The organism is Pseudomonas sp. 1121_17 (genome assembly GCF_052850745.1).
In genome coordinates, this window is sequence record NZ_VXCX01000003.1 from 55,618 (window position 1) to 110,562 (window position 54,945).

Annotated in this window: 58 protein-coding genes and 2 tRNA genes (2 of these 60 cut by a window edge); 24 read left to right on the plus strand and 36 right to left on the minus strand. The window is 61.7% G+C overall.

Annotated features, from left to right (window positions below; translation table 11 throughout):
- Positions 1-765: the 3' portion of an AAA family ATPase gene (locus tag FW789_RS07685; protein WP_101317515.1), read on the plus strand. The gene continues 81 nt to the left of window position 1, outside the view; only the last 765 of its 846 coding nucleotides appear in the window; the start codon falls outside the window, past its left edge; the stop codon is at positions 763-765.
- Positions 766-777: 12 nt separating this feature from the next.
- Entirely contained in the window at positions 778-1,956 is a 1,179-nt protein-coding gene (locus FW789_RS07690; RefSeq protein ID WP_411563617.1) for a vWA domain-containing protein, read from the plus strand.
- Positions 1,957-1,971: 15 nt separating this feature from the next.
- Here the strand turns inward: FW789_RS07690 and FW789_RS07695 are convergent, their stop codons facing one another.
- The 6 genes from FW789_RS07695 to FW789_RS07720 are packed head-to-tail and all read right to left on the minus strand — an operon-like array spanning position 1,972 to position 6,204.
- Positions 1,972-2,886, minus strand: coding sequence for a 5-oxoprolinase subunit C family protein (locus tag FW789_RS07695; protein ID WP_446431260.1), 915 nt, complete (start codon positions 2,884-2,886; stop codon positions 1,972-1,974).
- The gene (gene pxpB, locus FW789_RS07700; RefSeq protein WP_103436484.1) at positions 2,883-3,578 is read right to left on the minus strand and encodes a 5-oxoprolinase subunit PxpB; all 696 of its coding nucleotides are present in this window, start codon (positions 3,576-3,578) and stop codon (positions 2,883-2,885) included. The genes FW789_RS07695 and pxpB overlap by 4 nt, the downstream gene beginning before the upstream one ends.
- A complete protein-coding gene (locus FW789_RS07705) occupies positions 3,575-4,327 on the minus strand; it encodes a 5-oxoprolinase subunit PxpA (protein WP_446431261.1) in 753 nt (250 codons plus the stop codon). The genes pxpB and FW789_RS07705 overlap by 4 nt, the downstream gene beginning before the upstream one ends.
- Positions 4,328-4,386: 59 nt before the next feature.
- On the minus strand, positions 4,387-4,908 hold the full coding sequence (locus tag FW789_RS07710; protein WP_101317506.1) for a DUF2937 family protein: 522 nt from the start codon (positions 4,906-4,908) through the stop codon (positions 4,387-4,389).
- A 9-nt stretch (positions 4,909-4,917) separates the two neighbouring features.
- Positions 4,918-5,691, minus strand: coding sequence for a class II glutamine amidotransferase (locus tag FW789_RS07715; protein WP_101317504.1), 774 nt, complete (start codon positions 5,689-5,691; stop codon positions 4,918-4,920).
- A gap of 15 nt (positions 5,692-5,706) precedes the next feature.
- Entirely contained in the window at positions 5,707-6,204 is a 498-nt protein-coding gene (locus tag FW789_RS07720) for an MFS transporter (RefSeq protein ID WP_427117769.1), read from the minus strand.
- Between the two features lie 124 nt (positions 6,205-6,328).
- Here FW789_RS07720 and FW789_RS07725 point away from each other — a divergent pair, with 124 nt between their 5' ends.
- Together FW789_RS07725 and FW789_RS07730 are read left to right on the plus strand one after the other, a co-directional pair.
- Positions 6,329-8,368 (plus strand): S9 family peptidase, encoded by a 2,040-nt coding sequence (locus tag FW789_RS07725; protein WP_446431262.1) that lies wholly within the window; start codon positions 6,329-6,331, stop codon positions 8,366-8,368.
- A 91-nt stretch (positions 8,369-8,459) separates the two neighbouring features.
- Positions 8,460-8,927 (plus strand): cyclic nucleotide-binding domain-containing protein, encoded by a 468-nt coding sequence (locus FW789_RS07730; RefSeq protein ID WP_446431263.1) that lies wholly within the window; start codon positions 8,460-8,462, stop codon positions 8,925-8,927.
- On the opposite strand, the gene FW789_RS07735 is transcribed toward FW789_RS07730, so the two are convergent.
- Positions 8,924-9,202 (minus strand): hypothetical protein, encoded by a 279-nt coding sequence (locus FW789_RS07735; RefSeq protein ID WP_446431264.1) that lies wholly within the window; start codon positions 9,200-9,202, stop codon positions 8,924-8,926. The genes FW789_RS07730 and FW789_RS07735 overlap by 4 nt on opposite strands.
- Positions 9,203-9,334: 132 nt before the next feature.
- Between FW789_RS07735 and FW789_RS07740 the strand changes: the two genes are divergently transcribed.
- The 3 genes from FW789_RS07740 to FW789_RS07750 all read left to right on the plus strand — a co-directional run bounded on the left by FW789_RS07740 (position 9,335) and on the right by FW789_RS07750 (position 10,661).
- The gene (locus FW789_RS07740; protein ID WP_101317496.1) at positions 9,335-9,700 is read left to right on the plus strand and encodes a YajD family HNH nuclease; all 366 of its coding nucleotides are present in this window, start codon (positions 9,335-9,337) and stop codon (positions 9,698-9,700) included.
- Positions 9,701-9,758: 58 nt separating this feature from the next.
- Positions 9,759-10,229: an RNA methyltransferase gene (locus tag FW789_RS07745; RefSeq protein ID WP_103436478.1), complete on the plus strand. Its 471-nt coding sequence runs from the start codon at positions 9,759-9,761 to the stop codon at positions 10,227-10,229.
- Between the two features lie 84 nt (positions 10,230-10,313).
- Entirely contained in the window at positions 10,314-10,661 is a 348-nt protein-coding gene (locus FW789_RS07750; RefSeq protein WP_103436477.1) for a DUF2892 domain-containing protein, read from the plus strand.
- Between the two features lie 145 nt (positions 10,662-10,806).
- Here the strand turns inward: FW789_RS07750 and FW789_RS07755 are convergent, their stop codons facing one another.
- Together FW789_RS07755 and FW789_RS07760 are read right to left on the minus strand one after the other, a co-directional pair.
- Positions 10,807-12,015 carry a hypothetical protein gene (locus FW789_RS07755; protein ID WP_446431265.1) on the minus strand — a complete coding sequence of 403 codons (1,209 nt, stop codon included), beginning with the start codon at positions 12,013-12,015 and terminating at the stop codon, positions 10,807-10,809.
- A gap of 41 nt (positions 12,016-12,056) precedes the next feature.
- Positions 12,057-12,506 carry a YcgN family cysteine cluster protein gene (locus FW789_RS07760; RefSeq protein WP_446431266.1) on the minus strand — a complete coding sequence of 150 codons (450 nt, stop codon included), beginning with the start codon at positions 12,504-12,506 and terminating at the stop codon, positions 12,057-12,059.
- Between the two features lie 145 nt (positions 12,507-12,651).
- On the opposite strand from FW789_RS07760, the gene FW789_RS07765 reads away from it, so the two are divergent.
- The gene (locus tag FW789_RS07765) at positions 12,652-13,245 is read left to right on the plus strand and encodes a nitroreductase family protein (RefSeq protein WP_150571483.1); all 594 of its coding nucleotides are present in this window, start codon (positions 12,652-12,654) and stop codon (positions 13,243-13,245) included.
- A gap of 49 nt (positions 13,246-13,294) precedes the next feature.
- Here FW789_RS07765 and FW789_RS07770 read toward each other — a convergent pair whose 3' ends face one another.
- The 4 genes from FW789_RS07770 to FW789_RS07785 all read right to left on the minus strand — a co-directional run bounded on the left by FW789_RS07770 (position 13,295) and on the right by FW789_RS07785 (position 17,458).
- Positions 13,295-14,227: a D-2-hydroxyacid dehydrogenase gene (locus FW789_RS07770; RefSeq protein ID WP_411563657.1), complete on the minus strand. Its 933-nt coding sequence runs from the start codon at positions 14,225-14,227 to the stop codon at positions 13,295-13,297.
- 81 nt (positions 14,228-14,308) lie between these two features.
- Positions 14,309-14,602 carry a YcgL domain-containing protein gene (locus FW789_RS07775; RefSeq protein ID WP_103436472.1) on the minus strand — a complete coding sequence of 98 codons (294 nt, stop codon included), beginning with the start codon at positions 14,600-14,602 and terminating at the stop codon, positions 14,309-14,311.
- On the minus strand, positions 14,599-15,732 hold the full coding sequence (rnd, locus tag FW789_RS07780; protein ID WP_207072569.1) for a ribonuclease D: 1,134 nt from the start codon (positions 15,730-15,732) through the stop codon (positions 14,599-14,601). Before rnd ends, FW789_RS07775 begins: the two co-directional genes overlap by 4 nt.
- Before the next feature lie 85 nt (positions 15,733-15,817).
- A complete protein-coding gene (locus FW789_RS07785) occupies positions 15,818-17,458 on the minus strand; it encodes a phosphoethanolamine transferase (RefSeq protein ID WP_446431267.1) in 1,641 nt (546 codons plus the stop codon).
- A 262-nt stretch (positions 17,459-17,720) separates the two neighbouring features.
- On the opposite strand from FW789_RS07785, the gene FW789_RS07790 reads away from it, so the two are divergent.
- Entirely contained in the window at positions 17,721-17,957 is a 237-nt protein-coding gene (locus FW789_RS07790; RefSeq protein ID WP_101317476.1) for a YdcH family protein, read from the plus strand.
- 64 nt (positions 17,958-18,021) lie between these two features.
- Here FW789_RS07790 and FW789_RS07795 read toward each other — a convergent pair whose 3' ends face one another.
- Positions 18,022-19,203: a trans-sulfuration enzyme family protein gene (locus tag FW789_RS07795; RefSeq protein ID WP_446431402.1), complete on the minus strand. Its 1,182-nt coding sequence runs from the start codon at positions 19,201-19,203 to the stop codon at positions 18,022-18,024.
- Positions 19,204-19,363: 160 nt separating this feature from the next.
- On the opposite strand from FW789_RS07795, the gene FW789_RS07800 reads away from it, so the two are divergent.
- The 4 genes from FW789_RS07800 (at position 19,364) to FW789_RS07815 (ending at position 22,860) form a co-directional block, all read left to right on the plus strand.
- The gene (locus FW789_RS07800; protein WP_101317474.1) at positions 19,364-19,822 is read left to right on the plus strand and encodes an Lrp/AsnC family transcriptional regulator; all 459 of its coding nucleotides are present in this window, start codon (positions 19,364-19,366) and stop codon (positions 19,820-19,822) included.
- A 146-nt stretch (positions 19,823-19,968) separates the two neighbouring features.
- The gene (gene moaA, locus FW789_RS07805) at positions 19,969-20,973 is read left to right on the plus strand and encodes a GTP 3',8-cyclase MoaA (protein WP_446431268.1); all 1,005 of its coding nucleotides are present in this window, start codon (positions 19,969-19,971) and stop codon (positions 20,971-20,973) included.
- 21 nt (positions 20,974-20,994) lie between these two features.
- Entirely contained in the window at positions 20,995-21,894 is a 900-nt protein-coding gene (locus tag FW789_RS07810; protein WP_446431269.1) for a bestrophin family protein, read from the plus strand.
- Positions 21,895-21,975: 81 nt separating this feature from the next.
- A complete protein-coding gene (locus FW789_RS07815; protein WP_103436465.1) occupies positions 21,976-22,860 on the plus strand; it encodes a LysR family transcriptional regulator in 885 nt (294 codons plus the stop codon).
- A 97-nt stretch (positions 22,861-22,957) separates the two neighbouring features.
- Here FW789_RS07815 and xenA read toward each other — a convergent pair whose 3' ends face one another.
- Positions 22,958-24,049, minus strand: a complete 1,092-nt coding sequence (xenA, locus tag FW789_RS07820; RefSeq protein WP_446431270.1) for a xenobiotic reductase XenA — start codon at positions 24,047-24,049, stop codon at positions 22,958-22,960.
- A gap of 50 nt (positions 24,050-24,099) precedes the next feature.
- Here xenA and FW789_RS07825 point away from each other — a divergent pair, with 50 nt between their 5' ends.
- From FW789_RS07825 to FW789_RS07840, 4 genes are all read left to right on the plus strand, one after another.
- A complete protein-coding gene (locus FW789_RS07825; protein ID WP_207072565.1) occupies positions 24,100-24,435 on the plus strand; it encodes an ArsR/SmtB family transcription factor in 336 nt (111 codons plus the stop codon).
- A 201-nt stretch (positions 24,436-24,636) separates the two neighbouring features.
- On the plus strand, positions 24,637-25,815 hold the full coding sequence (locus FW789_RS07830; RefSeq protein ID WP_411562049.1) for a glycosyltransferase family 1 protein: 1,179 nt from the start codon (positions 24,637-24,639) through the stop codon (positions 25,813-25,815).
- Positions 25,803-26,975, plus strand: coding sequence for a UDP-galactopyranose mutase (gene glf / locus FW789_RS07835; RefSeq protein ID WP_446431271.1), 1,173 nt, complete (start codon positions 25,803-25,805; stop codon positions 26,973-26,975). The genes FW789_RS07830 and glf overlap by 13 nt, the downstream gene beginning before the upstream one ends.
- Complete coding sequence (locus FW789_RS07840; protein ID WP_207072562.1) at positions 26,972-28,093, plus strand: beta-glucosidase; 1,122 nt, start codon at positions 26,972-26,974, stop codon at positions 28,091-28,093. Before glf ends, FW789_RS07840 begins: the two co-directional genes overlap by 4 nt.
- A 105-nt stretch (positions 28,094-28,198) precedes the next feature.
- On the opposite strand, the gene mqo is transcribed toward FW789_RS07840, so the two are convergent.
- A complete protein-coding gene (gene mqo / locus FW789_RS07845) occupies positions 28,199-29,836 on the minus strand; it encodes a malate dehydrogenase (quinone) (RefSeq protein ID WP_446431272.1) in 1,638 nt (545 codons plus the stop codon).
- A 348-nt stretch (positions 29,837-30,184) separates the two neighbouring features.
- Positions 30,185-30,376 (minus strand): DUF4223 family protein, encoded by a 192-nt coding sequence (locus FW789_RS07850; RefSeq protein WP_101317458.1) that lies wholly within the window; start codon positions 30,374-30,376, stop codon positions 30,185-30,187.
- Positions 30,377-30,390: 14 nt separating this feature from the next.
- Between FW789_RS07850 and FW789_RS07855 the strand changes: the two genes are divergently transcribed.
- A complete protein-coding gene (locus FW789_RS07855; RefSeq protein WP_207072560.1) occupies positions 30,391-30,795 on the plus strand; it encodes a hypothetical protein in 405 nt (134 codons plus the stop codon).
- Between the two features lie 150 nt (positions 30,796-30,945).
- On the opposite strand, the gene FW789_RS07860 is transcribed toward FW789_RS07855, so the two are convergent.
- From FW789_RS07860 to dapA, 5 genes are all read right to left on the minus strand, one after another.
- Positions 30,946-31,035, minus strand: a tRNA-Ser gene (locus FW789_RS07860).
- Between the two features lie 92 nt (positions 31,036-31,127).
- A complete protein-coding gene (gene purC, locus FW789_RS07865; RefSeq protein ID WP_103436385.1) occupies positions 31,128-31,838 on the minus strand; it encodes a phosphoribosylaminoimidazolesuccinocarboxamide synthase in 711 nt (236 codons plus the stop codon).
- A gap of 29 nt (positions 31,839-31,867) precedes the next feature.
- Entirely contained in the window at positions 31,868-32,626 is a 759-nt protein-coding gene (locus FW789_RS07870; protein WP_101317454.1) for an MBL fold metallo-hydrolase, read from the minus strand.
- Positions 32,627-33,742: an outer membrane protein assembly factor BamC gene (gene bamC / locus FW789_RS07875; RefSeq protein WP_186697767.1), complete on the minus strand. Its 1,116-nt coding sequence runs from the start codon at positions 33,740-33,742 to the stop codon at positions 32,627-32,629.
- A gap of 17 nt (positions 33,743-33,759) precedes the next feature.
- Entirely contained in the window at positions 33,760-34,638 is an 879-nt protein-coding gene (dapA, locus tag FW789_RS07880; RefSeq protein WP_446431273.1) for a 4-hydroxy-tetrahydrodipicolinate synthase, read from the minus strand.
- Positions 34,639-34,897: 259 nt separating this feature from the next.
- Here dapA and FW789_RS07885 point away from each other — a divergent pair, with 259 nt between their 5' ends.
- Together FW789_RS07885 and FW789_RS07890 are read left to right on the plus strand one after the other, a co-directional pair.
- Complete coding sequence (locus FW789_RS07885; RefSeq protein WP_101317448.1) at positions 34,898-35,458, plus strand: glycine cleavage system protein R; 561 nt, start codon at positions 34,898-34,900, stop codon at positions 35,456-35,458.
- 10 nt (positions 35,459-35,468) lie between these two features.
- On the plus strand, positions 35,469-35,942 hold the full coding sequence (locus tag FW789_RS07890; RefSeq protein WP_103436382.1) for a peroxiredoxin: 474 nt from the start codon (positions 35,469-35,471) through the stop codon (positions 35,940-35,942).
- A gap of 35 nt (positions 35,943-35,977) precedes the next feature.
- On the opposite strand, the gene FW789_RS07895 is transcribed toward FW789_RS07890, so the two are convergent.
- Positions 35,978-37,048 carry an AI-2E family transporter gene (locus FW789_RS07895; RefSeq protein ID WP_103436381.1) on the minus strand — a complete coding sequence of 357 codons (1,071 nt, stop codon included), beginning with the start codon at positions 37,046-37,048 and terminating at the stop codon, positions 35,978-35,980.
- A 22-nt stretch (positions 37,049-37,070) separates the two neighbouring features.
- On the minus strand, positions 37,071-37,310 hold the full coding sequence (locus FW789_RS07900; RefSeq protein ID WP_103436380.1) for a sulfurtransferase TusA family protein: 240 nt from the start codon (positions 37,308-37,310) through the stop codon (positions 37,071-37,073).
- Positions 37,311-37,431: 121 nt separating this feature from the next.
- Between FW789_RS07900 and FW789_RS07905 the strand changes: the two genes are divergently transcribed.
- The gene (locus tag FW789_RS07905) at positions 37,432-38,865 is read left to right on the plus strand and encodes a M48 family metalloprotease (protein WP_101317440.1); all 1,434 of its coding nucleotides are present in this window, start codon (positions 37,432-37,434) and stop codon (positions 38,863-38,865) included.
- A gap of 48 nt (positions 38,866-38,913) precedes the next feature.
- Here the strand turns inward: FW789_RS07905 and nadA are convergent, their stop codons facing one another.
- Together nadA and FW789_RS07915 are read right to left on the minus strand one after the other, a co-directional pair.
- Entirely contained in the window at positions 38,914-39,972 is a 1,059-nt protein-coding gene (gene nadA / locus FW789_RS07910; protein ID WP_103436379.1) for a quinolinate synthase NadA, read from the minus strand.
- A gap of 284 nt (positions 39,973-40,256) precedes the next feature.
- Complete coding sequence (locus tag FW789_RS07915) at positions 40,257-41,774, minus strand: YdgA family protein (RefSeq protein ID WP_103436378.1); 1,518 nt, start codon at positions 41,772-41,774, stop codon at positions 40,257-40,259.
- Positions 41,775-42,301: 527 nt separating this feature from the next.
- On the opposite strand from FW789_RS07915, the gene FW789_RS07920 reads away from it, so the two are divergent.
- The 3 genes from FW789_RS07920 to FW789_RS07930 all read left to right on the plus strand — a co-directional run bounded on the left by FW789_RS07920 (position 42,302) and on the right by FW789_RS07930 (position 46,862).
- Positions 42,302-43,648, plus strand: coding sequence for an APC family permease (locus tag FW789_RS07920; protein ID WP_446431274.1), 1,347 nt, complete (start codon positions 42,302-42,304; stop codon positions 43,646-43,648).
- A 58-nt stretch (positions 43,649-43,706) separates the two neighbouring features.
- A complete protein-coding gene (locus tag FW789_RS07925) occupies positions 43,707-45,833 on the plus strand; it encodes a methyl-accepting chemotaxis protein (RefSeq protein WP_446431275.1) in 2,127 nt (708 codons plus the stop codon).
- A gap of 69 nt (positions 45,834-45,902) precedes the next feature.
- Positions 45,903-46,862, plus strand: coding sequence for a cation diffusion facilitator family transporter (locus tag FW789_RS07930; protein ID WP_103436375.1), 960 nt, complete (start codon positions 45,903-45,905; stop codon positions 46,860-46,862).
- 74 nt (positions 46,863-46,936) lie between these two features.
- Here FW789_RS07930 and katB read toward each other — a convergent pair whose 3' ends face one another.
- From katB to tolQ, 10 genes are all read right to left on the minus strand, one after another.
- Entirely contained in the window at positions 46,937-48,478 is a 1,542-nt protein-coding gene (katB, locus tag FW789_RS07935; protein ID WP_207072554.1) for a catalase KatB, read from the minus strand.
- Between the two features lie 348 nt (positions 48,479-48,826).
- Positions 48,827-48,902 (minus strand) — tRNA-Lys (locus tag FW789_RS07940).
- Between the two features lie 62 nt (positions 48,903-48,964).
- Positions 48,965-49,639: a 7-cyano-7-deazaguanine synthase QueC gene (gene queC / locus FW789_RS07945; protein ID WP_207072553.1), complete on the minus strand. Its 675-nt coding sequence runs from the start codon at positions 49,637-49,639 to the stop codon at positions 48,965-48,967.
- 23 nt (positions 49,640-49,662) lie between these two features.
- Positions 49,663-50,310, minus strand: a complete 648-nt coding sequence (gene queE / locus FW789_RS07950) for a 7-carboxy-7-deazaguanine synthase QueE (protein ID WP_103438711.1) — start codon at positions 50,308-50,310, stop codon at positions 49,663-49,665.
- Positions 50,311-50,469: 159 nt separating this feature from the next.
- Positions 50,470-51,285: a tol-pal system protein YbgF gene (gene ybgF, locus FW789_RS07955; RefSeq protein ID WP_101317426.1), complete on the minus strand. Its 816-nt coding sequence runs from the start codon at positions 51,283-51,285 to the stop codon at positions 50,470-50,472.
- 5 nt (positions 51,286-51,290) lie between these two features.
- Positions 51,291-51,791: a peptidoglycan-associated lipoprotein Pal gene (gene pal, locus FW789_RS07960; protein ID WP_043201913.1), complete on the minus strand. Its 501-nt coding sequence runs from the start codon at positions 51,789-51,791 to the stop codon at positions 51,291-51,293.
- 54 nt (positions 51,792-51,845) lie between these two features.
- On the minus strand, positions 51,846-53,117 hold the full coding sequence (gene tolB, locus FW789_RS07965) for a Tol-Pal system beta propeller repeat protein TolB (protein WP_189691595.1): 1,272 nt from the start codon (positions 53,115-53,117) through the stop codon (positions 51,846-51,848).
- Positions 53,118-53,143: 26 nt separating this feature from the next.
- Entirely contained in the window at positions 53,144-54,220 is a 1,077-nt protein-coding gene (gene tolA / locus FW789_RS07970; RefSeq protein WP_103436372.1) for a cell envelope integrity protein TolA, read from the minus strand.
- Positions 54,220-54,672 (minus strand): protein TolR, encoded by a 453-nt coding sequence (gene tolR, locus FW789_RS07975; protein ID WP_186697744.1) that lies wholly within the window; start codon positions 54,670-54,672, stop codon positions 54,220-54,222. The genes tolA and tolR overlap by 1 nt, the downstream gene beginning before the upstream one ends.
- Positions 54,673-54,686: 14 nt before the next feature.
- On the minus strand, positions 54,687-54,945 hold the end of the coding sequence (gene tolQ / locus FW789_RS07980) for a protein TolQ (RefSeq protein WP_103436371.1). The gene runs 437 nt beyond the window's last position; 259 of the gene's 696 nt are visible here — the last part of the coding sequence; its start codon lies beyond the right edge, outside the window — the gene reads right to left on this strand; it ends in the stop codon at positions 54,687-54,689.

Genomic DNA, 54,945 nt, shown 5'->3' on the forward strand with positions numbered 1-54,945 from the left:
CCGCTACTGATCAAAGGCGAGCCCGGCACCGGCAAGACCATGCTCGCCGAACAACTGGCGGCATCGTTTGGCGCGAAGCTGATCACCTGGCACATCAAATCCACCACCAAAGCCCATCAAGGCCTCTACGAGTACGATGCGGTCAGCCGCCTGCGCGACTCGCAGCTGGGTGTGGACAAGGTCCACGATGTGCGCAACTACCTTAAAAAGGGCAAGTTGTGGGAAGCCTTCGAGGCTGAAGAGCGGGTCATTCTGCTGATCGACGAGATCGACAAGGCCGACATCGAGTTTCCCAATGACCTGCTGCAAGAACTCGACAAGATGGAGTTCTACGTCTACGAAATCGACGAGACCATCAAGGCCAAGCAGCGCCCGATCATCATCATTACCTCCAACAACGAAAAAGAGCTGCCGGATGCGTTTCTGCGCCGCTGCTTCTTCCACTACATCGCCTTCCCTGATCGCGACACCCTGCAGAAGATCGTCGATGTGCACTACCCGAACATCAAGCAGTCGCTGGTCAGCGAGGCGCTGGATGTGTTCTTCGATGTGCGCAAGGTGCCAGGCCTGAAGAAAAAACCCTCGACCTCCGAGCTGGTCGATTGGCTCAAGCTGCTGATGGCCGACAACATCGGCGAAGCGGTCCTGCGCGAGCGTGACCCGACCAAGGCCATCCCGCCGCTGGCCGGCGCCTTGGTCAAGAACGAGCAGGACGTGCAGTTGCTTGAGCGCCTGGCGTTCATGAGCCGGCGCGGTAATCGCTGACAGGAGCCAGTCATGCTGCTCAACCTGTTCAACGAAATGCGCGCGGCCAAGGTGCCGGTGTCGGTGCGTGAACTGCTCGACCTGCTCAATGCCCTGCAGCAGCGGGTGGTGTTCGCCGACATGGACGAGTTCTACTTTCTGGCGCGGACCATTCTGGTCAAGGATGAACGCCACTTCGACAAGTTCGACCGGGCTTTTTCAGCGTACTTCCAAGGCCTGGAAAACCTCGACCGGCACCTTGAGGCGCTGATCCCTGAAGACTGGCTGCGCAAGGAGTTCGAGCGTTCGCTGACCGATGAGGAACGCGCGCAGATCCAGTCGCTGGGCGGTTTGGACAAGCTCATCGAAGAGTTCAAGAAACGCCTCGAAGAACAGAAAAAACGCCATGCCGGTGGCAACAAGTGGATCGGCACCGGCGGCACCAGCCCGTTCGGCTCAGGCGGCTACAACCCTGAAGGCATCCGCGTTGGCGACGCCGGCGAGCGCCGCGGCAAGGCGGTCAAGGTCTGGGAGCAGCGCGAGTACAGGAACCTCGATGATCAGGTCGAGTTGGGCACGCGCAACATCAAGCTGGCCCTGCGCCGCCTGCGCAAGTTCGCTCGCCAGGGCGCGGCCGAAGAGTTCGACATCGACGGCACCATCGACCACACCGCCCGCGATGCCGGCCTGCTCAATATCCAGATGCGCCCGGAGCGGCGCAATACGGTGAAGCTGCTATTGCTGTTCGACATAGGCGGCTCGATGGATGCCCACGTGCGCATTTGCGAGGAGTTGTTTTCAGCGTGCAAGACCGAGTTCAAGCACCTGGAGTATTACTACTTCCATAACTGCGTGTATGAGTCGGTGTGGAAGAACAACCTGCGGCGCAACGCCGAGCGCTTCGCCACCTTCGACCTGCTGCACAAGTACGGCGATGACTATAAGGTGGTGTTCGTCGGCGACGCGGCCATGGCGCCGTATGAAATTACCCAGCCCGGCGGCAGTGTCGAGCACTGGAACGAGGAAGCCGGGTATGTCTGGGTGCGGCGGATCAAGGAAAAATTCAAGAAGGTGGTGTGGATCAATCCGTATCCCAAACAGGCCTGGGAGCACACCACGTCAACTCACCTGATCCGCGAGCTGATCGAAGACAAGATGTACCCGCTGACCTTGCAAGGTTTGGAAGACGCCATGAAGTACCTGGCCAAGTAACCCCGGCCGTTCAGATCAGCTCCAGCGTTGCAGGTAAGCCTGCTGCTCCTGCCAGGCGAACTCCTGCAGCACCGCCCTGAAGCGCACCTGCCCCCCCGGCAGGCACTGGGCTAACTGGGCCAGCGCCAAGGGCGTCAATGCACCTAGCCGCGGGTAGCCGCCAATGGTCTGCCGGTCGTTCAACAACACGATTGGCTGGCCATCCGGTGGCACCTGCACGGCGCCCAGTGGGATACCCTCCGAGACCATCGGCTCGCCTTGGTACACCAGTTGCGGCCCGAGCAGGCGCATGCCCATGCGGTCGGCGCGGCTGTCAAGGGTCCAGTCCCGGTTGAACGCCTCGAACAGGCTGGTGCCGCTGAACTGCCCCAGTTGTGCGCCCATGACCAGATCCAGCGCAGGCTTGGCGGCATACACCGGCCTTGATTGTGCTGGCACCTCGCGCTCGGCCGGCAGGCCCTCGGCGCATACCAGCAACTGCCCCTTGATCAGCGCCGAACCTTGGCCATCAAGCCCGCCCAGCTGTTCGCGGACAACCGTGGCGCAACTGCCCAGCACCGCCTCGGCCTGAAAACCACCGAGCGCAGCGAGATAAGTGCGAGTCCCCGTCAGAGGCTGGGTAAAGCTCAGGCGCTGCCCCGCACGCAGATGAAAACTGCGCCAGGGCTTGAGCGGCTGGCCATCGATTCGTGCATCCAGGTCAGCGCCCGCCAAGGCCAGGCAGCAGTCGCGCTGGGCGAGCACGCTGAAACCACCCAAGGGAATTTCCACCACCGGCGCCTGCAAGGCGTTATCCAGCAGCCAGTTGGCCCAGTGCAGCGCTACCCAATCCAGTGCCCCGCCCTGGGTCACGCCGAGATGGCGCACGCCAAAGCGCCCGCCATCCTGCAGCTGACACAGCGGCGTGCTGGCCTCGATCAACAGACTCATGCCTGGCCCTCCAGCGGGCTGTCGTCGCCACCCAGGCTGATGAATTCGGCGTGGTCCACCGCGACGAAACACACACGGTCACCCGGCTGCAACAAGCTGTAGCCCTCGCGCTCGCGGTCAAACAGACGTACTGGCGTGCGCCCGATCAGGTTCCAGCCGCCCGGCGACACTGCTGGGTAGGCCGCCGTTTGGCGCTCGGCAATGCCGACGCTGCCAGCGGCCACGCGCTTGCGCGGGGTGCTCAGCCGTGGCGTGGCCAGGCGTTCATCGACCAGCCCCATAAAGCCGAACCCTGGGGCAAAGCCGAGGGCAAATACCGGGTATTCGCGTTCACCGTGCAGGCGCACCACCTCGGCCTTGGACAGCCCACTGCGCGCTGCCAGCAATGGCAATTCGGGGCCGACACTGGGGTCATACCACACGGCAATTTCGTGCCTGCGCCCCGCCGCGCCTGCATCCGGCTGCAGGTTTTGCAGCGCCTCGATAATCAGCCCTCGCGCCGCAGTCGGTGACTGCCGAAACTGCACCATCACGGTGGTATAGGACGGCACCAGGTCAACCAGATCGGCGCCCATGGCACTGCTCAGGCGCTGGCTGGCAGCGAGGATCCATGGCATGTTGGCTTCATCTATGCGGTCGAACAGGCGCACCATCAGGCTGTCGATGGCTACCGCCTCGATGCGCAGGTTCATGGCTGCACCAGCGCATCGAGGGCCTGGCGAATCTGCCGCACCGCCGCCAGCGAGCTGTCGTTGTCGCCGTGCACGCACAAGGTGCTGGCGTTCAGTCGCAGGGCGCTGCCGTCGTCTGCCAGCAACGTCTCGCCACGGGCCAGGCGCAGCGCCTGCTCGATGATCAACGCCGGCTCGTGGTGCACCGCCCCTGGCAGGCGCCGCGACAGCAGGTGGCCGCTGGCCGTGTAGCCACGGTCGGCAAACGCCTCGAACCACAGCGTCACACCCAGCTCATCACCCATCTGCTGCGCCGCATAATCATCGGCAGTTGCCATCAGCATCAGCGGCAGGCTGCTGTCGTAGGCAGCTACGGCTTCGAGCACGGCGCGCAATTTCACTGGGTCGGCCATCATGTCGTTGTACAACGCGCCGTGCGGTTTGACGTAGGCCACGCGCCCGCCCTGGACCTTGCAGATGCCGTCCAGTGCACCGATCTGGTAGTGCAGCAGATCGCGGATTTCTTCATTGCTGCAGGCTATCGAGCGGCGACCAAAGCCGACCAGATCCGGATAGGCCGGATGCGCGCCAATGGTCACACCATGCTGCAGGGCCAGGCCCACGGTCCGGCGCATGATGCTCGGGTCGCCCGCGTGATACCCACAGGCGATATTGGCGCAGTCGATGTAGGGCATGACCTCGGCATCCAGGCCCATGCGCCAGCTACCGTAACTTTCACCCATGTCGCAGTTGAGAAGCAGGGTTTGCATCTGGCGGGCTCCTGAATCGACTAGAACAGAGTACGGCGGCGCCGAGGCGGTCAGCCGGCTTAGCGCCAGCTCTCCTTGACCACCTTGCGCCGCCCGCCAAGGATGACCCAGCCCAGCAGCACCAGCACGCTTTCGACCACGAACGCCAGCACAAAGCCTGCGCTCAGACCCCAGCCGATGGCTTCGGGCACCAGCAGAATCTGGTAGCTGTAGCTGTTCAAGGTCTCTTCGCGCAATTGCGGGTCAGCCTGCGCCAGCACGTGCCAGCTCTGGCTCAGCCACGAGCCCTGCATGGCCTGCCACTCGTTTTCCAGCAACTGGTTGCGGACCAGCAGGCTCTCGATGCTGTTGGCATCGCTGATGAATACCGGATCCTCGCTGGTGCGGTAATGCTGCAGCAGCGCTTGCAGGTCGCCTTTGAAGAAACGCTGGGCGGTTTCCTGGAAGCCGGACAAGGCCTCGCGCGACTCGAGCACACGGGCCTCGACGCGCTGGCCGTAATCCTTGACCAGACCGGGGACCTGAATGCCCGCCAGCAGGCCGCAGGTGAACAACAGCAACCGCAGATAACTTCTGAACATGCCGCGTCCTTAGCTTTGCCCGTGGGCGATACATTCGCCATGCCGCCACAAGGCCCATTGTCCGGGCTCGTAGCGGTTCCAGGTTTCGTTCTCGGTCAAGGCCTCGGTGGCGATCACCGTGACCACATCATTGGGCGTGGTTTCGGCCTGGAAGTCGACGATCATGTCGACGTCCTTGAGCCGGGCCGGGCCAAACGGCGCGCGGCGGGTAATGTGCACCAGCTTGGTCGAGCAGAAGCAGAACAGCCAGTCGCCGTTGCTCAGCAGGCAGTTGAACACGCCCTTGCTGCGGTGCTCGGCGCAGGCCTCGACCAGCACCGGCAGCAGTTGCTCGACCTCGACCGGCTCGGGGAAGGCATCGCGCACGCGGTTGAGCAGGTCGCAGAAGGCCGCTTCGCTGTCGGTATCACCGACCGGCCGGTAGAAGGTGCGCTGACCGCTGAACTGCGGCAGCTGGCCGTTGTGAGCGAAGCACCAATTATGCCCCCACAACTCACGCACGAACGGGTGGGTGTTGCTCAGGCAGACCTTGCCGACGTTGGCCTGGCGGATGTGGCCAATCACCACTTCGCTCTTGATCGGGTAGCGCTGCACCAGCTTGGCGACTTCCGACTCGCTGCTCGCTGCCGGGTCCTGAAACACGCGCAGGCCGCGCCCTTCGTAAAAGCCGATGCCCCAGCCATCGCGGTGCGGCCCGGTGCGGCCGCCGCGCTGCATCAGCCCGGAAAAACTGAAAACGATATCAGTGGGGACGTTGGCGCTCATGCCGAGCAGTTCGCACATGCCTTGCAGCTCCCCTCAGAGACGTGGCTCGACCCGGCCACGGCCAGGCGCGGCCGGTGCCGGCGGATCATTGCGATAACGGTCGTGGCGATCGGCGGCAACCGGCGCCTCGACCAGCACTTCGCTGTCTTCTGCGGCTTGCCGCTTGGCAGCTGCATCAGTTTGCTCGCGGCGCTCACGGGCGCGTTTTTCCAGCGGCCAGCGCAACAGCACGAACAACAGATACAAAGCAAAGGCGATCATGCCGTACATGGCCAGATCGGACGCCGCGCGCCAGGCGTTGTTGCCAACCTTGAAGGCGATATCCAGCGCGCTGATGGCAATGGCCGGGGCGAAGCTTTCCTTGACCGGGTCGACAATCGTCGGCGTCAGCAGCAGCACCGCAACCAGCACCCGCAGCGGTTCGCGCAGCCAGCGCCACATCCAGCCAGTCAGCTTGAAGGTCACCAGCAGGCAGCCGATGGCGGCCACCGCATACAGGCCCCAGGCAAGGGTATAGTCGTTCTCGGTCATGGTGTTCGTGCAAGCCAGGCGAAGAGATGCCTATGATAAACACTTTTAGGCACAGGTGCCTGTCTGCCCGTGATCACCGGTGCCACTGTCGCCCGGCCCTATTCGCTTTCGCCAGAGACCATACATGCCCGCTATTACTGCCCCGATCGCCCAGCAAGCCCCCGGTAACGACCCTTACGCCTGGCTGCAGCAGCGCGACAGCGCCGAAGTGCTCGCCTACCTGCAGGCCGAAAACGCTTATCAGGAGGCCTGCCTGGCCGATCAGGAGCCGTTGCGCGAGCAGCTGTTCGAGGAAATCAAAGGGCGCATTCTGGAAACCGACCTGTCGCTGCCCTCGCCGTGGGGGCCATGGCTGTACTACACCCGCACCACTGCTGGCGATGAGTACCAGCGCCACTACCGCTGCCCACGCCCGGCAGATGGTTCCAACACCGTCGACGCCAGCGCCGAACAGCTGTTGCTCGACCCGAACGAGCTGGCGGCCGGCGGCTTCCTGTCGCTCGGCGCGTTCAATGTAAGCCCCGACCACCAGCTGCTGGCCTACAGCCTCGACACCAATGGCGAAGAAACCTACACGCTGTATGTCAAGGACCTGGCCACTGGCGCCATCACCACCCTGCCCTTCGAGGACTGCGACGGCAGCATGATCTGGGCCAACGACAGCCGCACGCTGTTCTTCGCCGAACTCGACGACACCCATCGCCCCTGCCGCCTGCGCCGGTTCAGCCTGGGCGAGGCTGATGCGCATACGGTGTTCGAAGAAGACGACGGGCGCTTCTTTCTGCACTGCTACCGAGCCAGCTCCGAGCGCCAGCTGATCCTGCTGCTCAACAGCAAGACCACCAGCGAAGCCTGGGTGCTGGATGCCGAGACGCCGTTGGCCGAGTTCACCTGCCTGGCTGCACGCGAAGAAGGTCATGAATACTTCCCCGATCACGGCCAGCTCGATGGCGACTGGCGCTGGTTTATCCGCAGCAACCAGGACGGCATCAACTTCGCCCTGTATCAGGCGCCCTCTGCGGCAGTGCCCAGCCGTGCACAGTGGCAGGTGCTGGTAGCCCACCGCGACAACATAATGCTCGAAGGCCTCAGCCTGAATGCCAGTGCCTTGGCGCTGAGCCTGCGTGAAGGCGGCCTGCCCATCATTGAAGTACGCCCGCAAGGCCTGGCGCCCTATCGTGTCGAGCTGCCGGATGCGGCCTACAGCCTGTACGTGCAAGACAGCCTGGAATTTGCCAGCACGCGCATCCGCCTGCGCTACGAGGCGCTCAATCGCCCGGCGCAGGTGCGCCAGCTGGAGCTGGCCAGCGGTGCGCAGGCAGTGCTCAAGCAGACCCCGGTGCTCGGTGCCTTTGACGCCGACGCCTACGTCAGCGAACGCCTGTGGGCCACCGCCAACGACGGCACCCAAGTGCCGATCAGCCTGGTACGCCGCCGCGACGACGTCGGCAAGACGGTGCCGCTCTACCTCTATGGCTATGGCGCTTATGGCGAAAGCCTCGACCCGTGGTTCTCCCATGCGCGGCTAAGCCTGCTCGAGCGCGGCGTGGCCTTTGCCATTGCCCATGTGCGCGGCGGTGGCGAGCTGGGTGAGGCCTGGTACCGCGCCGGCAAGCAAGAGCACAAACAGAACACCTTCGACGACTTCATCGCCTGCGCCGAGCACCTGATCGCAACCGGTGTCAGCCGCCCGGAACAACTGGCGATCAGCGGCGGCAGCGCCGGTGGATTGCTGATCGGCGCGGTGCTCAACCTGCGCCCGCAGCTGTTCCGCTGCGCGATTGCCGAGGTGCCGTTCGTCGATGTGCTCAACACCATGCTCGACCCTGAACTGCCGCTGACCGTGACCGAGTACGACGAGTGGGGCAACCCTGAAGAACCCGAGGCGCATGCAAGGATCAAGGCTTACGCGCCCTATGAAAACGTCAAGGCTCAGGCCTACCCGACTATGCTGGTAGTGGCCGGCTACAACGACAGCCGTGTGCAGTATTGGGAAGCAGCCAAGTGGGTAGCACGCCTGCGCACGCTCAAGACCGATAACAACCTGCTGCTGCTCAAGACCGAGATGGGTGCAGGCCATGGTGGCATGAGCGGCCGCTATCAGGGGCTGCGCGATGTGGCGCTGGAATATGCGTTCGTTCTCAATGAGCTGGGCGTGGTGTAAACCGGCTTTTCTGTTGTCCTATGCACAACCGTGAACAATCTTGCGTGGCCGCGTGATCAACGCTGCCACGCCAAGCGCAGAAGACCAGACCATGTCCGACCATTCTCACCTCAATGCCGAAATCCGCGACATGCTCATGGACTGCGGCCTGTTCGACACCTTGCAGGCCAGCGAATTTGCTACCGCTGCCGGATATTTCAGCCTGAGCAACATGAGCGCCGGCGAGACTATCTTTGCCGAGGGCGACGCCGGCACGTTCATGTGCATTCTGCACCGCGGCCAGGTTTCGGTGCGCAAGACCGACAGCAGTGGCCAGGCCGTCGAAATCGCCGTATTGCGCCGTGGCGCCTTTGGCGAAATGGCGGTGCTCGACGGCGAGCGGCGCTCGGCCAGTTGCGTGGCCGCCAGCGAATGCCAGCTGCTGACGCTGGGCAAGGATTCGCTGGAGAAGATGCTCAACGAAGCGCCGCGCATCGCTGCGCGGATCATTCGCGCACTCGCCGTGGCGCTGTCCAAACGCCTGCGCATGCAGGACGGCCAGCGCCTGGCGCAGGTCTAGTCGTCTTTGCCCTGCGGCCTGGGCGCGCCCTGCTGCAAGCCGGGCAGCGGCTCGTCCCGGCGCGGGCTAGGCAACGGCATCGGTGGCAACAGCGGCCCACCGGGTTGATTGTCGTAGGCTTTGGGTGGCGCGCTCGGGGTGATCTGCGGATAGGGCGTGGGCGTGGCGGTACCCGGAGCACCGGGCACCGGCGTAGTAATGCGTGGCTGTTGCCCGGCAGCGTCGGCCAGCGGCGCGGCCAGCAGGATCAGTGCACTGAGGATCGCGTGGAGCATCGGCAACCTCCTGTCGAAAATTCATCTACAGGCTACGCCCATCTGCGGGTTTTTGCCTGTCCGCCTGGCCTGTAACCACGCTAGACTCAACGCCATAACCGTCATCAGCCTGATTACAAGAAAGGTCACACCATGAGTTCCACCCTCTCCGCCACCGCCCGCCTGGACCGCATCATCGCCGACGCCAAACGCGACAAGGAAATGGGCTACCGCGACAAGGCCCTGAAGATGTACCCGCACGTCTGCGGCCGCTGCGCCCGTGAGTTCGCCGGCAAGCGCCTGAGCGAACTGACCGTGCACCACCGCGACCACAACCACGACAACAACCCCCAGGACGGCTCCAACTGGGAGCTGCTGTGCCTGTACTGCCATGACAACGAGCACTCGCGCTACACCGATCAGCAGTACTTCAGCGAAGGCTCGACGGCCACCCCGAGCATCGCCAAGGCTACCCACAACCCGTTCGCCGGGCTGGCCGGCCTGCTCAAGAAAGACTGACCCCACAGCGGCCGGGCAACCCCGTATAATCGCGTTTTTTTGCGAAGGGCCCCGGCACGTGGCGAACAAACGGTACAGTTGCATCGGCCTGTTCAACCCCAAGTCTGCAGAGAACGTCGGTTCGGTGATGCGCGCTGCGGGTTGTTACGGCGTCAGTTCGGTGTTCTATACCGGCAAGCGGTATGAGCGCGCGCGTGATTTCGTCACCGACACCAAGCGGGTACATTACGACATTCCGCTGATCGGCATCGACGACCTGCAACGCATCATCCCGCTGGGCTGCACGCCGGTGGCGGTGGAGCTGGTCGAAGGCGCCCGCCCCCTGCCTGAATACACCCACCCTGATCGCGCAATCTATATCTTCGGCCCGGAAGACGGCAGCCTCGACGAGAACGTGCGCGCCTGGTGCGAAGAAACCATCTATATCCCCACCGAAGGCTGCATGAACCTTGCGGCAACCGTCAACGTGGTGCTTTACGACCGCCTGGCCAAGGGCCTGAACACCCGCTCGGGGCCTAAATTCAAGTAACAGGCAGGCCGCTGGGCATATGAAATGAACGGCGCTACAACCGCCAGGGTCAGTTATTTACCAACCTACCTGGAGGCTTTGCTCATGCTTGATCTAGATTCCAATGCCCATACCGAGGAAAAGAACGTGCATGGCTGGGAACGCGCCAGTTCCTTGGCCGGTGGCGCCCTGATGATCAGCAAAGGTATGCGCCATGGCGGCGTGATCGGCCTGCTGCAGGTTGCCGTTGGCGGCCTGGCGCTGGCACGCGGGGTCAAGGGCCGTTGTGCGACCAAGGCCTGGTGGCTGCGTCATCGCCAGGAATACCAGCGTCTGAAGGGTGACATTGACCGTGGCGCCGCCGAGCTGGAAGTGCTTCGCGCCAGTGCCGACGCTGCTACCCGCGGCGTAACCGTAACCGGTGACGACGGCGTCCATACCCCGAAGCTGTAACACGCCCTGTGTAGGAGCGGCCTTGTGTCGCGAAAGGGTCGCGCAGCGGCCCCAGGATGTATGGCACACCGCAAGATCGCTGGGGTCGCTATGCGACCCTTTCGCGACACAAGGCCGCTCCTACGCAAAGCGCCTGTACGCAGGGTTAGCGCAGCAATTTGCTCTCAAGCACATCGGAGCTGCGCCCAAGCACGCTCTCGCTGATCTGGATGAACTCTGCCGTATTCACACTCGGCATGCGCATCAACGCCTGGGTGACGTCGTCCAGTGAGCGTTTATTCTGGGTGTGCAGGCGGATCTCCCGATCCAATGCCTGCAACACCTGCACGCCGCGCGCGATCTGCCCGGCGTTAGCCTGCCTGGCCACCAGCCGAGTGACCTTGGCGCCCTGCTTGTGCAGGCGTGCCTGCCAGGCATCATAGCGATCATCACTGATGCCGCCGGCCCGGCGCAGCAGTTCGGTGGCGTAGTAGTCAGTCAGGCTTTCACTGATCCAGTCGCTGTCATCGCGCACCTTGATCTGCGCAAACAGCTGGACCAGCTCACGCAGCAGTGGGCTGCTGCCGTTCTCGCTGATCAAGGCGCGGTTGCTGTGGATGAACAATGAGTTGCGCTCGCCACGCACGCCCCGCCACATCTGATCGCGTGCGCCAACCAGCAACAACTTGGGTGGATTGCGCGGGAACACCGCTTGCAACTGAGGCCAGACGAACGTCAGCAACGTCAGCGTATCCATCCGGCGCATGCCCTGCCCTTGCGGCGCCGCCACAGTCACGTCGGTTTCCCCCAGGCGCGCGCGGCGGCTGCCGAGGTTACCGGCGAGTATCCAGCCCGTCGGCCGATCGAACAGGCGCGAAACATCATCGATACGAAACTTGTGCTGGCCGATCCGCGGCCAGGCCGTTTCCACGCTCTTCCAGCCCGGCGGCAGCTCGACTGCCAGGCGCGCTACCAACTCGGTGCCATCCTGTTGATCAAGACGTGCCGGCGGCACCAACTGATCGCCACGGAACACCGCCCAATGCGCGGTCATGCGGCTCTCGAAGGCACCACCCGACGCAGCACTGTCGAGCCGTACGCGGTAACTGAGGCTGGTCTTGCCCGCAGCCGGGCGCCACACGCCACGCTCACCCTGCTGTGACCACTGGCCATCGGCCTGAAAACCGCTGTAGTCATTGGCCTTGCCCAAGGCAAAATCCAGGCTACGCACCGCGCTGCCATCAGCCAGGGTCAGGCGTACTTCGGCCTGGCCACTGTTGGGTAGCAGGCGCACCTGGTAATCCAGATCGACCTTCTTGGCCCAGGCTGGCGAGCAAGCCGCCAGCGCCAGAACAAGCAGCAAAGGGCAACGCATATACAAACTCCTTGTTCGGCACAGGCCAGTCACCGCATGGCTCAGCCGGCGCGGAAAATCAAATGGTCTTCCCAGTCGTCTTCAGCCACATCGATCTCGCTGAGCATGCGCCCGGACTGCGAAATACGTTGCTCATGCACCTGGCTGCGGTCGCCACAGACCAGATGATGCCAGGCGGGCAGGTCCTTGCCTTCGCTGACCAGCCGGTAGCCACAGGTCGGCGGCAACCATTTGAACTGATCGGCCTTGCCCGGGGTGAGCTGGATGCAGTCGGGCACGTGTTTGAAGCGATTAGGGTAGTCGCTGCACTGGCAACTGTTCAGATCGAGCAGTTTGCAGGCAATGCGGGTGTAGTAGACGCTGTTGTCGTCCTCGTCCTCGAGTTTCTGCAGGCAGCACATGCCGCAGCCATCGCAGAGTGATTCCCACTCTTGCGGGTCGAGTTGATCGAGCGTCTTGCGCTGCCAGAAGGGCGCAGTCTGGGCCATCATCACACGGTTTCTCGCAGTTGTTCTTGGGCCGCAGCAGGCGGCGGCGCCAGTCTAGAGCCTGGCCTTGGGCAAAGCCAGACCGCTTGTCAGGGGTGTCCAGACGCAGTAGCGTGCCGGCTTCCCCTTGTGTCTTGCAGGAGCTGTCATGAGCGCCAACCCACGCGTTGCCGATTACGCCATCAACGAGCAGTTCATCAATCGCTGGTCGCCCCGCGCATTCAACCCCGAGCCGATCAGCGAAGAAACCCTGCTGAGCTTCTTCGAAGCGGCGCGCTGGGCGCCTTCGGCCTATAACTCGCAGCCGTGGCGGTTCCTTTATGCCCGTCGCGACACGCCAAACTGGCAGCGCTACCTGGAGCTGCTGGTGCCGTTCAACCGCAGCTGGGCCCAGCACGCCTCGGCGCTGGTGCTGGTGATTTCCAAGACCAGCTTTATCGCACCCGGTGCCAGCGAAGAGTCGCCAGCATTGTGGCACGCATTTGATACCGGTTCGGCCTGGGGCCACCTGGCGCTGCAAGCGAGCCTCAGCGGTTGGCACACCCACGGCATGGCCGGCTTTGACCAGGCGATGGCCCGCGAACAACTGAAGATCCCCGAAGGCTATGAGCTGCAGGCGATGGTCGCGATCGGCAAGCTGGGCGACAAGGCCACTCTCGCCGAAGGGCTGCAGGCCCGTGAAGTACCTAGCCCGCGCAAGCCACTGGCCGAGCTGGCCGCAGAAGGCGATTTCAGCCTCTGATCTACCGCAGCGCGGGGCGACGCTTGCTACAGACGCCCCGCGCTACACATCAATAACCGCGCTGGAAATCCACCTCGCCGCGCAGCGCCTGCCCCGCTAAATAGTCCCGCAGATTCTCGACAAACAAACGTACCATCGCCGTAGGCGAGGTCGGCGCGGAGCTGTGCCCGGTCAGCAGTAAACCCCACGCCGTCCAGAACGGATGTTGTTGCGGCAGCGGCTCCTGCCGGCATACGTCGATCACGGCGCCGGCCAGATGGCCTTCCTTCAACGCTGCGACCAGGTCGGCATCCACCACCGAAACACCGCGACCAGCGTTGATCAACAGCGCACTGGGCTTGAAGCGTTTGAACAGCGCGGCGTTGTACAGGTCATGGCTGGCCGGGGTATCAGGCAACAGGTTGATTACGTAATCAGCCTGCTCGACTCGCTGTGGCAGTTGATCGAGCCCAACCACTTCAACAAACGGCGCCTGCTGACGCGCGCTGCTGGCAACGCCGTACAGGGTCACGCCAAATGGCACGAGAAACTCCGCCACACGCTGGCCGATATCGCCCGTGCCAACGATCAGCACCTGGCGCCCTTGCAGGCTGTGCCCAGGGCGCTCATCCCAGCGCCGCTCGACCTGGCTGACCAGGCGCGACAACACCTCGCGCTCGTGGCCAAGCATGTAGGTCAGCATGTATTCGGCCATGACCTGGCCAAAGATGCCGACAGCGCGGGTCAGGCGATAATCACGCGTCAGGCCGTCGGCCAGCAGCGGGGTAATCCCCGCCCAGGTCGACTGCGCCCATTCTGGCTTATGGCCTTGGCGCAGCAGGGTCGCCAGCAGGTCTGGCTGACCCAGCCACACCGGGCATTGCGGCGCCAATAGCGCCAACTCGGCGGAGTTACCGCTGGTCAGCACTTCAAGGTCGGGGGCGGCAGCGGCCAGCAGGCCGGCATAGTTGGCATGATCCTGTTCAGCGATCAGAACGCGCATCTCAAAAGACAACCTTGGCAGATAACGGAAAACGGCCCGGGTAGCGGGCCGCTTGGGCGAACGATGGGCAGCGCGGGCCGATCAGACCGGGTCGTTGCGGCGCAGCAGCTCTTCAGGCAAGTGCTCGATGTACTCGTCTTCGAGCGGCGGCATCTGCAGGTGATAGCCCTGGGTCTCGAGGTTGTTCAGCACCTGTTCGATGTCTTCCCGGGCCAGCTTGCGCTCCGGCGACAGCACCAGATCGAAGGCATGAATCGGCGTACCGAAGGCCGGCAGCAAACCGGCTGGGACTCGCTCCAGGCCATCGGCCTTGAGCACGTACAGGTACATTTCGCTTTTGCGCGGGCTCTTGTAGATCGAGCAGATGCGTTTCATGAAGATTCTCCGAGCGCGGCCAGATCATCCAGCAGCGCCTGGCCCATCCGCTCGCGACGCCAGCCGCGCAGCGAATCGGGCAGTTGATAGGGCCCATTGGGATAGCCGCTCTTGAGCAGCGCCTCGAGGGTTTTCTTGCGCAGCATCAGCTCCGGGGCGATGCCCAGCCGCTCACCTTCGGCCTGGCCGATGGCGCGCAGGCGCTTGAGGATGGCCGAGGCTTCGATCGGCAATGGCTCAGGCAGCGCTGGCGGATACTGCTCAGCCGGCACACTGCCGGCCTGCTTGATCAATTGCAGGAGGAACTCGCCGTCCTGACGCAGGGTGCGCGGGTGCATGTCATCGATCCTGGCCAGGGCCGAGAGGCTGTCTGGCTGGGTCTTGGCGATCGGCCACAGCGAATGCTCACGCAGTACGCGGTTGCGCGGCAGGTCGCGGCGGCGTGCTTCAAGCTCGCGCCAGGCCGACAGCTCACGCAGGACTGCCAGCTGCTGACGCGACAGCTTCCAGGCCAGCTTGACCTCACGGTAGAGCAGCTGCGGCTCGACTTCACGGCGCATCTGCGCAACCAGTTCGGCGCCGTCTTCCAGCACCCAGGCGTACTTGTCATCGGACAGCCGCGGGCGCAGCGCGGTGAACAGCTCGGCGAGGTGTACGGCGTCTTCGGCGGCGTAGCTGACCTGGGTTTCCGACAGAGGGCGCTGCAGCCAGTCAGAGCGGGTTTCGCCCTTGGGCAGATCGAGCCCGAGCACGTCCTGCACCAGACGCGAGTAACCCATCGAGAAACCGATGTTGAGGTAACCTGCGGCCAACTGGGTGTCGAACAACGGCTGTGGCAGTTTGCCCGTCAGGCGCAGGAGAACTTCAAGGTCCTCACTGCAGGCATGCACCACTTTGACCACTTGCGGGTCTTCGAGCAGGTCAGCCAAAGGCTGCCAGTCACGAACCCGCAACGGGTCGATAAGAAAGGCTTTTTGACCGTCGCCAACCTGCAGCAGCCCGGCCTTGGGGTAGAAGGTGTCTACCCGCATGAATTCGGTATCGAGCGCTACGAAGGGCAATTCGCGCCAGGTCCGGCAGTGCTCGGCCAGGCTCTGGTCGTCACAGATCCAGTGTATTTCGTTGGCCACGAGGCTCTCCCACAAACAGTGGCGCGCAGTATATACGCCGTGGGCCGCGCACGCGAAACATGGCGACCATCGCCCGGCGCTTCTGTCAGCGGCCAGCCGCCAGCCACGGCCGGCAACCGGCAAACAGGTCCAGTGATTGCTGGTAGACCGCGCTGTGCACCTGCAGCAGGCCGAGCATCGAGTGGAACAGGTTGTCCTGGCTCAGCGGGGCATCCCGCAGGCGCGCCAGGCAGTCGTTGTCGAGGCCAAAGTCCTGCCGGTAACTGTCGGAGAACCACGCCAGCATCGGCACATGGCGTTGCTGCTCGGGCGCCAGCATGTACGGCGTGCCATGCAGATAGAGGTTGTACTCACCCAGCGATTCGCCGTGGTCGGACAGGTACAGCATGGCGGTGTCGACTTTGTCCTGACGGCTGCGCAACAGGTCGATCAGCGAGGCCAGCACGTGGTCGGTGTAACCCAGGGTGTTGTCGTAGCTATTGATGATTGCCTGCTGATCGCACTGGTTCAGGGCGTTGCTGTGGCACACCGGGGTGAATCGCTCGAACGCTTGCGGATAACGCTTGTAGTAATCAGGGCCGTGACTACCCATCTGGTGCAGGACCAGCACGGTGTCCTGGTCGAGGCTGTCGAGCAGCTCGGCCAGGCCTTGCAGGAGGATTTCGTCGTGGCACTCGCCGCCGGCACACAGGGCGGGGTCCTTGAGGTTGCTGACGTCGACGAACTGCACGCGGTCGCAGGTGCCCTTGCAGCCTGATTGATTGTCGCGCCACTGCACCGCCAGGCCGGCGCGCTGGAGCATGTCCAGCAGCCCCTCCCGGTTACGGGCGACGCTGGCATCGTAGTTCTTGCGCGGCATGCCGGAGAACATGCACGGCACCGACACAGCGGTTTCGGTGCCGCACGAATGCACATCGGTGAAGCCCAGCAGGCCGTCTTCCTTGCTCAGGCGCGGGGTGGTATCGCGGCCATAACCGAGCACGCCAAAGTTTTCCGCGCGGGCGCTTTCGCCCACTACCAACACAGTCAACGACTTGCGCTTGTGCTGCTGCCAGGCAGCGGCATCGCGGCGGGCGTCTTCGCCGTAGCGCTGAAACGGCGCGGCCGCACTGCCCCACCGCTCGCTGGCATAGCCAAACGAGGCGCCAACAACGTTGCTTGGGGTGAGCATCAGACGGATTTCGTGGTGGTTGCGCAACAGCGAAGACAGGCCCTGATAGTTGGCCAGGGCCACCGCGCCCAACGCCACCGCACAGGCACCACCGACCAGCAGCTTGCCGAACACCTCGCGGTGCCAAGGGCGATAGGCGATCGGCGCCTTCCACACAAGTGCGGCAGGCAGCAAACCCAGCAGCACGATATAGCCGATGAACTTCAACGAGAGCAGATCACGCACTTCACTAATGTTGGTCTCGGCAACGTTGCGGAACATGCCTGCATCAATCAGCACACCGTACTGATTCATGAAGTAAGCCACTGCCGCACCGCTGACAAACAGCACCATCAAGACCGGCTTAAACACATACTTGAAGGCAATCAAGGTCAACACCAGGTTGAACGCAAACAGCATCAGCAGGGCAAACGCCAGCATCAGCCAAAGCCCCGTCAACCCTGGCGGCACCACCGCCTGGAGGTGACTCCAGAGCAGGCTGTTGAAGCCAATCAACAGGTACAGGCTGGCCAGTAACGTGACCCATTCGGTCCGCAGATTGTCGAGTTTCAGCATGGTCTTCGCTATCGAGTTTGATGTTGGCCCAGGCGCGATTCATCGCGTGGCAATTCGAAGCGGATTGTGGGAAGCAGACCATCGTTTTTTTGTGAAAAACCCGCCAACAAACTCTAACATCCAGCAACAATCACACTTGTTTACCTTTCATTCAGCCGACGTTCAGCCAACCTCTGCCGGACCATCCCCACCCACGTCTTTGGCAAACGCGGCTATCCTCAAGGTTCTGCACCAGTGGCCAACCCCTGACGGAGGTGAAGAAATGCCCGTACCGCATGATCTGTTCGCAGACCTCAGCATCCAGCCTGACGACTTTCACGCACTGAGCGCCAAGGACCCGGAGCTGCTCAAGCTACACAAGGCTTACCAGGCCAAGGACAAAGAGGTGGACGTCGCTGAACGCACCGCCGCCACCGATGACACCGTCACGCTATTGCGCAAGGAGCGGCTGCTGATCAAGGACAAGATCGAACGAATCATTCATCCAGCCAAGTCCTGACCCGGCTGCAATAACTGCAAAACCGCCATCGCGGGGCAAGCCTGCGATGGCGATCAACAAAGCCTCAGACTTCGGCGCTGGCCTGCAACGCGCCTTGCAGATCATCGATCAGATCGCGGCAGTCCTCGATCCCCAGCGACAGCCGCAACAGGCCCTCGGTAATCCCCATCACGCCTTTCTGCTCCGGGCTCAGCGAGTTGTGCGACATGCTCCAGGAGTGGTTGATCATGCTCTCGACGCCGCCCAGCGAATCGGCCAGGACAAAGATCGACAGCGCGTCGACAAAGCGCTTGAGCGCCTCGCGATCACCCTTCACCTGCAAGGTCACCACCGCGCCGCCGGTGCGCATCTGGCGCTTGCACAGCTCATGCTGCGGGTGGCTGGGCAGACCTGGATAGAACACCTTGTCGACCAGCGGATGGCTCTCTAGGAACTGCGCCACCCGCAGGGCATTGCCGCTCTGGCGCTCCATGCGCACGTCCAGCGTCTTCAGCCCGCGCAGGGCCAGGTAGCAATCGAACGGCCCCTGCACGGCACCGACGGCCATGCTGATCTTGCGCAGGCGCGCCAGCAACTCGGCGTTGGCCGCCACCACCACTCCGCCGGTGAGGTCGGAGTGGCCACCGATGTACTTGCTCGCCGAGTGCATCACCAGGTCCACGCCGAGGGTGATCGGCTGCTGATTCCACGGCGAGCAGAAGGTGTTGTCGATGCAGGTGAGGATATTGCGGGCACGGGCCAGGCTGCACACCGCTGCGATATCGACCAGGTGCAGCAGCGGATTGGTCGGCGACTCGATCCAGATCAGCTGCGTGTCCGGGCGAATCGCCGCCGCCAGGGCGTCCAGGTCATTCAGGTCGACATACGTGGTGGTCAGCCCGGAGGTGCGGCTGCGGTAGTCTTCGAGCAGGCGGAAGGTGCCGCCGTAGACGCCGTTCATCACCACCACGTGAGCGTCCTTGTCGAGCAACTCAAGCACTGTCGAAGTGGCGCTGACGCCGGAAGCACAGGCGACCGCACCAAGCCCTTCTTCCAACGCCGCAACGCAGCTCTCGTAAGCATGCCGGGTCGGGTTGGCAACGCGGCTGTAGGCGTACTCGGGGTTATCGTCGAGGCCGCGCTTGATGTACGAGCTGGCGGTGTAGATTGGCGGGAAGATGGCGTTGTCGGCAACGCTGGATTGCTCGCCAGCGTGAATGGTACGCGTGGCGAAGTTGCGCGGTTTGTCGGACATGATCGGGCCCAGTGACTGGTAGAAGGCGGGGTTGATGGCCGTCACTATCGCATATCCGCCGCGATTGGCCGAGCGCAGGGGGATGCGGGCGATACCCCGGCACAAGCATTCTATTCGTGCTCGTTAACGGCTAGTCTGGAGCATATTTTTCTCGGCAAGGCGACGCACCGGCATGGACAGTTTCGACCAGCACATCCTCACCCTGCTCCAACGCGACGCCTCCACCTCGCTCAAGGAGCTGGCCGAAGCGGTCAACCTCACCACTACCCCATGCTGGAAGCGGGTCAAGCGCCTGCAGGATGATGGCTACATTCTCGGCCGCGTCGCGCTGCTTGATCCGCAACGCCTGGGCCTGGGTCTGACCGTGTTCGTCCAGCTCAAGACTCAGCGCCACGACAATGCCTGGCTCGAGCAATTTGCCGCCACCGTCAGCGGCTTCGAGGAGGTCATGGAGTTCTACCGCATGTCGGGCGACTGGGATTACATGCTGCGGGTGGTGGTCAGCGATATTGCCGCTTACGACCGCTTCTACAAGAAGCTGATCACCCGCACCGATGGCCTGTCGAACATCACCTCCAGCTTTGCCATGGAACAGATGAAATACACCACGGCCTATCCGGTGCATCGCTGAGCGTCGATCAATCGGTCTGAACGACCGATAGACCGTACTGATCAACCGAGTGGATAAAGCAATTTGACGGCACCGGGCACAGGTTATAGCGTGGGCTTACTGCCCTGCGGCCAACCGGCCGACCCTCCTTAGACGCGAGCGCGATTGTGGAACCCAACGGCCAGGCCCTGATCGACGGCTACAACCGAAAAATCGACTACCTGCGGATGTCGGTCACCGACCGCTGTGATTTTCGTTGTGTCTATTGCATGGCCGAAGACATGCAATTCTTGCCGCGCCAGCAGATCCTCAGCCTTGAAGAGCTGTATCAGGTTGCCGAACGCTTCGTCGCCCTCGGCACGCGCAAGATCCGCCTGACCGGCGGTGAGCCGCTGGTGCGCCAGGGCATCGTCGACCTATGTCGGCGCATTGCCGCCCTGCCCGGCCTGCGTGAACTGTGCATGACCAGTAACGGCTCGCAGCTCGACCGGCTGGCGCAGCCGCTGTTCGACGCCGGCCTCAGCCGCCTCAATATCAGCCTCGACAGCCTCGACCCGGAGCGCTTTCGCCAGCTCACCCGCACCGGCGATCTGGCCCAGGTCATCGCCGGCATCGACGCCGCGCGCCGCGCCGGCTTCCAGCGGATCAAACTCAACTGCGTGGTGCTCAAGGGTCGCAACGATGACGAACTGGTCGATCTGGTGCGCTTTGCCATCGACCGTGAACTGGACATCACCTTCATCGAAGAGATGCCGCTAGGCGTGATCAGCGAGCATCAGCGCGGCGAGTCGTTCTATTCCAGCGATGACGTGCGCGACCGCCTCGCGGAGCACTTCAGCCTGATCGAATCTGCCGAATCATCGCAGGGCCCGGCGCGCTACTGGCGCCTGGCCGAGGCAGCGCAGACCCGGGTCGGCTTCATCTCGCCGCACAGCCACAACTTCTGCGCCACCTGCAACCGTGTCCGCCTGACCGTCGAGGGCCGCTTGCTGCTGTGCCTGGGCAACGAGCATTCGCTGGACCTGAAACAGGTGCTGCGTGCGCACCCAGGCGACGCCGAGCGCCTCGAGCATGCCATCCGCGAAGCTGTGCAGCTCAAGCCTTACCGCCACCACTTCGAAGTAGGCGGCGAGGTGCAGATCCTGCGCTTCATGAACATGACTGGCGGCTGACCCAACCGCCTCTGGATCCCCATGATCGTCCATTCCCGGCCCGATGTGCTGCGTGTGCTGTTCACCCTGAAAGGCTCGATCGTCAAGCGCATTGCCTGGCGCTGCCTGCTGGTTACCTTGCTGGCGGCGTTGATCGTGCTGGTCGAGCGGCATTATCCAGAGATGTTCTCGCCAGTCAGCGCTACGCCCTTCACCTTGCTCGGCCTGTCGTTGTCGATTTTCATGAGTTTTCGCAACACGGCCTGTTATGACCGCTGGTGGGAGGGCCGCAAGGCCTGGGGGCGGATGCTCATCGAGGTGCGCTCGTTCGTGCGCGAGGGCGTGGCGATTGCCGACCCAGAGCTGCGCCGCGAGTTACTGCGCAGCCTGTGCGGCTTTGCCCATGCCTTGAACGCTGGATTGCGCGGTGAGGATGCCCTCGGCGCGGCGCAGCCGTGGCTGAACCCGGCGCATTCACTCAGCCCGCACAACGTCTGCGACGGCATCCTGCGTAACATCGGCCAGCGCTGCTCGGAGCTGGCGCAGACGCAACAGATCAGCGAATGGCGCTACACCCTGCTCGAACAGCGTCTGGTTGGCCTGGCCGAAGTGCAGGCGACCTGTGAACGGATCAAGGGCACGCCGCTACCCTTCCCTTACACCCTGCTGTTGCACCGGACCATCTATATCTTCTGCCTGCTGCTGCCGTTCGCCCTGGCAGAACCCTTGGGCTGGCTGGCGCCGCTGTTCACCACCATCGTCAGCTACACGTTCTTTGGCCTGGATGCGATCGGCAACGAGCTGGAAGATCCGTTTGGCCGCGACGAAAACGACCTGCCCACCGACTCATTGGTGCGCATCTTGGAGCGCGACGTGCTTGCGGCGCTTGGCCACGAGCCGTTGCCGCCCGCGCTGATGCCGGTCGATCACGTGCTCAGCTGAACCGGGCGGCGGCGACTAAACAATGGCTAGCCCCGCTCAACTTGGTTAAGGTCAACGCATTCCGATTGCGCAGGCCGCCCCATGGACATCAAGCAGCTCAAGTTTCTTATCGCCCTGGACCAGACTCGGCACTTCGGTCAGGCCGCTGCGCTGTGCCATATCACCCAGCCGACCTTGTCGATGCGCCTGCGTAATCTGGAAGAAGAACTTGACCTGGTGCTGGTCGAACGTGGCCAGCGCTTCGAGGGTTTCACCGAGGCCGGCGAACGCATTCTGGCTTGGGCGCGGACACTGCTGGCCGCACATGACGGCCTCCAGGCCGAAGCGGCCAGCTGCCGCGGCCAAGTGGTCGGCAGCCTGCGCCTGGGCAGCGTGCCGTTGGCCAGTTTCAATCCAATGGCGCTGCTGCTGCCGCTGCGGGAGAAGTTTCCCGAGCTGCAGTTTCAGCTCAGCTCGAGTACCTCCGAGCAGATCGTCGATGGCCTCAGCCGCAACCAGCTCGACCTGGGGATCTGCTATCTGGATCAGGTCAACTCAAGCTTTTTCGACGTGATCGAACTGGGCACCACCACCATGGGCCTGCTGCACGACACCCGCCATTATCAGTTCGAGCAAAGCGAGCTGGCCTGGGATGAGCTGGGGGACCTGCCGTTGGGGCTGCTCAGCAAGGGCATGCACTACCGCCAGTCGCTGGACCTGAGCTTTCGCAGCCGCGGCCTTGCGCCACTGGCAGTGCTGGAAAGCGACTCGACCTTCCAGCTGATCCAGGCCATCACCAGCGGCATGTGCTGCGCAGTGATGCCGCTCAACTGCGGGCTGGAGGATTTGAGCGAACACATGCGCATCACCCCCATCAGCGAGGCCAGCGTGCTCAGCCCGGTCGGCTTGCTGCTGCGCCGCAGCGAGCCGAGGTCGGCGATTGCCGAGCAGTGCTTTAACCAGGCTCGGATAGTGTTTGGCCAGTAACTGCTAGCCACAAAAAACGCGGGGCCAGTCTCGCAGCGCTGTGCTGTTCGGACTGGCCCCGCGTGGTTAACGGTGCTGGCTGGTGTTAGGGCGAGCCTTAACGATAGCGTTCCAGCCAATGCGCATACGGCGCTGGCAGGGTCCACGAGGCTTTGTCCAAGCCCAACTCTTTGGCGGCGAAGTAGGCCCAGTGTGGGTCAGCCAGGTGCGCACGGCCTACCGAAACCAGATCCAGCTGACCCGCTTGCAGCGCGCCTTCAGCCAGCTGCGGCGTGCCGAAGCCCCATGCCGAAGTCACCGGCAGGCCTGCTTCACGGCGCACGCGCTCGGCAATCGGGCCCATGAAGGCCGGGCCCCACGGGATATTGGTGTCGGGGATGGTGAAACCAACGCTGACGCTCAACAGGTCGAGGCCACCGGCCTTGAACTGACGGGCCAGTTCGATCGACTCGACCAGGGTCTGCTCGTCGCGGCCATCATATTCCAGCACACCGAAGCGGGCGGTCAGCGGCAGATGCTCAGGCCAGACTTCACGCACGGCCGCCAGCGTTTCGAGGAGGAAGCGGCTGCGGTTTTCGAAGCTGCCGCCGTAAGCATCGGTACGCTGGTTGGAGTGCTCGGAGAAGAAGCTCTGACCGAGGTAGCCGTGGGCGAAGTGCAGCTCGATCCACTCGAAACCGGCGTCACGGGCGCGGCGCGCAGCGTCGACAAAGTCTTGTTTGACCCGAGCGATGTCGTCCAGGGTCATAGCCTTTGGCACTTTCGGAAGGTTGGCGCCAAAGGCAATTGCCGACGGTGCCAGGGTGTCCCAGCCGCGGACGTCGTCAGCGGCGATATGGTCGTCACCTTCCCACGGGCGATTGGCGCTGGCCTTGCGCCCGGCGTGGGCGATCTGGATGCCGGGTACGGAACCAGCCGCCTTGATCGCCTTCACCACCGGAACGAATGCTTCGGCGTGGGCGTCGCTCCAGATCCCGGCGCAGCCTGGGGTAATGCGCCCTTCTGGCGATACAGCAGTGGCTTCGACCACCAGCAAGCCGGCGCCGCCGCGGGCCATACCCGCCAGATGCACGTGGTGCCAGTCGTTGATCATGCCGTCTTCGGCCATGTACTGGCACATCGGTGGAATGGCAATGCGGTTGCGCAAGGTGACGTCTTTGAGGGTGTAGGGTTCGAACAATGCAGACATGAGCCAGCTCCAGCAGGTTGGGTATACGATAGTTCGATCATAATCGAACTATGGCAATTAATGAAAGCCCCGCTATCATGTCGACCATGCGAGCCTACAAACATCCAAGCTGTGAAGACCTCATCCTCGAACGCGTGCTGTACGCCTTGAGCGACCCCGTGCGCATGGCCATCGTGCGCCATTTGGCGGGTGTCACCGAAGCCACTTGCGGCGAGCTGGATGGCGGCCGGCCCAAGTCGAGCATGTCCCATCATTTTCGCGTGCTGCGTGATGCGGGCCTGGTGCAGACGCGCAATGTCGGCACCACGCACATGAATTCGCTGCGCAGTGAAATGCTCGACAGCCGCTTCCCCGGCCTGCTCGAGTGCATCCTGCGCCAGCGCTGAGTAACCGCCGCAGCCCCTCCGCCTGCGCAGCCCTATGCACCCTTCATCGGCTCGCGCAGCAGGCGTAATGAACGCCGCTCGAAGCACCCTTCTCTATTGATCACAAGGCACAGCATGCGCCGTCCAGCGGGGCCTTGGTGGAAAGCCGCAGATCTGCCGATCGCGCAGGTTTGAATTCAGACACCAGACAAGGTACTTCGCATGACTCAAATTCAGCTCGAGCCTGATCTGCAGCCGCATTCCAGCGAATTGTCGGCAGTCCCGCTGCAGGCCATCGGCCTGCGCCCGACCTTGCTGTGCCTGTCGCATCTGCGCTGGGGGTTTGTCTACCAACGGCCGCAACATGTGATGTCGCGGCTGGCCAAGGATTACGATGTGCTGTTTCTCGAAGAGCCGATCTTCGAGCCACAGCAAACGCCGCTGCTGCAGCCACACGTGGTCAGCGACGGCTTGACCGTGCTGGTGCCGCTGCTGCCGACCGGGCTGGATGAGCAGCAGGTCATCGCTGCCCAGCGCCAGCTGCTCGACACCTGGCTGGCAGCCCACAACGGCGGCGAGCTGCTGCTGTGGTACTGGACGCCGATGAGCCTGGCGTTTACCGACCATCTGCAAGCCCAGGTGGTGATCTACGACTGCATGGACGAGCTGTCCGCGTTCAAGTTCGCACCGCCGGCCATGCTGGAGATGGAGCAACGCCTGCTCAGCCGCGCCGACGTGGTGTTTACCGGCGGCCACAGCCTGTGGGAGGCCAAGCGCGAGCATCACGCCAACGCCCACGCCATGCCCAGCAGCGTAGACATAGCGCATTTCGGTCAGGCCCGCACAGCACTGACAGAACCTGCTGATCAGGCTGCGATTGGCCATCCACGCCTGGGCTTTTTCGGCGTGATCGACGAACGCTTCGATATCCAGCTGGTGACCGACATCGCTGAGCAGCGGCCCGACTGGCAGATCGTGCTGATCGGCCCGGTGGTCAAGATCGACCCCGCACTGCTGCCGCGGCTGGCCAATATCCACTATCTCGGCGCCAGGCAGTACGAGCAGTTGCCTGCTTACCTGGCCGGCTGGGATGTCGCCCTGATGCCCTTCGCCATCAATGAGTCGACGCGCTTCATCAGCCCCACCAAAACCCCGGAATACCTCGCCGGCGGCTGCCCGGTGGTGTCGACGCCGGTGCGTGATGTGGTCAATGGCTATGCGCACAGCGGCGTGGTCAGCATCGCCAGTAACGCGGCGGACTTTATCAGCGCCATCGACGCTGCCCTGGCCCTGCGCAAGCAGAGCGGAGTGGTCACCAAACGCGCGGATCGAGCGCTGGATGGCATGTCGTGGGACAAGACCTGCGCCGACATGAAGGAGTTGATCGAATGCCAACGATAACCCTGCAGACGGCGCTGGCGGCACAGCCCTATGACTACCTGATCGTCGGCGCAGGGTTCGCCGGCAGCGTGCTCGCCGAGCGCCTGAGTGCCGGCCTGGGCAAACGGATATTGCTGATCGACCGCCGCGAGCACATCGGCGGCAACGCCTACGACCACCTTGATGCTGCCGGGGTGCTGGTGCACCGTTACGGTCCGCATATCTTTCACACCAACGCCCAGCGTATCGTCGATTACCTCTCGCGCTTCACAGAATGGCGCCCCTACGAGCACCGCGTGCTGGCGCAGGTCGATGGGCACTTGCTGCCGATTCCGATCAACCTGACCACATTGAATATCCTCTACGCGCAGTCGATGAACGAGGCCCAGGCCGAAGCGTTTCTGGCCAGCCGTGCCGAGCCGGTGGCGACGATCCGCACCTCCGAAGATGTGGTGATCAACCAGGTCGGCCGCGAACTGTACGAGAAGTTCTTCCGCGGCTACACCCGCAAGCAATGGGGCCTGGACCCGAGCGAGCTGGATAAATCGGTGACCGCGCGGGTGCCGACCCGCACCACCACCGACGACCGCTATTTCACCGATGCCTTCCAGATCATGCCGTTGCATGGCTATACGCAGATGTTCGAGCGCATGCTCGAACACCCGGCCATCGACGTGCTGCTGGCAACTGACTTCAGCACAGTGCGCGAGCTGCTGCGTTATCGCGAGCTGGTGTACTGCGGCCCTATCGATGAGTACTTCGGCCATTGTTACGGCAAGTTGCCGTATCGCTCGTTGCGCTTCCAGCACGAGACGCACGATCATGAGTGTTTCCAGCCCGTAGCCGTCGTCAATTATCCGCACCCCGCCGTGCCCTACACGCGGATCACCGAATACAAGCACCTGACCGGCCAGACGCATCCGCTGACCAGCATCAGCTATGAATTCCCGTGCGCCGATGGCGACCCGTATTACCCCATTCCACGCCCGGAAAACGCCGAGCTGTACAAGCGTTACAGAGCCCTCGCCGATCAGATTCCTGGCGTTACTTTCCTCGGCAGGCTCGGTACCTACAAGTACTACAACATGGATCAGGTGGTCGGTCAGGCACTGGCCTTGTACCAGCGCATCGCCCGCGAAGCCGGGGTCGAGGTGGAGCAGCACGTCGCTGAGCCCGGATGAGCGGCACGGGGCTGTTCAACAGCTTCGTCATGGCCGGTTATGAATGCGCCTCGCAGCGCCGTTGCGACGGGCGTCGCCTGGATATGCAGGAGTGCACCGGCCATGCCCGCTGGGCTGAGCAGGACTACCAGCAACTCGCGGCATTGGGCATTCGCAGCGCCCGCGACGGCCTGCGCTGGCACTTGATCGAGCGCCAGCCCTATCGCTACGAATGGTCGAGCGTGGTGCCGATGATCGATGCTGCGCGGCGCCAGGACGTGCAAGTGATCTGGGATTTGTGCCATTACGGCTATCCAGACGATCTGGATATCTGGCGGCCGCTGTTCGTCGAGCGCTTCGCCCGCTTTGCCGCAGCTTTCGCCCGGTTACTGGTAGAGCGCGGCCTCGACGTGCCGTTGATTTCGCCCATCAACGAGATTTCCTTCTGGAGCTGGGCCGGTGGCGACGTAGCCTATTTCAATCCCTGTGCCCGCCATCGCGGCCTGGAACTCAAGCATCAGCTGGTCCGCGCCAGTATCGCCGCCATCGAGGCAATCCGCGAAGTTGCCCCGGCTGCGCGGTTTATTCAGGGCGACCCGCTGATCAACGTCTTGCCGCCGAGCAAACGTGCGGATGATGTCGATGCCGCCGAAGCCTATCGCCAGTCGCAGTTCGAAGCCTGGGACCTGCTCACCGGCCGCCGCTGGCCGGGCCTTGGCGGGCGTGAAGAGTACCTGGATATCATCGGCGCCAACTTCTACCCGCAGAACCAGTGGTATCACCATGGCAGCAAGATTCCGTTCGGCGACCCGCACTTTCGGCCCTTGGCAGGCATGCTGCGCGAGCTGCACCAACGCTATCAACGGCCGATTCTATTGTCCGAAACCGGCGCCGAAGACTGCGACCGCGTACCTTGGCTGCGCTACATCGCCGAGCAACTGCAGTTGGCGCAAGAACGTGGCGTCACTATCGAAGGCCTGTGCTGGTATCCGTTTCTCGACTACCCCGGCTGGGACGACGACCGCTACTGCCCCAGCGGTGTATTCGGCTATGCCGACAACCAAGGCTCCCGCGCGCCGTTTCATCCGCTGCACAGCGAACTCCAGGCCGTCGCCGCACGCTTCGCTGGGCAGCCCTGACAATCCGCAAACCGCAGGCATAAAAAAACCACGAGGCAGCACCTCGTGGTTTTTTATGGGCTGGTTGCCGTAGCGGTAAATGGTTACCGCGCAGCTGAAGCCTGATTACAGCGCCATGTCGCTCGCAGGGTTGCTTTCAACTGGCTTGCTCACGGTTGTATCGGTGCCAACGCTCTGATCGATAACCGGTGGTTTTTCCAGTTGCAGCACTTCAGCGGTGTAGTTCCACTCTTTCTGCACAGCAGCAGCCGAATCGTTCAGCTTGGTGCCGTAGCTTGGCACGATTTCGTGCAACTTGGCTTGCCACTCAGGCGTTGCGACCTTTTCCTTGAACACGGTTTCGAGCACGGTGAGCATGATCGGTGCCGCGGTCGAAGCGCCTGGCGAAGCGCCCAGCAGACCGGCAATGCTGCGGTCCTGCGAGGTCACGACTTCAGTACCCAGCTTGAGTACGCCGCCCTTTTCTTCGTCACGCTTGATGATCTGCACGCGCTGACCGGCCTGCCACAGGCGCCAGTCTTCTTTCTTGGCGTTCGGGAAGTAGGTCTGCAGCGCCGCGAAACGATCATCGTCAGACAGCATCAGCTGGCCAGCGAGGTACTCGACCAGCGGATACTGATCAACACCAACCTTGGTCATCGGCCAGACGTTGTGCAGCGTGGTGCTGCTCAGCAGGTCGAGGTACGAGCCGTTCTTGAGGAACTTGGTCGAGAAGGTGGCGAACGGGCCAAACAGAATCACGCGCTTGCCATCCAGCACGCGGGTGTCCAGGTGCGGTACCGACATGGGCGGCGCGCCGGTGGAGGCAATGCCGTAAGCCTTGGCCATATGCTGCATGGCCACGGTAGGGTTCTCGGTCACCAGGAACGAGCCGCCGACCGGGAAGCCTGCATATTCCTTGGCTTCCGGGATGCCCGACTTCTGCAGCAGCTTCAGCGCGCCGCCGCCAGCACCGATGAACAGGAACTTGGCATCGGTGGCCGACTTGCTGCCGTCCTTGAGGTTTTTGTACTCAACGTGCCAGGAGCCGTCTTCGTTACGCGTGATGTCCTGCACTTCGGTGGACAGCTTCAGGTCGAAGTTTTCCCGGGTTTGCAGGTGCTTGACGAACTGACGGGTGATCTCGCCGAAGTTGACGTCGGTGCCGAGCGGCGTCCAGGTCACGGCCAGCTTCTGCGAAGGATCTCGCCCTTCCATCATCAGCGGGACCCACTTGGCGATCTGCGCGTTGTCTTCCGAGTACTGCATCGGACGGAACAGCGGGCTGGCCTGCAGCGCGTCGTAACGCTTCTTGAGGAACTTGATGTTGTCGTCGCCCCACACGAAGCTCATGTGCGGCGTGGTGTTGATGAACGAACGCGGGTTGTTCAACACGCCCTGACGGACCTGCCACGACCAGAACTGGCGGGAGATCTGGAACGATTCGTTGATCTCGATGGCCTTGGAGATATTGACGGTGCCGTCTTTATCCATTGGCGTGTAGTTCAGCTCGGCCAGCGCAGAGTGACCGGTACCGGCGTTGTTCCAGCCGTTGGAGCTTTCTTCAGCGACGCCATCCAGGCGCTCGACCATCTCCATCGACCAGCTCGGCTCCAGCTCAGTGAGCCAGACCGCCAGGGTCGAACTCATGATGCCGCCGCCAACCAGCAGCACGTCTACTTTCTTCGCTTCATCGGCGTGCGCCTGCATCAGGCTCGCCGCGACAGCCAGACCCAGCAGGGTCTTGCCAGCTTTCTTGAACATTGATCAATTCCAATCGATAGCACGTAAGGAAGGCCTAGGCAGGGCCTCGTTTATCCATGTCCTTCAGCGCGCGCTTTTTATTGATCATTGGATTCAGCAGCTTGAGAAACAGGGACGCCAGCCTAAGGTCGAATTGACCGGCCAGGGCTGAAACGTTTTTCCGATTGTAACCGAAATGCCAGCACAAACAAATTCGCAAGTGGCAGGCAAGGTGACGGGATGTCTCAGTGGCCGAATGTCGCGGGCTGGTCTTGGCCAAAGTAAACGCCAGGCAACAAAAACCCCCGGCCACGTGGATGGCCGAGGGTCTTGGACAGGGCCGCGAACGGCCCCATCAACGATCTGGAATTACTGCTGTTGTGGCAGCTTGTCGATCGGGCCGCAACCGCCAATGATCTTGGAGACCGAAACCGAAGGGTGGAACAGGTAGTCGTAAGAGCAATTCTTTTGCTGGTTGTAGACCTGGCCGGTGCAACCCGACAGCAGTGCAACACCCGATACGACGGCTACAGCGACGGTAGCTTTGAACAGCTTTTTCATACTAAGTCCTTTAAATGATCATGCGCCATCGTACTGACGGCGGCGGGATCATACAGTTTCTGGGCATTGGATCCAAGTCAAATACCGTGTTAGTGAACTTAGTGATGCTTGAGCGACATCTGGCGAGCAGACGAAAAGACCTAAGGCTTCTGACGCTAACCTCCACCAATAAAACCAATCTCAACATATCGAATTCACACAGTTTGCATTCTTGTAATCCCTTTCCGAACCGTAATCTTGAACCTGCCCAGCCGTTGACGGCGCAGCAGCAGCCGCGAGCATCAGCAGAGATGCTCGCGGCCTTTTATTGCAACGAGGGTAAAGGCAGTAGTACAAACGCCGATTTTCATGCAAGTAAAAAAGCAACTAAATTTACTGATTCAAGTCACGCATACCCGGCATATTATTTTGGTGCATGAGAGCAAGTCGGGCCCATTAGTGAATGGCCTTCTCATAACGCTTATGAAAATGAAATCAGCAAAGACGGTAACACCATACCTGCGCACATTTCAGACAACGCAAAAAACAAAAAACCCCGCAGACTTTCATCTGCGGGGCTTTTCGATGTATGGCGGAGAGATAGGGATTTGAACCCTAGGTACTGTTGCCAGTACAACGGATTTCGAATCCGTCCCGTTCGACCACTCCGGCATCTCTCCAATGGCGCGCATCATACCAGCGATTTCGTAAAAGGCAAACCTTTATCTGAAAAAAATTCGCGTGGTATCAAACGCTTGCGTCACAGCGGGCCTTACAGCGGCACGCCCAGACGCTTGGCAACTTCTTCGTAGGCTTCGATCACGTCGCCCAGACCCTGGCGGAAGCGGTCCTTGTCCATCTTCTTGCGGGTTTCTTTGTCCCACAGGCGGCAGCCGTCCGGGCTGAACTCGTCGCCGAGGACGATCTGGCCGTGGAATACGCCGAATTCAAGCTTGAAGTCGACCAGCAGCAGGCCGGCGTCATCGAACAGCTTGTTCAGCACTTCGTTGACCTTGAGCGACAGCTTCTTCATCTCGACCAGCTGCTCGGCGGTGCCCCAGCCGAAAGCCACAACGTGGGATTCGTTTATGAACGGGTCGCCCTTTTCGTCGTTCTTGAGGAACAGTTCGAAGGTCGATGGCTCGAGCTTGATGCCCTCTTCCACGCCCAGACGCTTGACCAGGCTGCCGGCGGCGTAGTTACGCACGACGCACTCAACCGGGATCATGTCGAGCTTCTTCACCAGGCACTCGTTGTCGCCCAGCAGCTTGTCGAACTGAGTCGGGATGCCGGCTTCTTCAAGCTTTTGCATGATGAAGGCGTTGAACTTGTTGTTCACCGTGCCTTTGCGGTCGAGCTGTTCGATGCGCTTGCCGTCGAACGCCGAGGTGTCGTTGCGAAACAGCAGGATCAAGCGGTCGGCGTCGTCGGTCTTGTAAACCGATTTGGCCTTGCCGCGGTAGAGTTCGTCGCGTTTTTCCATGATGGGCTCCGCTTGCTTGAGTTGGTGGGCTAGGCGATTTCGCGCCAGTCGAGCCCATGTTCCTGATTCGCCACTTGCAGCCAGTCCGGGTCGCACCCTAGGGCGTCGACAAAGCACTGACGGGCCAGCTGTGGCAGGTTGTTCTTGCTGCTGAGATGCGCCAGCACCAGGTGTTGCAGGTGCTGCCAGCCCAGCTCGGCCACCAGGTTGGCGGCCTGGTGGTTGTTCAAATGTCCTTGGCTGCCGCCTACGCGCAACTTCAGGAAGTGCGGGTAGTGACCGCGGGCAAGCAAGTCGCGGCAATGGTTGGCTTCGATCAGCAGGGCATCCAGCCCTTGATAGCGCTCCAGCAGCCGGGCGTCGTAGCAGCCCAGGTCGGTGAGCATGCCGAAGCGCCGGCGACCATCGCTGAGCACGTACTGCAGCGGCTCATGGGCGTCGTGCTCGACCCGCGCCGCGCTGACCTGCAGCGCGCCGATGCTGATGCTGTCACCACAACCCAGAAAACCGGCGACCTCGACCGGCTTGCGCAAGCCGCGCAAGGTGCCCTGGCTGAGGTAGACCGGTACATTGTAGCGCCGCGACAGCAAACCCACGCCATGCACGTGGTCGGCATGTTCGTGGGTGACCAGCACCGCGCTCAGCTGTGCTGGCGAGACCCCGAGCAGCGCCAGGCGCCGCTCTGTTTCCCGCAGGGAAAACCCGCAATCGACCAGGATGTACGTGTCACCACTGGCGATCAGCGTGCCGTTGCCCTGGCTGCCGCTTCCAAGTACTGCGAAGCGCACTTAACCCAAACGGTCCTGAATGGCGCTCAGCACGCGGCGGGCGACATCGGCCGGGGCCACGGTGTTGATGTTTTTCTCGACCGTTACCTGCACGCTCTCGCCAACCTTGCTCAGGCGTACCTGATAACGCTCGGCGCGCTCTTCACGCTCTTCCTGGGTCGGCTCGCTGCCGAACAGGCGGCTGAAGAAGCCGGGCTGGTTGTTCTTGTCTTCGGGTTTCTCGGACAAGTTGATGTAGTACAGGCCCAGGCTGCGGTTGATGTCTTCAACGCGCCATTCGCCCTGCTCCAGCGCACGGCCGACGCCAGACCAGGCGCGGTCGAGGTCGGAACCGACGTTGAGCACCGGGTTGCCGCTGCCGTCTTCGCTCAGGCTGACCCGGCTCGGGGCATCGAAGTCGCGCTCAGCCAGCAGCGAAACCGAACCGCCCTTCTCGGCGCTACGGTTCATGCTGGCGAGCATCTCGTCGACCAGCAGCGCATCGACGCCGGTGTTGGTCGAGTTGCTCGGGAAATCGGTTTGGGCAGTGCTGCCAGCCGGACGCTCGACGCTGACCACGAACACCTCGGAGGTGTTGCGCTGCACGCCGGGTTCCATGCGTACGCGAACACGTACTTCACTCTCGGCGCTGCTGGCCGAGCTGGCCAGGCGCTGGCCAAGCGAAGCCGACAGTTCGTCGAAGCGCTGCCAGGTGGTGGTGAATTCGCCGGTCTGCGGGCGCTCTTCAGCGATGCGGAAGCCGTTGTCTTCAAAGAACTGATGCGCCACCGGCCAGGTTTCGGCAGGCGAACGCTGGGCCAGCACCCAACGGCTGTTACCGCTGCGCTGCAGGGTAAAGTCGCTGATGTCGGCAGCAGCCGACAGCGGCTGCGGACGCGGCACTTCGTATTCGCCAGTGGCGGTGTCGTCGGCAACGTTACGCGGGATCGGCAACAGCGGATCGAGGCGTTTGACGTTGGCCACGTCTGCCGGCAGCTGCATCGGCGCGGTCGGTTGCGCCTGCAGGTAATCGCTACCGCGGTCGCGGAAATAACCCTCGTCGCCCCACAGCCAGCCGCAGCCGCTGGTGCTGGAAATGATCAGGGCAAGGGCGGATAGACCAGCCAATCGCTTCATGCGGTGTACTTCCTCGATTAAACCAGTACGCCGGACTTGCTCAAGGCAGTACGGACTTTTTCGTGACAGTTCTCGCTCAGCCAGGTCAGTGGCAGGCGAATGCCTTTGTGCATCAGGCCCATTTCCACGAGCGCCCACTTCACCGGAATCGGGTTGGCTTCGCAGAACAGGTCTTTGTGCAGCGGCATCAGTTGTTCGTTGATTGCGCGGGCCTTGTCGGCATCGCCGGTCAGCGCGGCCTCGCACAGATCGGCCATTTCGCGCGGGGCGACGTTGGCGGTAACGGAGATATTGCCCTTGCCGCCAAGCAGGATCAGCTCGACCGCGGTCGGATCATCACCGGACAGCACGATGAAGTCGCTGCTGACGCCATCGAGGATGTCCTTGGCCCGGACCAGGTCGCCGGTGGCTTCCTTGATACCGATGATGTTCGGCACGGTGGACAGACGGATCACGGTCTCGGCCTGCATGTCGCAGGAGGTGCGGCCGGGCACGTTGTACAGAATCTGCGGGATGTCGACCGACTCGGCGATCAGTTTGAAGTGCTGATACAGGCCTTCCTGGGTCGGCTTGTTGTAGTACGGCACCACCAGCAGGCAGGCGTCGGCACCGGCGTTCTTGGCGTTCTGGGTCAGGTGCACGGCTTCGGAGGTGGAGTTTGCACCGGTGCCGGCAATGACCGGAATACGGCCGTTGACACGCTTGACTACAAATTCGATGACCTGGATGTGCTCTTCGACATCGAGGGTTGCCGACTCGCCGGTGGTACCGACGGCGACGATCGCATGAGTGCCTTTTTCCAGGTGGAAGTCTACAAGCTTGCCGAGGCTGTCCCAGTCCAGACGCCCTTGTGCATCCATGGGAGTGACCAGTGCCACCATACTGCCCGCAATCATGTAACTGCTCCTGCCGGAAAAAGAGAGCGGTAATGGTACTGGCGCCATCGGCCTTGCACAAGCAAAGCTGGCGGGCGGAGCATTCCCCTCGGCGCTGCTTTTCGCTACCCTTGATCCTTTGATCAGTGCAGAGCGGCCCGCCGGGCCGTCGACAGTGCCTCCCGCGGGTGTCTAGAGCCGCTGCAATCGGCTCAGAACCTCGTGTAATGGAGGCTGTCCCAGGTCCTGCACCGACCGCTCATCGTTTTAGGAATGCTGCATGTCCACCCCCACAGTCCGCGAACAATTCCTTGTCATCAGTGCCCTGGGCCCCAATCCCATGGAGCTGGCCAACGTTCTCAGCCGCGCCGCCGTCGACAATCGTTGCGCGGTAGTCACCTCGCGCCTGTCGCGCCACGGCGAAACCAGCGCCTTGGTGTTGCAGGTCGGTGGCAGCTGGGATGCCCTTGCCCGTCTTGAAGCCACCCTGCCAGGCCTGGGCAAGAAGCACGGCCTGACCCTTGATGTGGTGCGCAGCGCCGATCAGGAAGTGCGCCCGCAGGCCCTGCCTTATGTGGCCTATGTCAGCGCCGCCTATCGCCCGGACATCATCAACGAGCTGTGCCAGTTCTTCCTCGACCACAACGTCGAGCTCGAAGCCATGACCTGCGATACCTATCTGGCGCCGCAGACCGGCAGCAGCATGCTCAACGCCCAGTTCACCGTGGTATTGCCGGCTGGCACCCAGATCAGCTGGCTGCGCGATCAGTTCCTGGACTTTGCCGATGCACTGAACCTGGATGCCCTGATCGAACCATGGCGCCCTCAAAACCCGGTGTAAGGAGCCTCACATGGCGGTAACCCTCGATCAACCTGTCGCCGACTTCCAGGCCCAGGCCACCAGCGGCCAGAGCGTCAGCCTGGCTGAGCTCAAAGGCAAGCAGGTGGTGCTGTATTTCTACCCCAAGGACAGCACCCCCGGCTGCACCACTCAGGGCCAGGGCTTTCGCGATCAACTCGACGCGTTTGCCGCGGCCAACACCGTGGTGTTCGGCGTCTCGCGTGACGGCCTGAAGTCGCACGAGAACTTCAAGGCCAAGCAAGGCTTCACCTTCGAGCTGATCAGCGACAAGGACGAGGCGCTCTGCCAACTGTTCGACGTGATCAAGCTGAAAAAGCTCTACGGCAAGGAATACATGGGTGTTGACCGCAGCACCTTCCTGATCGACAAGGACGGTGTTCTGCGTCAGGAATGGCGCGGCGTGAAAGTGCCAGGCCATGTCGATGCCGTGCTTGCAGCGGCTCAGGCCCTGAACAAGGGCTGAAACGATCGGGGCCGCATTGCGCGGCCCCGATTTCGTTACAGCAGTGGCGCCACCGGCGGTTCCTGACGTGGCCAGGCATCCAGCACGGCCTTGAACAGGGTCGCCAGCGGGATGGCGAAGAAGATCCCCCAGAAGCCCCACAGCCCGCCAAACAGCAGCACCGCGCAGATGATCGCGACTGGATGCAGGCTGACCGCCTCAGAGAACAGCAACGGCACCAGCACGTTGCCGTCCAGCGCCTGAATGATCGCGTATACCGCCATCAGGTAGATGAACTGATCGCCCCAGCCCCACTGGAACAGCGCGATCAAGGTGACCGGCACGGTGACCACCACCGCCCCCACGTACGGCACCACCACCGACAGCCCGACCAACAGCGCCAGCAGCGCGGCGTAGTTGAGCCCCAGGCTGATGAAGGCGATGTAGGTGGCGATCCCGCAGATTAGAATCTCGATGCCCTTGCCGCGAATGTAATTGGCGATCTGCCGGTTCATCTCGTCACCGACCCGGGTCAGCAGCCTGCGTTCACGCGGCAAGTAGCCGCTGACCCAGCGCCCGATCAACTCGCGGTCCTTGAGGAAGAAGAACACCAGAATCGGCACCAGCACCAGATAGATCATGGCGCTGACCAGCAGCGGCAGGCTCGACAGCGAGAAGGTCAGCGCCCATTGGCCAAACTTGCCGATCTCACCGCGCACCGATTCGATCGCGCGCAGCACCTGCTCGTCAGAGACCAGGTGCGGATAGCGCTCAGGCAGCAGCAACAGCAGCGACTGCCATTTACCGAGCATTCCCGGCAGCTCGTTCAACAGGGTGATCAACTGGTGCCAGAGCAGCGGCACCAGCACCAGCAGAAATACCCCCAGCGCGCCGATGAACAAGGCGAACACCACGCCCACGGCAACACCGCTGGGCACCCGCATCCGCTCCAGGGCGTTGACCAGGCCCTGCATCAGATACGCCAGCACCATCCCCGCCAGCACTGGCGCGAGCATGCCGCCGAGGGTGAGCACGGCGGTAAAGGCCAGAACCAGCAGGACTGTCAGGACTACGGCTTCTTCATCGGAGAAGTAGCGCTGCATCCAGTCACGAAGCACTTTGAACATTGACGATCCTTGGGCGGAGTACTCAGGCCTTGCGCAGCCAGTAGGTATACACGCCGGCTTCGGCGCTTTGTTGCAGCAGGCTATGACCGGACAAACGGGCGAAAGTGCTGAAGTCGCGCTGCGAGCCGGCGTCGGTGGAAATCACCTTGAGCACTGCGCCCGCTGCCATCTGGTTAAGCTGCATTTTTGCCTTGAGCAGCGGCAATGGGCAGTTCAGCCCGCTGGCATCGACTTCGGCGTCGCAGGTCAGGGTATCGATCATCCAAGGGGCTCCTGGCGGTGGCAACGGTGCATGGCAGACAAGCCTGGTAGGATACCGCCACTGGTCGCCAAGGTGTGAGCGGGCTACAGTACGGGTCTTTGATCCGACGCGAGCTTCGTGCATGAATCTACTGCGCCCTACCCTGCTGACGCTGGCCTGCCTGATGGCCCTGCCTGGGCATGCCGATGACCTGCCGTCGCTGGGCGATGCCAGTTCTGCAATCGTTTCTCCGCAGCAAGAACATGAACTCGGCCGCGCGTGGCTCAGCCTGCTGCGCGGGCAAGTGCGCCAGTTGAATGATCCGCAGCTCAAGGACTACGTCGAAACCAGCGTCTATCGCCTGGCCGAGACCAGCCAGCTGCAGGACCGCCGGTTGGAATTCGTGCTTATCGACAGCCGCGAGCTGAACGCCTTCGCGGCTCCCGGGGGAATTGTCGGGGTCAACGGCGGGCTGTTCCTCAATGCCCAGACTGAAGGTGAATACGCCTCGGTACTGGCCCACGAACTGGCCCACTTGTCGCAACGCCACTTTGCCCGAGGGATAGAAGCTCAGCAGCGCATGCAGGTGCCGATGATGGCCGCACTGTTGGCCGGCATCGTACTGGCAGCCGGTGGTGGCGGCGATGCCGGTATTGGCCTGATTGCCGGCACCCAGGCAGCGGCGATTCAGGAGCAACGGCGCTTCTCGCGGCAGAACGAGCAGGAAGCCGACCGCATCGGCATCCAGAACCTGGAAAAAGCCGGCTTCGACCCACGCACCATGCCGAGCATGTTCGAGCGCCTGGCCCGGCAGTACCGCTACGGCGCCAAGCCGCCGGAGTTTCTCCTGACTCACCCGGTGACCGAATCGCGTATCGCCGACACCCGCAACCGCGCCGAACAGATGCCCAAAGGCGGCGTCGAGGACAGCCTGCGTTATCAGCTGATTCGCGCCCGCGTCGCCTTGACCTACGAAGGTACGCCAGGGCTTGCGGCCAAGCGCTTCCGCGATCAACTCGCGGATGACCCCAAGCTGGATGCTGCCCGCTACGGCCTTGCCTTGGCGCAGATCAAGGGCGGCAGCCTCAACGAAGCGCGGGACAACCTCAAGCAACTGCTGGCCAAGGCCCCCAACGACATCACCTACAACCTGGCGCAGATCGACCTGGAGATCACCAACAATCGCCTGGCCGACGCACAGCAGCGGGTCGAGCGGCTACGCAGCCTGTATCCGAACAATTATCCGCTGCAGCAGGCGCGCGCCGACCTGCTCATCAAGCAGGGCAAGCCGGCTGAGGCTGAGAAAGTGCTGGATGACCTGGTCAAGAAGCGCCCGGACGACCCGGACGTCTGGTACGAAGTGGCTGAAGTGCGCGGCCTGTCGGGCAATACCATTGGCCTGCACCGGGCACGCGCCGAGTACTTCACGCTGGTCGGTGATTTTGACCAGGCAGTGCAGCAGCTCGACTTCGCCAAACGCCGCGCGGGCAGCAACTTCCCGCTGGCGTCGCAGATCGACGCCCGTCAGCGGCAGATTCTCGAGCAGCAGCGGATGGTCAAGGACATGATGCGTTAAGCAGCGTTCAGGCGGCGCCGGTTTGCCCGGCGTCGCCCAAGCTGCGGATCAGGCGTTGCCGGACAACTTCAGGCGGGCCGCCTGAGTGAAGTCGAGCATGCGGTTGAGCGGTTTGATCGCGCGCGGGATCAAGGCGGGGTCGACCAGGATCTCGTTACTGCCGGTGCGCAGGCAGTCGAGGGTGCGCTCGAGGGTATTCATCGCCATCCATGGGCAGTGCGCACAGCTGCGGCAGGCGGCGCCATTGCCCGCGGTAGGCGCGGCGACAAAGACCTTGTCCGGGCACAGCTGCTGCATCTTGTAGAAGATGCCGCTGTCGGTGGCGACGATGAAGGTCTTGTTCGGCAGTGTCTGCGCCGCCTTGATCAGCTGGCTGGTCGAGCCTACCGCATCCGCCAGTTCGATCACCGACTCAGGCGACTCCGGGTGGACCAGAATCGCCGCATCCGGATGCAGCGCTTTCATGTCGGCGAGCTGGCGCGACTTGAACTCCTCATGGACGATGCAGGCACCGTCCCACAGCAGCATGTCGGCGCCGGTCTTCTTCTGGATATAGCGGCCCAGGTGCTGGTCCGGCCCCCAGATGATTTTTTCGCCGTTATCCATCAGGGTTTCGACGATTTCCAGCGCGCAACTGGAGGTCACTACCCAGTCGGCACGTGCCTTGACCGCAGCCGACGTGTTGGCATACACCACCACGGTTCGTTCGGGGTGCTTGTCACAAAACGCCGAAAACTCTTCTACCGGACAACCCAGGTCGAGCGAGCAGGTAGCTTCCAGGGTTGGCATCAGGATGCGTTTTTCCGGGGTGAGGATCTTTGCCGTTTCGCCCATGAAGCGCACGCCGGCGACAATCACGGTGTCGGCCGGGTGGTTCTTGCCGAAGCGGGCCATTTCCAGCGAGTCGGAAACACAGCCGCCGGTTTCTTCGGCCAAGGCCTGGATTACCGGGTCACAATAGAAATGCGCAACCAGCACAGCATTCTGGGCCTTGAGCTCGGCAGCGATGGCCGCACGGTATTCGGCCTCCTGCGCGGGCGTCAGGGGATGGGGTTGCTTGGCATCAAGGTGAGCTTGAACCAACAGCCGTTCGGAAATCTGGGTCATGATCGCTGGACCTGCGGGCGCGCGTGCGCGTCAGTCAAGAGTATCACCGAGCCCTGGCAGTCAGGCTAATGACGCCGGACGGCCAGACAGGCCATCACGGCCTTCTGCGGGCGCGGATTATTATCGCGCCGAAGGCTACAGCCAATCAGGTCTTTGCAAAAGCGATTTCTGCGCGTGCCAATCAGGCCAACGTAACTGGCCCGACGGCGCGCAAGCACTGCCACCTGCGGGACCGAGCGAGCGCGGGCTTGCCCCGCCATCACTACAGCCCCGCCAGCAAAACGTCAGCCCTGCGGCGACAGCGCCGCCAGGTGCGCAGCGAAGATCATGGCGAACTCTTCGACGGTCATTTTCTTGCCGTTGAAGTCGACCATGCCATCGGCGTAGTGCAGGTTGGACACGACGTCGTCGCCCTTGACCGTGGCCATGCCGCTCTGCAGCGCCATCATGCCGAGCATTTCACCGGCCTGACTGGACTGCTGGGCAATCGCCTGAGGGTCGGTCTGGCCTTCGAGCAGGGCCTGCAAGGCAGTGAGGTCGCCGACCATCGGCTTGGACACCAGCAGTTCGCCGTTGAGCTGGCTGATCAGTTGCTTGGCCAGTTGATCAGGCGGCAGGTCGAACGAGCTCGGCGCGGCGAAGTCCAGCGCCAGCTTGAAGTGACTCTGGCCATTGGCAGTCTTGAACGACAACTCCTCCAGGGCCAGCTTTGGTTTGGCGGCAAGCATCTTCTGCAGGTCTGCCTGAACCTTGACCTTCTCTTCCTCGCTCATGTTGAACGACGGCATTGGCTCGCCAGCAGCAGTGGCCGCTTGCATGGCCTGCACCTCAGGCAGCTTGGTCTGGTACCACTCGGCCAGCGACTGCAGGGCCGGTACGTCGACCGAGTTCATGGTCACGACCATCTTGCCGCTGCCGACGGCGCGGTTGGCGTAGTTGATGTCGCCAACCTTGTACGCGATTCGCGCACCGATCTTGTCAGCACCTTCGGCGGTGTACAGGTTGGTTTGCTCCAGGTCTTTGAGCAGCATCACTTCCTGCTTTGGCCCAAGCACAGCCTCCAGTTGGCCAAGCAGAACATCGACGTTGCCGACATAGACCATGTCGTGGTCGGTGCTGGCCAGGTTGCCGCCGACCTTGAACTTATCCAGGGTGAAGGTCGCTGGCGGATGGTCTGCACCCACCAGTTTCATCTGCAGACGATCAGCGTTGGCGTGAATCTTCACAGCCTTGCCTTCACGGTCGCCGCTGAGCAACACCTGCATGCCGGAGAAGTCGACGCTGTTGCCGTCTACCTCATTGAGCTTGATCGGCGCAAAGCGAACATCGCTGTCGATATGACCGCCATAACCGACATCGACATTGGCGGTGATCGGCGATTGCTCGCCCGCAGCGCTGTACCACTTGGCTGTGGCTTCGTCCTTGTCGAGCACGCTGTTGCTCGAGACCATCACCGGCATCAGTTTCAGCGCCTTGACCCGCGACCACGGAAATGGCCCGTGCTCAAGCTGATCAGTGATGCCGACATCGAAGTTCAGCGCCTGGCCTTCGCCCAACCACACATCCTTGGCCTTGAGCCGGTAGTGCGCGGTGCTGCTGTACAGGTGCTGCTCCAGCGAGGTCAGTTCCAGGCTCATGCTGCCGCCGGTACCGGCAGTGGCCTTGAGCAGTTCTTCGTTGGCACGAGTGACCGAAGCCTGCAACTCGGCGGGCAGTTGCTTGCCGGTGTACCAAGCGCCAGCGGTGGCTGCGATGGCGATGGCGACGGCCAGGCCGGAGAGAATGCCTACTGATTTCTTCATGAATTGAACCGATTGCTTTCCATAAGGGGGGACTGGGTGCGACACCGTCGCGCTGGGCACGAAGGGTACCACTGACGCCTGTCGGATGCGCCGGGCTCAGCGGGCAAAAATTTGCTGAGGATGTGTTTGGCAATCAGTGATTGTAAATTTTTACGGACATTAAAATCTGTCTCTGAATGAAAATTCGCACTTACCTTGGAGATTAAGCGGCAAAAACCCGATAAACGCTCGATTTTCGTTACATCTTGTCATGTTTAACTTGACACCCCACCCCGCATCGTTTTTTATTTTAACCACCTTGCTTCAGCGCCTAACAACGAAGAACAACCGCAGCGCGCTTACTCGCCCCACAAGGGACTCTGCGCGCCTTGAACTTCGCTGCGGCACTGTCAGCCATGCCACCGGCGCCTCGCATGCGCCCGCCCTCGCTCCGACATAAAAGGTGAACAACATGGAGCTCATCCGCACGACCTGGCTGTGCCCGCCCGCCCACTCGCCCACCGTTCAGGCTCAGGAGCATCGCGCGCATGCAGCCTGAACCAAGCACCAGCGGCCAGTTCCGCAAATCGCTGCGCCTGTGGCATGTGGTGATCATCGGCCTGGCTTACCTGACGCCGATGACCGTCTTCGACACCTTTGGCATCGTTTCCGGGATTACTGCCGGGCATGTGCCCAGCGCCTACATCCTGGCGCTGCTGGGCGTGCTGTTCACCGCGGTGAGCTACGGCACGCTGGTACGGCGTTTTCCGCAGTCTGGCTCGGCATACACCTACACCCAGCGGGCGATCAATCCACACGTGGGTTTTCTGGTTGGCTGGTCATCGCTGCTTGATTACCTGCTGCTGCCAATGGTCAACGCCCTGCTGGCCAAGTTGTACCTGTCGGCGATGTTTCCGGAGGTGCCGCAGTGGGTCTGGGTGGCCGGCTTCGTCACCCTGATCAGCCTGGTCAACATGCGCAGCGTCAACCTGGTGGCCCACTTCAATGCTCTGTTCGTTGCCGTGCAGGTGGCAATCATCAGTGTGTTCATCTACCTCTGCGCACGTGGCCTTGAGCATGGCGAGGGCCTGGGCACGGCCTGGAGCCTGATCCCGTTTGTCGACCCACAGGTGCAGTTCAGCGCGCTGGCCGCCGGTGCGACCATTCTGTGCTTCTCGTTCCTGGGTTTCGATGCGGTGACCTGCCTGTCGGAAGAAACTCGCGATCCGGGCAAGACCATTCCGCGGGCGATCTTCCTCACCGCCTTGATCGGCGGTGTGGTGTTCATTCTTGTGTCCTACTTCATCCAGGCCTATTTCCCGACCATGCAGCGCTTCCATGACCAGGAAGCGGCGCTGCCGGAAATCGCCCTGTATGTCGGTGGCAAGTTGTTCCAGTCGGTGTTTATCGCCTGCACGGTGATCAACACCATCGCCTCGGGCCTGGCCTCGCAGACCAGCGTGTCACGGCTGCTGTATGTGATGGGCCGCGACGGGGTGATCCCGACTCGGGTGTTCGCCCGCCTGCACCCTCGTTACAAGACGCCGGTGCTGAACATTGCCGTGGTCGGCCTGGTGGCATTGTCCGCGATCTTCTTTGATCTGGTCACAGCCACCTCGGTGATCAACTTCGGCGCATTGGTTGCGTTCAGCTTCGTCAATCTGGCGGTGATCAACCACTGCTACCTGCGCGAGAAAAGTCGCAAGAGCCTGGCCCAGACCTTCAAGTACTTGGTGCTGCCGACCATTGGCTTTTGCATCATCGTCTCGCTGTGGCTGGACCTGAATCAGCACTCGCTGCTGTTTGGCGGCGCCTGGGCACTGGCCGGGCTGATCTACCTCGGCTGGCTGACCAAGGCGTTTCGCATCGCGCCGCCCAACTGTATCGCTGACTGAGCCTCCCCCACCGACGCCCGCTTGATGCGGGCGTCGCTCTGCTCGAGAAGGAAAACCCATGCTCCCGCGCCGCCTTTCCATCCAGTGGAAGATCACCCTTCTCGCCGGCCTGTGCCTGCTGGTCATTGTTGCCCTGCTGGTGGCCACCTCGCTGACCCAGGCGCGCCGCAGCGCAGCACAGGTGTTCAGCGCCAACAGCGAACTGCTCGACCACAGCGCCCGCCTGCGCCTGCAGGCTCAGGCCGAAACCCAGGCACTGCGCATTCAGCGCTACTTCATGGATGCCTACCAATACGGCAGCGGTTTCAGCCGCCTGGTGCAGGTGCTCAGGCAGCGCGGCGACAGCGATCTACGCGCATCATTGAGCGCACAGGCACGCGCGGCGCTGGTGGGCAATCCTGGCCTGATCGGCTTGTATCTGGTGTTCCAACCGAACGCCCTCGACAGACAGGATGCGCGCTTCATCAACCAGCCCCAGGATGGCAGCAACGACAGCGGGCGCTTCTCGCTGTACTGGTCGCAAGCACAGTCTGGCACGCTGACCGCCGAAGCCATGCCCGAGGCGATGCTTGCCGACAGCAGCATTGGCGCCAACGGCTCGCCCTACAACCGCTGGCTGACCTGCCCGGAGCAAACCGCCAAGGCTTGCGTGGTCGATCCCTACTTCGACGAAATCAACGGCCAGCAGGTGCTGATTACCAGCATCGCCCTGCCAATCATGGATAACGGCAAGGTCATCGCCGTAGTCGGCCTGGACATCAGCCTGGACAACCTCCAGCAGTTGAGCCTGAGCGGCCGTCAGGAGCTGTTCGATGGCCAAGGCCAGGTCAGCATTGTCAGCCCGGCGGGCTTGCTCGCCGGCCACAGCGCCGATGCCGCGCAACTGAGCAAACCGCTCGAACAAGTGCTCAGCGGCCCGGCCCGCGAGCTGCTGCCCAGCTTGCTTGCCGGGCAGCCAGTGCGGCGCCTGGATCACGGCCAGATGCGCGTCTCGCAGCCATTTGCGCCTATCCCTGACGCCGCCCCGTGGCAAGTTCTGCTGGAGCTGCCCGAGGCTGTGCTGCAGGCGCCGGCAGTAGCGCTGAACCAACGCCTGGCCGGGCACAACCAGGACGCCAACCTGATCAGCCTGGCCATCGGCCTGTTTGCAGCGGTGCTGGGCTTGCTGCTGGTCTGGCTGACCGCGCGTGGCGTCACCCGGCCAATCCTCATGGTAGCCCGGCGTCTGCAAGACATCGCCAGCGGCGAAGGCGACCTGACCCGCCGGCTGGACTACGCCCGCGATGATGAACTGGGCCAGTTGACCGGCTGGTTCAACCGTTTTCTCGACAAGCTGCAACCGGTGATTGCCCAGGTAAAAGCCTCGCTACAGGACGCACGCACTACGGCGGACCAGTCCGCCGCCATCGCCAGCCAGACCAGCAACGGCATGCAACAGCAGCAACGCGAGATCGAGCAGGTAGCAACCGCCGCCAATGAGATGAGCGCTACCGCGCAGGACGTCGCCCACAACGCCGCGCAAGCCGCCCAGGCGGCACGCGGCGCCGATCAGGCCAGCCGCGAAGGCCTGCAGCGGGTAGCCGACACCCGCAGGGCAATCGCCCAACTGGCCAGCGACATGGATGCGGCGATGGGCCAGGCGAAAGCGTTGGAGAGCCGCAGCGAGCAGATCGGCTCGGTGCTGGAGGTGATCCGCGCCATTGCCGAGCAGACCAACCTGCTTGCACTCAACGCCGCCATCGAAGCAGCCCGCGCCGGCGAAGCCGGGCGCGGTTTCGCGGTGGTGGCCGATGAGGTGCGCAGCCTGGCCCAGCGTACCCAGGTATCAGTCGAGGAGATCCGCCAGGTGATCGAAGGCCTGCAGCAAGGCAGTGAAGCCGTGGTCGGCACCATGCAGGCCGGCCAGCGCCAGGCGCAGGACAGTGCGCAGCAGATGGAGCAGGCGATGCCCGCGCTGCAGCGCATTGGCGAGGCCGTCGCAGTGATCACCGACATGAACCTGCAGATCGCCTCGGCTGCCGAAGAGCAAAGCGCCGTGGCCGAAGAAGTTAACCGCAATGTGGCCGGCATTCGCGACGTCACCGACTCGCTCGCCGGCCAGGCAGACGAATCGGCGCGCATCAGCCAGGCGCTGAACCACCTGGCCAATCAGCAACAAGCATTGATGGCGCAGTTTCACGTCTAGTCTGTACTGACCTCGGCAATGCCGAGGCCGCTATCCCCCGGCATTTACCGCCGTACAAGAGTTTCAGTTATGCAGATCTCACCCAAACCGGCTTTTTTCGACCTGACCTGCGAGCAGGGCCTACTGCGCACCTCGATCGCAGTCACGCTGTTCATCGCCACCATCGGTATCGCCTTCGGCCTGGCTTCGGGCTCGTTCTCGATTGTGTTCGACGGCGTCTATTCGCTGGTCGACGCCAGCATGAGCGGCTTGTCGCTGGTGGTGGTCAAGCTGATCACCGCCCACGTCAGCAGCGCGCAGATGTCGCGCAAGTTGCGCGAGCGCTTCAGCATGGGCTTCTGGCACCTTGAACCGATGGTGCTGGCACTCAATGGCATTCTGCTCAGCGGCGTGGCCATCTACGCCCTGATCAACGCAGTCAGCAGCCTGCTTGAAGGCGGCCGCGACCTCGAATTCGGCCTCGCCCTGATCTACGCCGTACTGACCGTGATTGCCTGCGTCACCATCGCCGTGGTCGAGGCCCGCGCCAACCGCACGCTCAACTCCGACTTCGTGCGCATGGACGTCAAGGGTTGGGTCATGTCGGCGAGCATTACCGCCGCGCTGTTGATTGCCTTCTGCGTTGGCCTGGCGATTCAGGGCACGCAGTGGCAGTGGATTTCACCGTACATCGACCCGGCGGTGCTCGGGCTGGTGTGTCTGGTGATCATTCCGCTGCCGTTGTCGGTGGTACGCCAGGCTTTGGCGGATATATTTCTGGTTACGCCGAGCGACCTCAAGCAACACGTCGACAGCGTCGCCCAGGCCTTCGTGCACAAGCATGGCCTGCAGTCGTTTCGGGCGTATGTGGCCAAGGTCGGGCGCTCGCGCGAGATCGAGCTGTACTTCATCGTGCCTGCCGACATGGCGGCACGGACCATCGCCGAGTGGGACGCCCTGCGTAACGAAATCGGCGATGCGGTGGGCGGCGAAGGGCCGGATCGGTGGATCACGGTGGTGTTTACCGGGGATCCGGAGTGGGCTGAGTAAGCGGTCAGGCTACTTATCCAAACATGACGCCTCCTTGATGAAAGGCGAGCCCGCAGGCCCGCCCCGCCAACACCTCAATCCTGCAGCTTTGCCGCCAACTGTTGAACACGTTTCAGATCAGCCTTGGCCACTTTAACCAAACCAGTACCGTAGTCACTGTCAGCTCTATAGAAGAATGAAAGCATGATGTAGCGGCTTTCCTCATCTGCGGTCGCTAATGCCCCACCCAGGCTATTTATCAGATCGGCCTGTTCTTTCTTGCTGTATGCGCGGAACAGCTCGCCCGCCTGCTTGAAGTTCTGCTCGCGCTGGATCTTCGTTTGCTGGGTGGTGCCGCTCACAGGCATCTGCGAATAGCGTGCACTCGGCTGCTCGTCCCGCGGCTGCAAGCGGCTCGGTTGGTAGTTGACGCCACTCGCGGTGTGTCCACTGTTCGCCGCACCATCCTGGTTGATGGTAGTAACCTCATTACGCGGACGGTTCACCGGCAGGCTGGCACCGTTAGCGCCGATCCGGTACATCTGCGTATCCGCATAGGAGAAAAGACGGCCCTGAAGCAGACGGTCTTCGGACGGCTCGATGCCCGGCACCAGGTTAGACGGCGCCATGGCTACCTGCTCGGTTTCCTGGAAGAAATTGTCGACGTTGCGGTCGAGTACCATCTGGCCAATCTTGCGTGCGGGCACGCCCGGCCAAACCTTGGTCGCATCCAGTGGATCGAAGTCGAACGTGGCAAGCTGCTCAGGCTTGAGCACCTGAATGTAGAGGTCCCATTTCGGGAACTGGCCTTCGTTGATAGCCTTAACCAAGTCGTGAGTCATATGACTGTAGTCCCGGGCCTGCATCGCTTCGACCTGTTTGGGGTCGAGGTTTTTCTGTCCTTGCAGACTCTTCCAGTGAAACTTTACGTAATGGATTTCGCCCTTGGCATTTATCAACTTATAGGCATGCACACTATTGCCATCCATCTCGCGATAGCTGGCCGGCGTGCCCTCGTTGGAATACAGCAGGGTCAGCGTGCGAGTTGCTTCGGGCACATGAGAGAAGAAATCAAAGCGCCGTGAGTCATCGTCGAGGTTGGTGCGCGGATCAGGTTTGAAGGCGTGGACCATGTCCGGGAACTTGATAGCATCACGGATGAAAAAAGTAGGAAAGTTGTTACCGACCAAGTCCCAATTGCCATCAGCGGTATAGAACTTTGTTGAAAAACCGCGCGGATCACGCAGGGTCTCCGGCGAGTGGTTGCCATGAACCACTGAGGAGAAACGTACGAACACCGGCGTTTTTTCGCCAGGGCCGAATACCTTGGCCATGCTCAACTCGCTGATGTCGGCGCTGGCGGTAAAATGGCCGTGGACGCCTGTACCACGGGCATGCACCACACGCTCCGGGATACGCTCACGGCTGAAGCGCTGCAGTTTTTGCATCAGATGAACGTCTTGCAGCAGTACCGGACCGTTCGACCCAGCGGTCTGCGAATTCTGGTTATCACCTACCGGCGCACCATTATCACGTGTCAATGTCGCAGCCTGCACAGACAATGACAGCAGGCTCGCAGCGAGCGTTACAGCAACTAAAAGCTTACCCGGTTTACAGAAATGCAGCGGGGAACTCATCGGTGGACTCCTAATCTATCTACTGGGCATATGCGCTCGCAGAGAATAGTGAAGCCCTGAGAAAAGATAAACAGCATCCATTAATGGAATTGATCAGTTTTTACATATTCAAACAACTTACAAAATACAGCATACGCAATCAGAAAAACCTTACCAAAGAATAGATTAATGCCGAATGCTAATTTTCAGCTCGACATGCTAGCCAATGCAAGCAGCATCATCCTGAATTAACGCTCCCGAAAAACGGCTAATGCTTGCGCTCAGCAGGGCATCCAATTATTCAGCTTTCGGAACCGCAGAAACGAAAAAGCCCGCCAACCAGTGACGGTAGCGGGCTAATTCATTAAATGGTGGGTCGTGTAGGATTCGAACCTACGACCAATTGGTTAAAAGCCAACTGCTCTACCAACTGAGCTAACGACCCTTCTGATGGCGCGTATAATACTGATTTCTAACGAGAAATCAACACCCCATCAGTAAAAAGGCTTAAAAGTAGCGGGTCGGATCTTGCACACTTGCGGCCTTGAAGCCGTCCGCGCGCAAGCGGCAGCTGTCGCACTTGCGGCAGGCACGGCCCTGATCATCGGCCTGGTAGCAGGACACGGTCAGGCTGTAATCAACGCCGCGGGCAATCCCGGCCTGGACGATCTGCGCTTTGCTCATGTTCTGCAGCGGCGCCTGAATGCGGAAGCCCTGCCCTTCAACACCGGCCTTGGTGGCCAGGTTGGCCATGCGCTCGAATGCTTCGACGAACTCAGGACGGCAGTCCGGGTAGCCCGAGTAATCCACCGCATTGACGCCGATGAAGATATCGCGCGCCTGCAGTACTTCGGCCCAACCCAGGGCCAGCGACAGGAACACGGTGTTGCGCGCCGGCACGTAGGTGACCGGAATGCCTTCGCCAGGCGCCTCAGGCACGTCGATGCTACTGTCGGTCAACGCCGAGCCACCGATGCCATCCAGGTTGAGACCGATCACCTTGTGCTCGACTACTCCCATGTCGCGGGCCACCCGCGCGGCTGCGTCGAGCTCGGCGCGATGACGCTGGCCGTAGTCAAAACTCATGGTGTAGCAGCTGTAGCCATCGGCCTGGGCCATGGCGACCACGGTGGCCGAATCGAGGCCACCGGAAAGCAGGATTACCGCGCGTTTGTCAGTCATGTCTTGGTCCTTGTCCTTGGGTTTCAGCGGCCGGGTTCGTCGTTCCACAGCAGCTTGTGCAGCTGCAACTGGAAGCGCACCGGAAGGTTGTCGGCAACGATCCAGTCAGCCAGATCACTGGCACTGACCTGATGATGGCTAGGCGAGAACAGTACTTCGCCTGCGCGCTGATCGAGGTTGTACTGGATCAGCTTGGAGACAGCCCAGTCGTAGTCTTCGCGCGAACAGATGACGAACTTGACCTGGTCATTGCGGGTCAGCAGCTCGATGTTCTCGTAGCGGTTGCGGTGCGATTCTTCCGAGGCCGGGGTCTTCAGATCGACCACACGGCTGACGCGGTTGTCGACTTTGGAAATATCCAGCGCGCCGCTGGTTTCCAGCGACACCTCGTAGCCTGCATCGCACAAACGCTCGAGCAGTGGCAACGCGTTGGGCTGAGCCAATGGCTCGCCACCGGTAACGCAGATATACCGCGGACGAAAGCCCGCCACCTGCTCCATGATCGAATCAAGGCTGCGAATCGTACCGCCGGTAAAGGCATAGGCGCTGTCACAGTACTGGCAGCGCAACGGGCAGCCAGTCAGGCGGACGAACACGGTAGGCAGGCCAGCCGTGCGCGTTTCACCCTGCAACGAGTAAAAGACTTCGGTGATGCGTAAGGTATCTTGCATGATCGCCACGGGCGTGACAGCTAAACAGGCTGTCCGCCTCCTTCAGGCACTGTCGCGGACTCGACAAGGCGTTATCCGCAGCAGCGTGTTTACGTAAAAGGGCCAAGAGTCTAACGAAAAAACCCGCGCCAGGCGCGGGTTTTCTCACAAACGGGCTGCTTAGAGCTTTTGCAGGTCGCGTTGCGCCAGTTGCGCGGCGGAAGTGCCGGGGTACTGGGTAACTACTTGCTGCAGAATGCCTTTGACCTTGTCGGTACGGCCCAGGCGACGTTCGACGTCGGCCAGCTTGTACAAGGAATCAGGCACTTTGCTGTGCTTGGGATACGACTGGCTGACCTTGGCAAACGCCTGAGCTGCACCTTGCAGGTCGCCCTTGGCCAGGTTCACCTCACCCAGCCAGTATTGCGCGTTGCCGGCATACTGGCTGTTAGGGTATTTGCGCAGGAAGGCGGTAAACGCCTGGCTGGCCTTGTCGAAGTCCTTCTGCTTGATCAGGTCGAAAGCAGCATCATAGTAGAGCTTTTCTTTCGCCGGATCAGCCGGCTCGCTACCTGCGGCCGGTTGTTGCGCAGCAGCGCCAGCGGCGCCGGCTGCTGCACCGGCAGCGGCATCGGATGCGCCACCGGTTGAAGAATTATCGGGAGTCGCGGCAGGCGCGGCACCACTTGAGATGCGACGATCCAGATCCTGGTATCGCTCCAGGTTTTCCTGCTTCATGCGCGACACATCGTTTTGCAACTCTTCGATGATGCCTTGCTGGCGGGAAATCTGATCCTGCATCTGTTGCAGCTGCATGAACAACTGACCCTGTGCAGAAGCAGGGGTTGAAGCCCCTGCTCCGGCATAGGCGCCGCTCGTGCCATAACCCGCGGGCGGATAACTGCTCGCGTTGTCATCTACTACAGGGACTGCAGCCCACGCCGTAAAGGGCAGGCTGAGTGCGAGGACGGTCAAAGCACGGCGGCACGTACGCATAGGACTTACTTACGCAGTTCTACGCGACGGTTCTGAGCCCAGGATTGCTCGTCGTTGCCGGTGGCAACTGGACGCTCTTCACCGTAGGAAACCAGTTCCAGCTGTGCAGGGGAAACGCCCTGCAGAACCAGGTAACGCTGTACGGCCTTGGCGCGACGCTCACCCAGAGCCATGTTGTACTCGCGAGTACCACGCTCGTCGGTGTTGCCTTCCAGAACAACACGGCTGCCGTTGGACTTCAGGTCCTTGGCATGAACATCCAGAGCGCGCATGGCTTCTGGCTTCAGGTCCGAGCTGTCGTATTCGAAGTAGAAGGTGGTGATTGCGCGCAGGGCGGCTTCTTCGCTCAGGCTGCCGTCAACAGCGCCAGTGTTGGCACCGTAACCAGCGTTAGGATCTACAGCAGCGCCTTCGCCGGCGTTGTCGCCACCTTTGGAAGAGCAACCTACAGCTACAGCCATGGCCAGAGCCAGCGCAGCGAATTTACCAAACTTCAGCATTTCCATCGTGAAACTCCTAATGAAACCCCAGTGTGTTAAGCAAAACGGTGTAACGCCGCATCAGTTCAGGTAAGGGGACCAGGACGGTTCTCTGACTTCGCCTTGCGCGGTAGGAAGCGGGAGCCTCACGCGTCCGTTGAGAGAGACGAGCATCAAGACTCCCCGGCCCTGCTGGCGGGTGGCGTAGATTAGCATGGTGCCGTTGGGCGCAACAGTGGGGGACTCGTCAAGACTGGTCTCTGAGAGAATCTTTACACTTCCACGTTGCAAGTCCTGAGCCGCCACTTTGAAGTTGGTGAAGCCCTGTTGGCGATGAATCATCACCAGGGTCTTCTCGTCCGCCGAAAGTTTGGGGTTGGCATTGTAGTTACCCACGAACGTTACACGCTCGGCGGAACCGCCACTGACCGAAGTTTTGTAGATCTGCGGCTTGCCGCCACGGTCGGAGGTGAAGTAAAGCGTGTTGCCGTCTTTACCCCAGAACGGTTCGGTGTTGATACCAGGGCCGGCAGTTACGCGACTGATCGCGCGCGAACCCATGTTCATCACATAGATGTCCGGGTTGCCGTCCTTGGACAGTACGAACGCCAGGCGCGAACCATCCGGCGACCAGGCTGGCGCGCCGTTGAGGCCTTCGAAGTTGGTGATCTGCTCACGGCGACCGGTGTCGATGTGCTGGACAAAGATACGTGGGCGACGCTGCTCGAACGACACATAGGCGATGCGCTTGCCATCCGGTGCGAAGCGTGGCGACAGAATCGGCTCACGCGACTGCAGCAGGGTCACTGCACGGGCACCGTCGTAGTCCGAACGCTGCAGGGTATAGCGAGTGTTGTTGGCAGAGAAGCGCTCGGCAGTCACGTACAGCATACGAGTGGAGAACGCACCCTTGATGCCGGTGAGCTTCTCGAATGACTGGTCGGCGATGTAGTGCGACATGTCGCGCAACTGGTCGACAGTACCGGCAACGCTGCCAGTCAGCACTTGCTGCTCGGTGGCCACGTTGAACAGCGCGTACTGCACCTGCAGACGGCCACCGGACGGCACGATGCTACCGACCATGACGTACTGGGCGCCCAGGGCTTTCCAGTCGCGGAAGATGACTTCGCTGGCCTGGCTTGGCTGGCTGATCATGTTCTGCTTTGGAATCGGCGAGTAGTAGCCAGAGTTGCGCAGGTCATTGCCGATGATGTCGGCCATGTCTTCTGGCAGCACGCTGCCACCCTGCAGGCCGAACGGTACTACCGCGATGGGCGTGGCCCGATCGCTACCGCTGGTGACCAGGATGTTCTTTTCCTCTGCTACGGCCATACCTGCCACGCAGCAGAGCATGACCAGCAGCCCTCGAAAGAGTTTAATCACAGCGCTAGATCCTCAGGTGTAAATGTCATCTTGAACGAGCGATACGCATTGAAATCACTCGGCTTCAAGCCCTGCATTTCGGTCAGTCGACCAATGTTCTTCACCGCTGCCACCGCCGAAGCATCAAACGGACCGTCGCCACTGGCGCGGGCCACACTGACGCTGGTGATGGTGCCATCGGGCAGCATGTTGATCTGCAGCACGACCGTCATGCCTTTGCGTGCCGAAGGCGGACGGGCCCAACCTTCTGCAGCGCGCATGCGGATCAGGTCGTCGAAATCACCGGCTACCTGGTCGCCCTGCTCGTCAGCCAGAGCCTGCTGGCGCTCGGTGGTATCAGACAACAGCTCGGCCAGGGCCTGGGCTTTCTTGTCTTCTGCCGCCTTGCGGGCTGCATCCTGGGCTTTTTTCTTCTGGGCATCTGCAGCGGCCTTCTTCTTGGCCTCTTCAGCTGCTTTCTTCTTCGCTTCCTCGGCTGCCGTTTTCTTCTTGGCATCCTCGGCAGCTTTTTTCTTGGCTTCTTCGGCGGCTTTCTTCTTCGCCTCTTCAGCTGCGTCTTTCTTGGCTTCTTCGTCGGCCTTTTTCTTGGCCTCTTCTTCCGCCTTTTTCTTGGCGATATCAGCCTGCTGTTTTTCGCTGGCTTTCTTCGCCTCTTCGGCTTTCTTGGCCTCGGCGGCCTTCTTGGCTTCAGCAGTCTTGGCAGCTTCTTCGGCTTTTTTGGCTTCTGCCGCTTCACGAGCAGCTTCGGCCTTTTGATCCGCGTCGGCTTTCTTTTGTTCCGCGGCCTTCACGGCCTCCTGTTCGACCTTCTTCTGTTCCAGCTGTTCGACTTCAGTCTGGCGCGAAGCGGTTTTCTTCGCTTCCCCGGCAATCTTCTGATTGGTCTGAGTAGTGGCCTGACTCTTGGACTTGAGCTGGTACAGCGTAGCCTGAACGATCGGCTTGGACGGCGGCAGCTCAGGGGTCATGGCGAAGCTGACGAACAGCATCGCAAACACCACGACATGCAAGCCAATGGCCCAGACACTGGGCCAGAAGTAGCTTTCCGAGGCAGATGGCTCTCGCTGTTGCATCAGGGCGCCTCGGTAATCAGGCCAACGTTACCGACACCGGCCTTCTGCAACCCGCCCATGGCGCCCATGACCGAGCCGTAATCGACGGACTTGTCGCCACGGATGAAGACCTGGGTCTGCTTGCCCTGGTCGCGACCGGCGGCAATGATCTTGGTCACGGCGCTGGTCATGTCTGGCAAGGTCATGGCCTTGTCCATCTGTTTGTCGGTATCGACCTCGCTGCCAAGGTTCCAGTAGTAGGTCTTGTCGGCCTTGATCGAGATGGTAAGGATCTGGACGTTGTTGTCCTGCGGCAAGGCTTCGCTGGAAACCTTGGGCAGGTCGACCTTGACCCCCTGGTTGAGCATCGGGGCCGTCACCATGAAGATGACCAGCAGCACCAGCATCACGTCGATGTAGGGCACCACGTTCATCTCGGCGACGGGCTTGCGTTTGTGGCGAACTCGGGCCATGGGTTTCTACCTGATTACTCTTCGCTGGTGTGCACTTTGCGGTGCAGGATCGCCTGGAACTCGTCGGCGAAGGTGTAGTAACGACTGATCAGCGTTTCGCTGCGTGCGGCGAAACGGTTGTAGGCGATAACGGCCGGGATCGCGGCGAACAGGCCGATCGCAGTGGCAATCAATGCTTCGGCGATGCCCGGCGCAACGGTGGCCAGGGTTGCCTGCTGGGCAGAAGCCAGGCCGCGGAACGAGTTCATGATGCCCCAGACAGTACCGAACAGG

Coding starts and splice junctions, on each gene's coding strand:
- FW789_RS07690 (WP_411563617.1), top strand. CDS start 778: ATGCTGCTCAACCTGTTCAACGAAATGCGCGCGGCCAAGGTGCCGGTG.
- FW789_RS07695 (WP_446431260.1), bottom strand. CDS start 2,886: ATGAGTCTGTTGATCGAGGCCAGCACGCCGCTGTGTCAGCTGCAGGAT.
- pxpB (WP_103436484.1), bottom strand. CDS start 3,578: ATGAACCTGCGCATCGAGGCGGTAGCCATCGACAGCCTGATGGTGCGC.
- FW789_RS07705 (WP_446431261.1), bottom strand. CDS start 4,327: ATGCAAACCCTGCTTCTCAACTGCGACATGGGTGAAAGTTACGGTAGC.
- FW789_RS07710 (WP_101317506.1), bottom strand. CDS start 4,908: ATGTTCAGAAGTTATCTGCGGTTGCTGTTGTTCACCTGCGGCCTGCTG.
- FW789_RS07715 (WP_101317504.1), bottom strand. CDS start 5,691: ATGTGCGAACTGCTCGGCATGAGCGCCAACGTCCCCACTGATATCGTT.
- FW789_RS07720 (WP_427117769.1), bottom strand. CDS start 6,204: ATGACCGAGAACGACTATACCCTTGCCTGGGGCCTGTATGCGGTGGCC.
- FW789_RS07725 (WP_446431262.1), top strand. CDS start 6,329: ATGCCCGCTATTACTGCCCCGATCGCCCAGCAAGCCCCCGGTAACGAC.
- FW789_RS07730 (WP_446431263.1), top strand. CDS start 8,460: ATGTCCGACCATTCTCACCTCAATGCCGAAATCCGCGACATGCTCATG.
- FW789_RS07735 (WP_446431264.1), bottom strand. CDS start 9,202: ATGCTCCACGCGATCCTCAGTGCACTGATCCTGCTGGCCGCGCCGCTG.
- FW789_RS07740 (WP_101317496.1), top strand. CDS start 9,335: ATGAGTTCCACCCTCTCCGCCACCGCCCGCCTGGACCGCATCATCGCC.
- FW789_RS07750 (WP_103436477.1), top strand. CDS start 10,314: ATGCTTGATCTAGATTCCAATGCCCATACCGAGGAAAAGAACGTGCAT.
- FW789_RS07755 (WP_446431265.1), bottom strand. CDS start 12,015: ATGCGTTGCCCTTTGCTGCTTGTTCTGGCGCTGGCGGCTTGCTCGCCA.
- FW789_RS07760 (WP_446431266.1), bottom strand. CDS start 12,506: ATGATGGCCCAGACTGCGCCCTTCTGGCAGCGCAAGACGCTCGATCAA.
- FW789_RS07765 (WP_150571483.1), top strand. CDS start 12,652: ATGAGCGCCAACCCACGCGTTGCCGATTACGCCATCAACGAGCAGTTC.
- FW789_RS07770 (WP_411563657.1), bottom strand. CDS start 14,227: ATGCGCGTTCTGATCGCTGAACAGGATCATGCCAACTATGCCGGCCTG.
- FW789_RS07775 (WP_103436472.1), bottom strand. CDS start 14,602: ATGAAACGCATCTGCTCGATCTACAAGAGCCCGCGCAAAAGCGAAATG.
- FW789_RS07785 (WP_446431267.1), bottom strand. CDS start 17,458: ATGCTGAAACTCGACAATCTGCGGACCGAATGGGTCACGTTACTGGCC.
- FW789_RS07790 (WP_101317476.1), top strand. CDS start 17,721: ATGCCCGTACCGCATGATCTGTTCGCAGACCTCAGCATCCAGCCTGAC.
- FW789_RS07800 (WP_101317474.1), top strand. CDS start 19,364: ATGGACAGTTTCGACCAGCACATCCTCACCCTGCTCCAACGCGACGCC.
- FW789_RS07810 (WP_446431269.1), top strand. CDS start 20,995: ATGATCGTCCATTCCCGGCCCGATGTGCTGCGTGTGCTGTTCACCCTG.
- FW789_RS07815 (WP_103436465.1), top strand. CDS start 21,976: ATGGACATCAAGCAGCTCAAGTTTCTTATCGCCCTGGACCAGACTCGG.
- xenA (WP_446431270.1), bottom strand. CDS start 24,049: ATGTCTGCATTGTTCGAACCCTACACCCTCAAAGACGTCACCTTGCGC.
- FW789_RS07825 (WP_207072565.1), top strand. CDS start 24,100: ATGGCAATTAATGAAAGCCCCGCTATCATGTCGACCATGCGAGCCTAC.
- FW789_RS07830 (WP_411562049.1), top strand. CDS start 24,637: ATGACTCAAATTCAGCTCGAGCCTGATCTGCAGCCGCATTCCAGCGAA.
- glf (WP_446431271.1), top strand. CDS start 25,803: ATGCCAACGATAACCCTGCAGACGGCGCTGGCGGCACAGCCCTATGAC.
- FW789_RS07840 (WP_207072562.1), top strand. CDS start 26,972: ATGAGCGGCACGGGGCTGTTCAACAGCTTCGTCATGGCCGGTTATGAA.
- mqo (WP_446431272.1), bottom strand. CDS start 29,836: ATGTTCAAGAAAGCTGGCAAGACCCTGCTGGGTCTGGCTGTCGCGGCG.
- FW789_RS07850 (WP_101317458.1), bottom strand. CDS start 30,376: ATGAAAAAGCTGTTCAAAGCTACCGTCGCTGTAGCCGTCGTATCGGGT.
- FW789_RS07855 (WP_207072560.1), top strand. CDS start 30,391: ATGATCATGCGCCATCGTACTGACGGCGGCGGGATCATACAGTTTCTG.
- purC (WP_103436385.1), bottom strand. CDS start 31,838: ATGGAAAAACGCGACGAACTCTACCGCGGCAAGGCCAAATCGGTTTAC.
- bamC (WP_186697767.1), bottom strand. CDS start 33,742: ATGAAGCGATTGGCTGGTCTATCCGCCCTTGCCCTGATCATTTCCAGC.
- dapA (WP_446431273.1), bottom strand. CDS start 34,638: ATGATTGCGGGCAGTATGGTGGCACTGGTCACTCCCATGGATGCACAA.
- FW789_RS07885 (WP_101317448.1), top strand. CDS start 34,898: ATGTCCACCCCCACAGTCCGCGAACAATTCCTTGTCATCAGTGCCCTG.
- FW789_RS07890 (WP_103436382.1), top strand. CDS start 35,469: ATGGCGGTAACCCTCGATCAACCTGTCGCCGACTTCCAGGCCCAGGCC.
- FW789_RS07895 (WP_103436381.1), bottom strand. CDS start 37,048: ATGTTCAAAGTGCTTCGTGACTGGATGCAGCGCTACTTCTCCGATGAA.
- FW789_RS07900 (WP_103436380.1), bottom strand. CDS start 37,310: ATGATCGATACCCTGACCTGCGACGCCGAAGTCGATGCCAGCGGGCTG.
- FW789_RS07905 (WP_101317440.1), top strand. CDS start 37,432: ATGAATCTACTGCGCCCTACCCTGCTGACGCTGGCCTGCCTGATGGCC.
- nadA (WP_103436379.1), bottom strand. CDS start 39,972: ATGACCCAGATTTCCGAACGGCTGTTGGTTCAAGCTCACCTTGATGCC.
- FW789_RS07915 (WP_103436378.1), bottom strand. CDS start 41,774: ATGAAGAAATCAGTAGGCATTCTCTCCGGCCTGGCCGTCGCCATCGCC.
- FW789_RS07920 (WP_446431274.1), top strand. CDS start 42,302: ATGCAGCCTGAACCAAGCACCAGCGGCCAGTTCCGCAAATCGCTGCGC.
- FW789_RS07925 (WP_446431275.1), top strand. CDS start 43,707: ATGCTCCCGCGCCGCCTTTCCATCCAGTGGAAGATCACCCTTCTCGCC.
- FW789_RS07930 (WP_103436375.1), top strand. CDS start 45,903: ATGCAGATCTCACCCAAACCGGCTTTTTTCGACCTGACCTGCGAGCAG.
- katB (WP_207072554.1), bottom strand. CDS start 48,478: ATGAGTTCCCCGCTGCATTTCTGTAAACCGGGTAAGCTTTTAGTTGCT.
- queC (WP_207072553.1), bottom strand. CDS start 49,639: ATGACTGACAAACGCGCGGTAATCCTGCTTTCCGGTGGCCTCGATTCG.
- queE (WP_103438711.1), bottom strand. CDS start 50,310: ATGCAAGATACCTTACGCATCACCGAAGTCTTTTACTCGTTGCAGGGT.
- ybgF (WP_101317426.1), bottom strand. CDS start 51,285: ATGCGTACGTGCCGCCGTGCTTTGACCGTCCTCGCACTCAGCCTGCCC.
- pal (WP_043201913.1), bottom strand. CDS start 51,791: ATGGAAATGCTGAAGTTTGGTAAATTCGCTGCGCTGGCTCTGGCCATG.
- tolB (WP_189691595.1), bottom strand. CDS start 53,117: ATGCTCTGCTGCGTGGCAGGTATGGCCGTAGCAGAGGAAAAGAACATC.
- tolA (WP_103436372.1), bottom strand. CDS start 54,220: ATGCAACAGCGAGAGCCATCTGCCTCGGAAAGCTACTTCTGGCCCAGT.
- tolR (WP_186697744.1), bottom strand. CDS start 54,672: ATGGCCCGAGTTCGCCACAAACGCAAGCCCGTCGCCGAGATGAACGTG.